The 42,357-nt window shown below is 74.3% G+C and carries 48 protein-coding genes; 26 read left to right on the top strand and 22 right to left on the bottom strand.

What is annotated here, in order from left to right; all coding sequences use genetic code 11:
• From ABWI04_RS21415 to ABWI04_RS21385, 7 genes are all read left to right on the top strand, one after another.
• On the top strand, positions 1 to 669 hold a 669-nt coding region (locus tag ABWI04_RS21415), incomplete at its 5' end, for an MFS transporter (RefSeq protein ID WP_353833532.1).
• Between the two features lie 9 nt (positions 670 to 678).
• Positions 679 to 1,464, top strand: a complete 786-nt coding sequence (locus tag ABWI04_RS21410; RefSeq protein ID WP_345185198.1) for an RNA ligase family protein — start codon at positions 679 to 681, stop codon at positions 1,462 to 1,464.
• A complete protein-coding gene (locus ABWI04_RS21405) occupies positions 1,451 to 2,575 on the top strand; it encodes an AAA family ATPase (protein ID WP_345185200.1) in 1,125 nt (374 codons plus the stop codon). Before ABWI04_RS21410 ends, ABWI04_RS21405 begins: the two co-directional genes overlap by 14 nt.
• 132 nt (positions 2,576 to 2,707) lie before the next feature.
• A complete protein-coding gene (locus ABWI04_RS21400; RefSeq protein ID WP_353833531.1) occupies positions 2,708 to 3,193 on the top strand; it encodes a phage holin family protein in 486 nt (161 codons plus the stop codon).
• Positions 3,190 to 3,600, top strand: coding sequence for a DUF3618 domain-containing protein (locus tag ABWI04_RS21395; protein ID WP_345185204.1), 411 nt, complete (start codon positions 3,190 to 3,192; stop codon positions 3,598 to 3,600). Before ABWI04_RS21400 ends, ABWI04_RS21395 begins: the two co-directional genes overlap by 4 nt.
• Before the next feature lie 8 nt (positions 3,601 to 3,608).
• Positions 3,609 to 4,625, top strand: coding sequence for a YihY/virulence factor BrkB family protein (locus tag ABWI04_RS21390; protein ID WP_353833530.1), 1,017 nt, complete (start codon positions 3,609 to 3,611; stop codon positions 4,623 to 4,625).
• An 81-nt stretch (positions 4,626 to 4,706) separates the two neighbouring features.
• Positions 4,707 to 5,276 (top strand): GNAT family N-acetyltransferase, encoded by a 570-nt coding sequence (locus tag ABWI04_RS21385; RefSeq protein ID WP_345185210.1) that lies wholly within the window; start codon positions 4,707 to 4,709, stop codon positions 5,274 to 5,276.
• Between the two features lie 22 nt (positions 5,277 to 5,298).
• Here ABWI04_RS21385 and ABWI04_RS21380 read toward each other — a convergent pair whose 3' ends face one another.
• The gene (locus tag ABWI04_RS21380) at positions 5,299 to 6,261 is read right to left on the bottom strand and encodes a helix-turn-helix transcriptional regulator (RefSeq protein WP_345185212.1); all 963 of its coding nucleotides are present in this window, start codon (positions 6,259 to 6,261) and stop codon (positions 5,299 to 5,301) included.
• 81 nt (positions 6,262 to 6,342) lie between these two features.
• Between ABWI04_RS21380 and ABWI04_RS21375 the strand changes: the two genes are divergently transcribed.
• Together ABWI04_RS21375 and ABWI04_RS21370 are read left to right on the top strand one after the other, a co-directional pair.
• Entirely contained in the window at positions 6,343 to 7,107 is a 765-nt protein-coding gene (locus ABWI04_RS21375; protein ID WP_353833529.1) for an alpha/beta fold hydrolase, read from the top strand.
• Positions 7,108 to 7,237: 130 nt separating this feature from the next.
• Complete coding sequence (locus tag ABWI04_RS21370; protein ID WP_353833528.1) at positions 7,238 to 8,278, top strand: alpha/beta hydrolase; 1,041 nt, start codon at positions 7,238 to 7,240, stop codon at positions 8,276 to 8,278.
• Positions 8,279 to 8,375: 97 nt separating this feature from the next.
• Here the strand turns inward: ABWI04_RS21370 and ABWI04_RS21365 are convergent, their stop codons facing one another.
• The 4 genes from ABWI04_RS21365 to ABWI04_RS21350 all read right to left on the bottom strand — a co-directional run bounded on the left by ABWI04_RS21365 (position 8,376) and on the right by ABWI04_RS21350 (position 15,518).
• Positions 8,376 to 10,214, bottom strand: coding sequence for a glycoside hydrolase family 3 protein (locus tag ABWI04_RS21365; protein WP_353833527.1), 1,839 nt, complete (start codon positions 10,212 to 10,214; stop codon positions 8,376 to 8,378).
• A gap of 131 nt (positions 10,215 to 10,345) precedes the next feature.
• Complete coding sequence (locus ABWI04_RS21360; protein ID WP_345185226.1) at positions 10,346 to 11,557, bottom strand: AI-2E family transporter; 1,212 nt, start codon at positions 11,555 to 11,557, stop codon at positions 10,346 to 10,348.
• Between the two features lie 119 nt (positions 11,558 to 11,676).
• Positions 11,677 to 14,862 carry a DUF4132 domain-containing protein gene (locus ABWI04_RS21355; RefSeq protein WP_353833526.1) on the bottom strand — a complete coding sequence of 1,062 codons (3,186 nt, stop codon included), beginning with the start codon at positions 14,860 to 14,862 and terminating at the stop codon, positions 11,677 to 11,679.
• 62 nt (positions 14,863 to 14,924) lie between these two features.
• Positions 14,925 to 15,518, bottom strand: a complete 594-nt coding sequence (locus ABWI04_RS21350) for a TetR/AcrR family transcriptional regulator (protein ID WP_345185231.1) — start codon at positions 15,516 to 15,518, stop codon at positions 14,925 to 14,927.
• Between the two features lie 117 nt (positions 15,519 to 15,635).
• Between ABWI04_RS21350 and ABWI04_RS21345 the strand changes: the two genes are divergently transcribed.
• Together ABWI04_RS21345 and abc-f are read left to right on the top strand one after the other, a co-directional pair.
• Positions 15,636 to 16,457, top strand: a complete 822-nt coding sequence (locus ABWI04_RS21345; RefSeq protein WP_353833525.1) for an SDR family NAD(P)-dependent oxidoreductase — start codon at positions 15,636 to 15,638, stop codon at positions 16,455 to 16,457.
• A 41-nt stretch (positions 16,458 to 16,498) separates the two neighbouring features.
• Positions 16,499 to 18,133 (top strand): ribosomal protection-like ABC-F family protein, encoded by a 1,635-nt coding sequence (gene abc-f / locus ABWI04_RS21340; RefSeq protein ID WP_353833535.1) that lies wholly within the window; start codon positions 16,499 to 16,501, stop codon positions 18,131 to 18,133.
• 24 nt (positions 18,134 to 18,157) lie between these two features.
• Here abc-f and ABWI04_RS21335 read toward each other — a convergent pair whose 3' ends face one another.
• On the bottom strand, positions 18,158 to 18,568 hold the full coding sequence (locus tag ABWI04_RS21335; RefSeq protein ID WP_353833534.1) for an aldo/keto reductase: 411 nt from the start codon (positions 18,566 to 18,568) through the stop codon (positions 18,158 to 18,160).
• Here ABWI04_RS21335 and ABWI04_RS21330 point away from each other — a divergent pair.
• The 3 genes from ABWI04_RS21330 (at position 18,560) to ABWI04_RS21320 (ending at position 19,588) form a co-directional block, all read left to right on the top strand.
• Positions 18,560 to 18,721, top strand: a complete 162-nt coding sequence (locus ABWI04_RS21330; protein ID WP_353833524.1) for a hypothetical protein — start codon at positions 18,560 to 18,562, stop codon at positions 18,719 to 18,721. The two genes, ABWI04_RS21335 and ABWI04_RS21330, sit on opposite strands and share 9 nt — an antisense overlap.
• Before the next feature lie 5 nt (positions 18,722 to 18,726).
• Complete coding sequence (locus ABWI04_RS21325; protein WP_353833523.1) at positions 18,727 to 18,981, top strand: winged helix-turn-helix transcriptional regulator; 255 nt, start codon at positions 18,727 to 18,729, stop codon at positions 18,979 to 18,981.
• Between the two features lie 112 nt (positions 18,982 to 19,093).
• A complete protein-coding gene (locus tag ABWI04_RS21320; RefSeq protein ID WP_345185242.1) occupies positions 19,094 to 19,588 on the top strand; it encodes a DinB family protein in 495 nt (164 codons plus the stop codon).
• 28 nt (positions 19,589 to 19,616) lie between these two features.
• Here the strand turns inward: ABWI04_RS21320 and ABWI04_RS21315 are convergent, their stop codons facing one another.
• Entirely contained in the window at positions 19,617 to 19,814 is a 198-nt protein-coding gene (locus ABWI04_RS21315; protein ID WP_345185244.1) for a hypothetical protein, read from the bottom strand.
• Positions 19,815 to 19,825: 11 nt separating this feature from the next.
• A complete protein-coding gene (locus ABWI04_RS21310) occupies positions 19,826 to 20,005 on the bottom strand; it encodes a hypothetical protein (protein WP_345185247.1) in 180 nt (59 codons plus the stop codon).
• 95 nt (positions 20,006 to 20,100) lie between these two features.
• Between ABWI04_RS21310 and ABWI04_RS21305 the strand changes: the two genes are divergently transcribed.
• Complete coding sequence (locus ABWI04_RS21305; RefSeq protein ID WP_345185250.1) at positions 20,101 to 20,556, top strand: MarR family winged helix-turn-helix transcriptional regulator; 456 nt, start codon at positions 20,101 to 20,103, stop codon at positions 20,554 to 20,556.
• A gap of 130 nt (positions 20,557 to 20,686) precedes the next feature.
• Here ABWI04_RS21305 and ABWI04_RS21300 read toward each other — a convergent pair whose 3' ends face one another.
• A complete protein-coding gene (locus tag ABWI04_RS21300) occupies positions 20,687 to 20,887 on the bottom strand; it encodes a hypothetical protein (protein ID WP_353833522.1) in 201 nt (66 codons plus the stop codon).
• A 104-nt stretch (positions 20,888 to 20,991) separates the two neighbouring features.
• Positions 20,992 to 21,459: a YqeB family protein gene (locus ABWI04_RS21295; protein ID WP_345185258.1), complete on the bottom strand. Its 468-nt coding sequence runs from the start codon at positions 21,457 to 21,459 to the stop codon at positions 20,992 to 20,994.
• A 226-nt stretch (positions 21,460 to 21,685) separates the two neighbouring features.
• Here ABWI04_RS21295 and ABWI04_RS21290 point away from each other — a divergent pair, with 226 nt between their 5' ends.
• The 6 genes from ABWI04_RS21290 to ABWI04_RS21265 all read left to right on the top strand — a co-directional run bounded on the left by ABWI04_RS21290 (position 21,686) and on the right by ABWI04_RS21265 (position 26,245).
• On the top strand, positions 21,686 to 22,279 hold the full coding sequence (locus ABWI04_RS21290) for a TetR/AcrR family transcriptional regulator (protein WP_345185260.1): 594 nt from the start codon (positions 21,686 to 21,688) through the stop codon (positions 22,277 to 22,279).
• A 16-nt stretch (positions 22,280 to 22,295) separates the two neighbouring features.
• A complete protein-coding gene (locus tag ABWI04_RS21285; protein ID WP_353833521.1) occupies positions 22,296 to 23,333 on the top strand; it encodes an NADP-dependent oxidoreductase in 1,038 nt (345 codons plus the stop codon).
• A complete protein-coding gene (locus ABWI04_RS21280) occupies positions 23,334 to 23,846 on the top strand; it encodes a DinB family protein (RefSeq protein WP_353833520.1) in 513 nt (170 codons plus the stop codon). It begins immediately after the preceding gene.
• 169 nt (positions 23,847 to 24,015) lie between these two features.
• Positions 24,016 to 24,636 (top strand): dihydrofolate reductase family protein, encoded by a 621-nt coding sequence (locus ABWI04_RS21275; RefSeq protein ID WP_345185269.1) that lies wholly within the window; start codon positions 24,016 to 24,018, stop codon positions 24,634 to 24,636.
• Positions 24,637 to 24,689: 53 nt separating this feature from the next.
• The gene (locus tag ABWI04_RS21270; protein ID WP_345185270.1) at positions 24,690 to 25,013 is read left to right on the top strand and encodes a YciI family protein; all 324 of its coding nucleotides are present in this window, start codon (positions 24,690 to 24,692) and stop codon (positions 25,011 to 25,013) included.
• The gene (locus tag ABWI04_RS21265) at positions 25,010 to 26,245 is read left to right on the top strand and encodes an RNA polymerase sigma factor (protein ID WP_345185271.1); all 1,236 of its coding nucleotides are present in this window, start codon (positions 25,010 to 25,012) and stop codon (positions 26,243 to 26,245) included. The genes ABWI04_RS21270 and ABWI04_RS21265 overlap by 4 nt, the downstream gene beginning before the upstream one ends.
• 92 nt (positions 26,246 to 26,337) lie before the next feature.
• Here the strand turns inward: ABWI04_RS21265 and ABWI04_RS21260 are convergent, their stop codons facing one another.
• The 5 genes from ABWI04_RS21260 to ABWI04_RS21240 all read right to left on the bottom strand — a co-directional run bounded on the left by ABWI04_RS21260 (position 26,338) and on the right by ABWI04_RS21240 (position 29,404).
• Positions 26,338 to 26,595, bottom strand: coding sequence for a hypothetical protein (locus ABWI04_RS21260; protein ID WP_353833519.1), 258 nt, complete (start codon positions 26,593 to 26,595; stop codon positions 26,338 to 26,340).
• On the bottom strand, positions 26,592 to 26,831 hold the full coding sequence (locus tag ABWI04_RS21255) for a hypothetical protein (protein ID WP_353833518.1): 240 nt from the start codon (positions 26,829 to 26,831) through the stop codon (positions 26,592 to 26,594). The genes ABWI04_RS21260 and ABWI04_RS21255 overlap by 4 nt, the downstream gene beginning before the upstream one ends.
• Positions 26,832 to 26,941: 110 nt before the next feature.
• Entirely contained in the window at positions 26,942 to 28,159 is a 1,218-nt protein-coding gene (locus ABWI04_RS21250) for a helix-turn-helix domain-containing protein (RefSeq protein ID WP_353833517.1), read from the bottom strand.
• Positions 28,160 to 28,226: 67 nt separating this feature from the next.
• Positions 28,227 to 28,496 carry a helix-hairpin-helix domain-containing protein gene (locus ABWI04_RS21245; RefSeq protein ID WP_353833515.1) on the bottom strand — a complete coding sequence of 90 codons (270 nt, stop codon included), beginning with the start codon at positions 28,494 to 28,496 and terminating at the stop codon, positions 28,227 to 28,229.
• Positions 28,497 to 28,543: 47 nt separating this feature from the next.
• Complete coding sequence (locus tag ABWI04_RS21240; protein WP_353833514.1) at positions 28,544 to 29,404, bottom strand: sigma-70 family RNA polymerase sigma factor; 861 nt, start codon at positions 29,402 to 29,404, stop codon at positions 28,544 to 28,546.
• A gap of 69 nt (positions 29,405 to 29,473) precedes the next feature.
• Between ABWI04_RS21240 and ABWI04_RS21235 the strand changes: the two genes are divergently transcribed.
• On the top strand, positions 29,474 to 30,616 hold the full coding sequence (locus tag ABWI04_RS21235; protein ID WP_345185292.1) for an alkene reductase: 1,143 nt from the start codon (positions 29,474 to 29,476) through the stop codon (positions 30,614 to 30,616).
• On the opposite strand, the gene ABWI04_RS21230 is transcribed toward ABWI04_RS21235, so the two are convergent.
• From ABWI04_RS21230 to ABWI04_RS21220, 3 genes are all read right to left on the bottom strand, one after another.
• A complete protein-coding gene (locus ABWI04_RS21230) occupies positions 30,613 to 30,987 on the bottom strand; it encodes a YybH family protein (protein WP_353833513.1) in 375 nt (124 codons plus the stop codon). The two genes, ABWI04_RS21235 and ABWI04_RS21230, sit on opposite strands and share 4 nt — an antisense overlap.
• Positions 30,988 to 31,083: 96 nt before the next feature.
• Positions 31,084 to 31,461 carry a VOC family protein gene (locus ABWI04_RS21225; RefSeq protein WP_345185298.1) on the bottom strand — a complete coding sequence of 126 codons (378 nt, stop codon included), beginning with the start codon at positions 31,459 to 31,461 and terminating at the stop codon, positions 31,084 to 31,086.
• Entirely contained in the window at positions 31,458 to 32,243 is a 786-nt protein-coding gene (locus tag ABWI04_RS21220) for an arsenate reductase/protein-tyrosine-phosphatase family protein (protein WP_353833512.1), read from the bottom strand. The genes ABWI04_RS21225 and ABWI04_RS21220 overlap by 4 nt, the downstream gene beginning before the upstream one ends.
• Positions 32,244 to 32,298: 55 nt before the next feature.
• Between ABWI04_RS21220 and ABWI04_RS21215 the strand changes: the two genes are divergently transcribed.
• The gene (locus tag ABWI04_RS21215; protein ID WP_353833511.1) at positions 32,299 to 33,717 is read left to right on the top strand and encodes an APC family permease; all 1,419 of its coding nucleotides are present in this window, start codon (positions 32,299 to 32,301) and stop codon (positions 33,715 to 33,717) included.
• Positions 33,718 to 33,973: 256 nt separating this feature from the next.
• Here the strand turns inward: ABWI04_RS21215 and ABWI04_RS21210 are convergent, their stop codons facing one another.
• From ABWI04_RS21210 to ABWI04_RS21200, 3 genes are all read right to left on the bottom strand, one after another.
• Positions 33,974 to 34,987 carry an ARPP-1 family domain-containing protein gene (locus ABWI04_RS21210; protein WP_353833510.1) on the bottom strand — a complete coding sequence of 338 codons (1,014 nt, stop codon included), beginning with the start codon at positions 34,985 to 34,987 and terminating at the stop codon, positions 33,974 to 33,976.
• A gap of 105 nt (positions 34,988 to 35,092) precedes the next feature.
• Positions 35,093 to 36,439, bottom strand: coding sequence for a hypothetical protein (locus ABWI04_RS21205; RefSeq protein WP_353833509.1), 1,347 nt, complete (start codon positions 36,437 to 36,439; stop codon positions 35,093 to 35,095).
• A 55-nt stretch (positions 36,440 to 36,494) separates the two neighbouring features.
• A complete protein-coding gene (locus tag ABWI04_RS21200) occupies positions 36,495 to 37,232 on the bottom strand; it encodes a TetR/AcrR family transcriptional regulator (RefSeq protein ID WP_345185309.1) in 738 nt (245 codons plus the stop codon).
• Between the two features lie 94 nt (positions 37,233 to 37,326).
• Here ABWI04_RS21200 and ABWI04_RS21195 point away from each other — a divergent pair, with 94 nt between their 5' ends.
• Complete coding sequence (locus tag ABWI04_RS21195; protein ID WP_353833508.1) at positions 37,327 to 38,274, top strand: ATP-binding cassette domain-containing protein; 948 nt, start codon at positions 37,327 to 37,329, stop codon at positions 38,272 to 38,274.
• An 18-nt stretch (positions 38,275 to 38,292) separates the two neighbouring features.
• A complete protein-coding gene (locus tag ABWI04_RS21190) occupies positions 38,293 to 39,135 on the top strand; it encodes an ABC transporter permease (RefSeq protein WP_353833507.1) in 843 nt (280 codons plus the stop codon).
• Positions 39,136 to 39,156: 21 nt separating this feature from the next.
• On the opposite strand, the gene ABWI04_RS21185 is transcribed toward ABWI04_RS21190, so the two are convergent.
• On the bottom strand, positions 39,157 to 40,209 hold the full coding sequence (locus ABWI04_RS21185) for an EamA family transporter (RefSeq protein ID WP_353833533.1): 1,053 nt from the start codon (positions 40,207 to 40,209) through the stop codon (positions 39,157 to 39,159).
• A gap of 154 nt (positions 40,210 to 40,363) precedes the next feature.
• On the opposite strand from ABWI04_RS21185, the gene ABWI04_RS21180 reads away from it, so the two are divergent.
• Positions 40,364 to 42,357: hypothetical protein (locus ABWI04_RS21180; protein WP_353833506.1), on the top strand; the 1,994-nt coding region annotated here is incomplete at its 3' end.

Genomic DNA, 42,357 nt, shown 5'->3' with positions numbered 1-42,357 from the left:
GTAGTAGTCGGTCATCTCGGCGACGCCGACCCACAGCGGCGCGGTCTTCCCGGTCATGGCGCTCTGCCAGGCGCCGGCGCCATCGCGCTCATCATGAACCTGGTCACCAACGGGGTGCTGTTCGTGGCGACGCTGCGGCTCCAGCAGGCCGGGGACCGCTCCGCGCTGGTCGCCGGGGCGATGCTGCTGCCGATGGCCGTGCCGCTGGCGGTGCTGGCCCCGGTGAGCGGGCGCCTCACCGCCCGGTTCGGACCGCGGGTGCCGCTCGCCGCGGGCGCCGCCGTAGCCGCGGCCGGATCCCTGTCGCTGCTCGGCGCCGGTCCCGGCGGAGGCTACGCGGCGCTGCTCCCGGCGCTGCTCGGCATCGGGATCGGGGACGGCCTGATCGTCACCGCGGTGGTCGCCGCCGCGATGCGCGCCGTCCCCCCGGCGCACGCCGGGCTGGCCGGCGGGTTCAACAACACCGCCCGGCAGGTCGGGACGGCGCTCGGCGTGGCCGTCTACGGGGCGGTCGCCGGTCCGGCGCTCCACCCGGATTTCGCCGCCGGCCTGCACGTGCTGGCCTGGGCGAGCGTGGCGCTGTGGCTGTCCGCGCTGGCCCTCGTCCGCGTCGTCCCGGCCCGCGGGCGGACGGAAAACCGGTTGGCAGGACCGGCGGTCCAGCCCTAGAACAGTCGCATGCTGCGCAAGTACCCCCGGACCCGGCACATCGCGGGCTCCCGGCTCCAACCGGGCGACCACGACCTGGCCGCCGTGCCGTTCCGGGCGATCGCCGGGCGGTACCTGGTGGTGGAGGAGAAGCTCGACGGCGCCAACGCCGGCATCAGCTTCTCCTCCGGCGGCGAGCTGCGGCTGCAGAGCCGCGGCCACTACCTGACGGGCGGGCCGCGCGAGCGCCAGTTCGGGCCGCTGAAGGCGTGGGCGGCGTCGGTCCAGCACGTCCTCCGCGAGCGCCTGCAGGACCGGTACGTCCTGTACGGGGAATGGCTGTACGCCAAGCACACGGTCTTCTACGACGCGCTCCCCCACTACTTCTGCGAGTTCGACGTCCTCGACCAGACCGACGGGACGTTCCTGTCGACCGAGCGGCGCCGCGAGCTGCTCGCCGGGACGCCGGTGGTGTCGGTGCCCGTCCTGCACGAGGGCCCGCTGCCGGACGTGGCCGCGCTGACGAAACTGGCCGGCCCCTCCACCTGCCGCACCCCGCAGTGGCGGGACGCGTTGCGCGCGGCGGCCGAGGCCGGCGGCGCCGACCCCGCCCGCGTCGTCGAGGAGACCGACGCCTCCGAGGAGATGGAGGGCCTCTACATCAAGGTGGAGGAGGACGGGAACACGGTGGACCGCTACAAGTGGGTCCGGCCGAGCTTCCTGACCGCGATCCTCGATTCGGGCACCCACTGGCAGGAGCGGCCGATCGTCGCCAACGGCCTGGCCGACCCGGAGGTGCTGTATGCGGGTGTTTGAGGAACTGTGCCCGGCACCGCCGCACTGGACCGTCCCGTGGGAGCGGATCCGGGACGCCTTCGGCTGGGTGCGCGACATGGCGGGCGTTCCCCAGGACGCCGTCTACCACGGTGAAGGCGACGTCGAGACCCACACCCGGATGGCGTGCGAAGCGCTGGCGGCGCTGCCGCAGTGGCGCGCCCGCCCGGCGCGGGAGCGGGTCCGCCTGTTCACCGCCGTGCTGATGCACGACATCGCCAAGCCGCACTGCACCGCCCTGGACGACGACGGGCGCATCACCGCGCGGGGCCACTCGCGCCGCGGCGACCTGATGGTGCGGCGCATCCTGTGGGAACTGGGCGCGCCGGTCGCCTGGCGCGAGCACGTGGCGGCGCTGATCCGCCACCACCAGGTGCCGTTCTGGGCCCTGGAGCGCCCCGACCTGCGGCAGATCGCGTTCCGCGTCAGCCTGCTGGCCCGCAACGACGACCTGGTCCTGCTGGCGTCCGCCGACATCCTCGGCCGGATCTGCCCCGACACCGAGGAGCTCCTGGAGAACGTCGCCCTGTACGGGGAGTACTGCGCCGAGCAGGACTGCCTGGACGGGCCGCGCGCGTTCCCCTCCGACCACGCGCGGTTCTGGTTCTTCCGCAAGCCCGACCGCGACCCCGGCTACGCCGCCTACGACGACACGCGCTGCACCGTGACCGTCCTGTCGGGGCTGCCGGGCGTCGGCAAGGACCACTGGATCGCCGCGCACCGGCCGGATGTGCCCGTGGTCAGCCTCGACCGGCTCCGCGCCGAGATGGGCGTCGACCCGGCAGGCGACCAGCGTGCCGTGGCGTCCGCCGCCCATGAGCAGGCCCGCGACCACCTGCGCGCCGGGCGGTCGTTCGTGTGGAACGCCACCAACGTGTCCCGCCAGCAGCGCGAGCTGTGCACCGGCCTCGTCGCCGGGTACCGGGGCCGGGTCGAGATCGTCGCGCTGGAGGCGCCGCCGCGGGTCCTGCGGGGCCGCAACCGGGAGCGCCCCTCGCCCGTCCCGGACGCGGTGATCGACCGGCTCGTGCGGCGGTGGGAGACCCCCGACCCGACCGAGGCGCACCGGGTCGACTGGCTCAGCACGGCCTGAGCCGCCCGGCGGAGCCGTCCGGCCCGCTCGGGCCCCGCCCGGTCACCGCGTGTCGGGCTACCGCCACGTTTAGCCCATGCGCACGGGGAACGCCCTTTTCCAGGTTTCGAAACATGGAGGGGGCCTGGAGGCATGAGCATCGTGCGGCAGCAACACGGCGACGGCCAGGCCGGGACGACGGGCGTGCACCGGCAGGACGTCGGACGCGCACCGGAGTTCCGGGCCGAGCACCACGAGGCGGGCACGGGCGAGCTGGTCCGGCAGGCCGCCCAGCAGGTCTCGGACCTGATGCGGGCCGAGATGCGCCTGGCCGTGGCCGAACTGAAGGACAAGGGCCGCCACGCCGGCACCGGAGCGGGCCTGTTCGGCGGCGCCGGGCTGGTGGCGCTCTACGGGGTGGGGGTCCTGCTCGCGGCGGTCGTGGCCGCGATCGCGGTGGCGCTGCCGGTGTGGGCGGCCGCCCTGATCGTCGGCGCGGTGCTGCTGGCGGTGGCGGGCGTCCTGGCGCTGATGGGCCGGGCGCAGACCAGGCGGGCCACCCCGGCCAAGCCCGAGCAGGCCATGGACGAGGCCAAGCTGGCCGTGGCCGAACTGAAGGAGAGGGCGACGCACCGATGACGATGCAGGGCAAGCACGGCGCCGAGGCGGGCACCGAGGAACTGCGTCAGGAGGTCGACCGGGCCCGGCACGAGCTCGGTGAGACGGTGGAGCAGCTCGCGGCCAAGGCCGACGTGAAGGCCATGGCGCGGGAGAAGGTCGGGCAGGCCCGCGAGAGGGCGCGCGACACGGCGGCGTCCGCGTGGGAGGCCGCGAGTTCGGAGGAGGGCAAGGCGAGGGCGCGCCAGGGCGGCGTCGTCATCGCGTCGGCCGGGGCGGTCGCGCTGGGCGCGGTCTGGCTGCGCCGTCGCCGCACCTCGCGGAGCAGGCCCCAGCTGCGGCTGGGACGCGGCCGCAAGGCGCCGGTGCAGGTGCGGATGCGCACCGGCCAGAAGCGCGCCGTCACGGTACACCGCACCCGCCGGTGAGGACGCACATGAGCAAACGGCCCGAAGCGCCCACCGACCTGCCCGCGCGGTCGTGGTGGCAGACGCTCAAGCGCACCCTCGGCGAGTTCCAGAAGGACAACCTCTCGGACTGGGCCGCCGCGCTCACCTACTACTCCATCCTGTCGATCTTCCCGGCGATCCTGGTGGTGGTGTCGCTGGTGGGCCTGGCCGGCCAGTCGGCCACCGACAGCCTCGTCCAGAACGTCGGGAGCCTGGCGCCGGGCGCCGTCCGTGACCTGCTCGTCAACTCGATCAGGCAACTGGAGGGGGGCGCCGGAGGAGCGGGCGTCGTCGCGGTGCTGAGCCTCGCGGCCGCCGTGTGGTCGGCGTCGGGCTACGTCGGGGCGTTCATGCGCGCCTCCAACGCCGTCTACGACGTCCCCGAGGGCCGCCCGTTCTGGAAGACGGTGCCGCTGCGCATCGGGGTCACGCTGCTGACGCTGGTGCTGCTGTCGGCGTCGGTGATCGCGGTGGTGGTGTCCGGGCCGCTGGCCCGCAAGGCCGGCGACATGCTCGGGGTCGGCTCGCAGGCGGTCACCATCTGGGGCATCGCCAAGTGGCCGATCCTGGTGGTGGTGGTCGGCTTCCTGTTCTCGCTGCTGTACTGGGCCTCCCCGAACGCCAAGCGCGGTTTCCGCTGGGTCACGCCGGGCAGCGCGCTGGCGATCCTGCTGTGGCTGGTGGCCTCCGGGCTGTTCGCGGTGTACGTGGCGAACTTCGCCTCCTACAACAAGACCTACGGCAGCCTCGCCGCGATCATCATCTTCCTGGTGTGGCTGTGGATCACGAACCTGGCGATCCTGCTGGGCGCCGAGCTGGACGCCGAACTCGAACGCAGCCGCGCCATCGCCGGCGGGCAGCCCCCCAAGGAGGAGCCGTACGTCGAGTTCCGCGACACCCGCGCGTTCGACGAGGAGGAGCGCCGCGAGAACGGCGTCGAGGACGGTGCCGAGGGCGGCGCCGAGAACGAAGCCGACGACCGGCACGGGGCGCACCGGCTGTAGGCCGCGGGACGGCGGGACGGGCGTGCGCTACCGGGGAATTACGGGTCGCACAAGACCGAACCCCCTGAATAGGATCATCGCATGCTCCGTCCCGCCTACCCGATCGAGACAGAGCGGCTGACCCTGCGGCCGTTCCGCGAAACCGACCTGGAGGGCCTGTACGCCTACCAGTCCCTGCCCGAGGTCGCGCGCTTCCTGTACTGGGAACCCCGCTCCCTGGAGGAGTCGCGGTCGTTCCTGAAGCAGAAGATGAGCGCCTCCACCGTGGAGAAGGAAGGCGACTGGCTGGTCCTGGCGGTGGAGTGGCGCGAGACGGGCGAACTGATCGGCGAGGTCAACCTCCAGTGGCGCAGCCGCGAGCATCGGCAGGGCGAGATCGGTTACATCTTCAACCCCGCCTACCACGGCAAGGGGTTCGCCACCGAGGCCGCCGAGGTGGTGCTGCGGCTGGGCTTCGAGGGGCTCGACCTGCACCGCGTCTGCGGGCGGCTGGACGGCCGCAACGCCGCGTCCGCCCGCGTTCTGGAGCGCCTCGGGATGCGCCGTGAGGCGCACCTGGTGCAGAACGAGATCGTGAAGGGCGAGTGGAGCGACGAGGTCGTCTACGCGATGCTCCGCCGCGAGTGGGACGCCCGCGCCGGCAGGTCCTGACCGGCCCCCGCCGGGGCGGCGGTCACCGCCCGGCCTGCTCTTCCAGGGACCGGGCCAGGTCGCGGACATGGCCGCGCAGTTCCTCGGGCCGCCGGATGACGAACGGGAAGCCGAGCCCCGCCAGCATGCGCGCCATCCCGTCCAGGCGTTCGGCGCGCGTGGTCATCACCACTCCCCCGGCGGCCTCGGTCAGCGTCGCCGTCGTGGCGGGGATCCGGCGCCGCGCCTCGCCGAGGGTCGTCTCCAGCAGCACCTCGACCTCGTGGGCGTAGGGCACGCGCGCCAGTGACCGGGTGACGTGCTGGACCGGGTCGAGGTCGTCGGGGGGCTCGAAGCGGGCGGTGCCGGGCTCGGCGGCGGCGACGCGGTCGACGCGGAACGTGCGGATCTCCCCGCTGCGGTGGTCGTGGCCGGTGACGTACCAGCGTCCGGAGTGGAAGACCAGGCCGTAGGGGTCGAGGTCGCGCTCGGTCTCGGCTCCCTGCCAGGACCGGTAGCGCATGCGGACCCGGCGCTTCTCCCGCGCCGCCGCCGCGAGCGTCAGGACGGCGCCGGTGTCGGGCGCGGCGGAGTCCCGGGCGGCGAGGGTGAACCCGAGCGTGTCCCGCAGCGCCTGGACGCGGTCGCGCAGGGTCGCGGGCAGGACGCGCTGCACCTTGGCGAGCGCGCTCTCGGTGGCCTGGCCGGGCAGCCCCACCCGCCGTCCGGCCAGCAGCCCCAGCACCACGGCGGTGGCCTCGTCGTCGGTGAGCATGAGCGGCGGCAGCTTGTAGCCGGGCATGAGCCGGTAGCCGCCGTACCGGCCGCGCTCGGCGACGACCGGGACGCCGAGATCGTCCAGGCGGGCGGCGTAGCGGCGGACGGTCCGCTCGTCCACGCCGAGCCGCCGCGCCAGTTCCGTCCCGCTCATGCGGGGGTTGGCCTGCAGCAGTTCCAGCATGGCCAGGACGCGGGTCGTCGGATGGGACGGCGCGGGGTGTGGCACGGGTCACTCGCTCAATCCGGGCGGTTCTTGTCCGGTATCGACCCTAGCGTGGGATCACATCCACCGAGAGGACGGCTGAACATGGCAGCTGGCAAGGCGACGTTCGTACTGGTCCCGGGGCACTGGCTCGGCGCCTGGGCGTGGGACGAGGTGGCGGCGGACCTGCGGGCCGCGGGCCACGAGGTGCGCGCGGTGACGCCGGCCGGGCAGGCCGAGCGGGCCGCCGAAGCCGCGCCCGGGACCGACGTCGGCGGGCAGGTCGACGACCTGGTGCGGCTCATCGAGGACGACGATCCGACCGGGGTCGTGCTCGTCGCGCACAGCGGCGCGAACATGGCGGTCACCGGCGCGGCCGACCGGATCCCCGAGCGCATCGCCCGGGTCGTCTACGTCGACACCGGCCCCATGCCGTCCGGCCTGGCCGGCATCGACTTCCACGACCCCGCCTCGCGCGCGGAACTGGAGAAGGCCGTCGCCGAGCGCGGCGACGGCTGGAAGCTCCCGGTGCCGGCGTTCGATCCGGAGCAGGATCCGGCCAACCTCGCGGGCCTGACCGGCGAGCACCTGGCCGCGATGCGCGAGCGCGGGACGCCCCAGCCGTTCGGCACCGTGACGCAGGCGCTCACCCGCCCCGACCCGGTGCCGGCCACGCCCCGCACGCTCATCGCCTCCACGATCCCGCTGGCCGCGGTCAAGCAGATGGGCGAGGGCGGCCACCCGGTCTTCTCGATGATGACCGGGCCCGGCTGGACCTACCACGAGCTGCCGACCGGGCACTGGCCGATGTTCTCCCGGCCCCGCGATCTGGCCGCGCTGCTGGCCGGGGCCGCCGCCGACGGGGCCTGAATCACTCACTTCTCCACAGCCGCGCCGGGAAATCTTGTAACCCGCCCGCGTAGATCATTTCGGCCGGGGCGAGGACACTCTGCGGAAGTCGCGCGGCCGCGGGGGTCGGGCCTGATCCGCGAGGTGAGCCTTGCACACGACACCGACCGTCCGCCGCCGACCGCACCGGGTGGCCTGGCGGCGCTCGCTGGCCTCCGGGGCGATCACGGTCGTCCTGGCGGCCGGCCTCGGCGCGGTCGGCGCCGGCCCCGCCCAGGCGCTCGCGGGGCCCGTCCGGGCGGACGACGGGGCGCGCATCACCGCGGAGAAGAAGATCGCCTCCCGAGAGGTCGACGTCGCCATCGACTCCCCCGCCCTCGGCAGGGCGGTCAAGACCCGCATCCTGCTGCCGAAGAACTGGACGCGGAACTCGACGGCGACGTGGCCGGTGCTGTACGCCTACCACGGCGGCCAGGACGACTACACCTCCTGGACGCGCAACACCGACATCGAGGCGTGGGCCGCCAAGTACAACGTCATCGTCGTCATGCCGGAGGGCGACAACGGCTCGTACACCGACTGGTACAACTACGGCAAGGGCGGGACGCCCAAGTGGGAGACGTTCCACACCGCCGAGGTGCGCCAGCTGATGGAGCGCAACTACCACGCGGGCGCGCTGCGCGCGGTGATCGGCAACTCCTCCGGCGGCGCCGGGGCGATGTCCTACGCGGCGCGGCACCCGGGGATGTTCAAGTACGCGGCGTCGCTGAGCGGGATCCTGTCGATGCGCTCGATCGGGATGCCGGCGCTGCTGATGTTCACCAACGCGGGCAACGGCCAGGACCCGTTCGCGATCTGGGGCGTCCCGTGGTCCGACGACGCCAACTGGGCGGCGCACGACCCGTACTCGCTGGCGCCCAAGCTGCGCGGCACCGGCCTGTTCTTCTCCGCGGGCACGACCGGGCGCCCCGGCCCCGGCGACCCCGACGTGGCGCCGTGGGACATCGGCCTGCTCAGCGAGATCGCGGTCGGCGCGAACAACCGGGACTTCCAGAAGCGCCTGGACCAGCTGAACATCCCCTACACCGCCCACATCTACGGCGACGGCCGGCACAACTGGCCGGCGTGGGTGCGGGAGGCGAGCGCGGTGTGGCCGACGCTGATGAAGTCGATCGGCGCGCGCAAGGTGTGACGCGGGCGCCCCTTGGAACGAACCCGGCCCGGTTCCGGTGCGGCTGCGGCTGCCGCCTCGGAACCGGGCCGCCGCGCGTGCGGCCCGGTCCGGGGGGTCAGTAGCCCAGGCCGTGCCCGAACGGGTAGAGGACGGTGCCCGGCTCGTCGCGGGCGGGGACGGCGACGGGCAGCCGCCCGCGCGGGTCGAGCTCGCCGAACAGGACCTTGGCGGCCGACCGCAGCGCCTCGGCGGTGTAGGAGTAGGTCGCCAGGTAGGTCGTGACCTCGGGGAACCAGGCGATGTCGTAGGGGTCGCGGACGGCGACGACGACGACCGGTCTGCCGGTGGCGAGGAGCGCCTTGACGAGGTCGCTCTGCCCGGGCCCGTTGTGGCCGGGCTCCTGCTTGACGTCCCAGGCGCGGTTGGTGACGGCGACGACCAGGTCCTGGTCCCGGGCGGCGGCCACGGCCTCGTCGATCTGGGCCTGGCCGGGGCTGAGGCCGGTCTGCCGGATGGTGGTGACGGCGCCGCGGCGGGCGATCTCGGTGCCGAGGGACGCGGTGGTGGACACGCCCCATCCGGTGACCAGGACCTTGCGTCCGCCGGGGCGCAGGGGCAGGATGCCGGCGCCGTTCTTGACCAGGGTGGTGGTGCGGTCGGCGGCGCGCTGCGCGGCGGCCAGGTGCTCGGGGGTCCCGACGACCTGGCCGATCCTCGACTCGTCGGCGTAGGGGTCGCGGAACAGGCCGCGCCGCTGCTTGAGCTCCAGCACCCGGTAGACCGACTCGTCGATGCGCTTCTCGGTCAGCTCGCCGGACTTGACGGCGTTGACGACGGCGGCGAGCTGGCGGGGGAACACGCCGTTGCCCTGCGCGTCGGCGGGCGGCTTCAGCAGGACGTCCACGCCGGCCTTCAGGGCCAGGACGGGGATGTTCTCGTCGCCGTACTTGTCGCGGACGCCCTGCATGTCCAGGGCGTCGGTCACGACCACGCCGCGGTAGTGGAGGCGGTCGCGCAGGATGCCGGTGAGGATGGGCCGCGAGAGGGTGGCGGGGTCGCCGGAGGGGTCCAGCGACGGCACGACGATGTGCGCGGTCATGATGGAGTCGACGCGCTGCTTGATCGCGGCGCGGAACGGGGGCAGGTCGAGCCGCTCCCATTCGGCGCGCGTGTGGTCGATGTGCGGGACGCCGGTGTGGCTGTCGGTGGTGGTGTCGCCGTGCCCGGGGAAGTGCTTGACGGTCGGGGTGACTCCGCCGGCCCGGTAGCCGCCGATCTGCGCGGTCACCATGTCCGACACCAGGGCGGGGTCGGAGCCGAAGGACCGGACGCCGATGACGGGGTTGGCCGGGTTGACGTTGACGTCGGCGTCGGGCGCGTAGTCCTGGTTGACGCCGACGGCGCGCAGTTCGCTCCCGGTGATGCGGGCGAGCGCGCGGGCGTCGCCGGTGCTGCGCCCGGCGGCCAGGGCCATGCTGCCGGGCGACTGCGTCGCGGGCGGCTGGACGCGCGCGACGATGCCGCCCTCCTGGTCGATGGCGATCGTGGCGGGGACGCGCAGCGGCTGCGCCGCGGCGGCGCGCTGGATGCCGTTGGAGAACGCGGCGAGCTGCTTCGGGTCGGTGACGTTGTCGCCGTAGTAGATGAAGCCGCCGGGGTGGTAGCGGGCGACGACCTGCGCGGCGTTGTCGACCCCGTACAGCCTGCGGTTGGCGGCGACGTCGGCGGGTTCCGCCGTGGTGGCGCTCTTGCCGTAGACCTGCAGGACGAACAGCTGCGCGGCCTTGTCCTGCAGCGACATCGACCGCAGGATCCGCATCAGCCGCGGATCCTTGCCGGCGTGCGGCGCGGCCTGCGCGGCGGACGCGTCCACGCCGCCGAGGCCGGTCACCGCGACGGCTCCGGCCGCGAGGCCGGCGAGCCACCGGCGGCGGCGCGTGCGGGGACGGTACATGACGGCTCCCTCCCGCCCCCGAGCTGGCTGATGATCAAGGTTCCTCCCGGCACGGTAACCGCGGCGGGCGGCTCCCGTCCACGGCAATGCTCGACGATCCGTCCAGGACGCGGCCCCGATCCGGTAAAGCGTCAGCGCCGCAGCCACCGCCACCAGCGGCCGGGGGGCGCGTCCGGCTTGGTCAGGGGGTGCTCCTCCACCTCGTAGCGGCGCACGTACGCGCCGGCGAACGCCTGGAGGCTGGCGCCGAACGGGATCGCCAGCAGCACCCCGATGGGCCCGCCGACGGCGGCGCCGGCCAGGATGAGCCCGAACGCCACCGCCGGGTGCATGTCGAGGGTCCGGGCGGTGATGCGCGGCTGCAGCAGGTAGTTCTCGAACTGCTGGTAGGCGATGATGAACAGCAGGAGCCACAGGGCCGTGCTGGGCGACTTGGTCAGGGCGATGAGCACCGGCACGGCGCCGGCGAGGTAGGTGCCGACGGCGGGGATGAACTGCGAGACCACGCCCACCCATAGCGCCAGGGCCGCCGCGTACGGGACGCCCAGCCCGGCCATGGCGGCGTAGTGGGCGATGCCGGAGATGAGGGCGAGCAGTCCCCGGGAGTAGATGTAGCCGCCGGTCTTGTCGACGGCGATCTCCCAGGCGCGCAGGACCTCGCGCTGGCGTCGCGGAGGCAGCAGGGAGCAGACCGTCCGGCGGAACCGGGGGCCCTCGGCGGACAGGTAGAAGGTGAACAGCAGGACGCCGAGGGCGTTGAAGACGACGCCGACCGCGGTCGTGCCGAAGCCCCACACGTTCGCGGCGAGGTCCGACAGGTGCCGCGACAGCGCGTCGGTGACGGTGGGGAGCCGCTGGAAGACGGTGCGCTGGGACAGGTGGGTGCCGAAGGTGGCGTTCACCCATCCGACGAACCGGCGGACGTAGCCGGGGAATCCGCTGATCAGATGGTTGGCCTGGGCCGCCAGCAGCGATCCGATGCCGCCGAGGAACCCGGCCAGCAGCAGCCCCACGACCGCGAACATCGCCGCCGTGGCCACGCCGCGGCGCCATCCGCGCGCGGCGAGCCAGTTCACCGCCGGCTCGATCGCGAAGGCCAGGAACAGCGAGATCAGCAGGAGCAGCAGCAGTCCGCGCAGCCGCTCCAGCAGCCACAGGCCCGCCAGGAACGCCAGCACGCTCCCGCCGGCGAGCGCGAACGCCCGGGGCAGCCACGGCGGCATCTGGCGCGACCGCTGCGCGGCGGGCTCGGCGTCGTGGTCGGCGGCGGGGTCGTGGGGAGGGTCGGCGGCCGGTTCGTGGGCGGGCGTGGCGCCGGGCGGCTCGCCGGGCGTCTGCGGCATTCCTGCACGTTAACGGCGTCCGGGCGGGCATTCCGGGCGTCCCGCACCGCGGCATGGGCAAGCTTTGCCGGGATTTCAGCCCCGGCGCGCCCAGGCCCCCCGCTCATGCCGGCGCGCCGTCATTTCTCGGTGACCGCGGTCAGTTCGGTGAGGAGTTCGCTGGCCTGGACGGCGTCGAGGGCGCCGGTCACGTGGACGCCGATCGTGACGATCTGGTCGGGGTCCCGGTGGCCGATCGCGACCGCGGGCTCGAAGCCGAGCCAGGCGGTGGCTCCGCCGGGCAGCGTGCGCGACATCCCGCAGACGATGCCCGCGTCGGCGGGCATCTCGTGCTCCCAGCCGTCGTGCTCCAGGCGCAGCAGCCGCCCGAGCGGGACCTCGGCGCCGTCGAAGCGGGCCAGGTGCCCGGTCCGGCGTTCGTCCTCGGTGAGGGCGTGCAGGGGGCGGTCCAGCTGCGGGAACGGCTGGGCGATCTCGTAGTCGGCGAACACCTGCGCCCAGGCGGCCAGGTCACGCGCGGGCAGGTCGAGGCGGTGCGCGACGCGGACGTGGGCGGCGTCGTCCAGGACGAGGACGTCGTCGGCGCAGTCGGCGAGCGTTCCGTCCTCGGCGACCCGGAAGGCCGTGCCGTCGCCGGTGAGCCACACCAGCCGCCGGACGATGTGGCGCAGCAGCGGGTGGCCGGCCAGGAGCCGCTGGAAGTCGGGCGCGGTCCACTCACGCCGCTGGACCATGGCGGTCTCCAGCCTGCGCACCTGCCCGGCCGCCACGGCGCGCACGTCCTTGCGCAGCGCCGCGAACCGCTTGTAGGCGGCGGGCGCCAGGTCAGGGTCGTCCTTGGCGCCTGGCTTGGGCAGGGTCTTGCGTGGTCTGCCCGTGTCGTCCAGGACGTAGGGCCGGAGCAGCTCGTCGAAGCCGACGGTGAAGCGCCGGGGCCCGTAGTCCAGGACGAGGGCGCTCGCGGAGTCGAGCCCGAGGTCGGGCACGAGGCGGTCGGCGAGTTCGTCCTGGGTGAGCCCGAGCCCGTCGGCGATCTGGTCGATCTTCTGGCGGGCGCGTTCCCTGAGGGTCTTGAACCGCAGTTTCTGGGAGATGCCGTGCAGGTGCATGAGGGCGACGTCGCTGCCGATCTCGGCGAGGACGTCCAGGCCGGCGGCGGCGTTCTTGTGGCGGCTCCGGCCGGGCCACTCGCGGATCAGCGGGGTGAGGCGGCGGGCGGCCTCGTCGCCGCCGAGCAGGCCGAGCTGGGTGAGGGCCCAGCCGTCCCTGGCCGGGTGCCCGGCCGCCTCCCACCGTTCGAACACCGCCCAGGAGAAGGCGGCGAGCGACTCGGGGTCGCAGGCGCTCCGCACCTCGGCGAGGTCGGGGCGCCCGCCGCCGGGGACCTCCAGCGCGAGCGTGAGCAGCAGCGCGCGCGTCGCGGCGGCCGGAAGCGCCCGGTCGCGCCGGACGGTCAGGATCTGCGGCAGCAGCGCCGGGTCGGCCCAGCCGCCGATCGTCGGGGGGCGCGGCGGGACGAGGTCGAGCGGGTCGGCGGTCATCAGGTCGGCGATCGCGGCGGCGGCGCGGTCGCCGTGGACGCGGGCGGCCTCGGCGACCGCGTCCGCGCCCTCGTTCCCGGCGATGTGCAGGAGCGCGAGCCGGGCCGCGCCGCGCTTCCGTCCGGCCGGGCCCAGCGCGGCGGGGACGAGGAGCAGCGCGGCGGCGATCCGGTGGCGGGCGAACCAGGCGTGCGCGACGGGCCGCGCCGACTTCAGCCGCAGCGCCCAGTCCGCCATGAGCGCGGCGACGTCCGGGGTGAGGAAGGGCAGCAGGACTTCGCCGTCGGAGGCGGGCGCGTCCGCGGCGGTCTTGATCAGCAGTGGGACGGCGTCCAGTTCGTAGCGGGCCGCGATCTGCTTCTTGTGCCAGGTGAGGGGCGGGTCGCCGGCGGCCCACTCGGCGAACAGGGGCCGCACCAGTTCCTCGGGGCCCTCGGAGAACAGCTCCAGCGTCTGCCAGTAGGCGAGCCGCCCCGCCTTGTGGTCCAGGATCCTGGCGGCCCAGTCGTCCTGGTTCCGCCGCATGCCGGAGGCGGACCACGACTCGCGTTCGCCGCGCGCCCAGCGGACGGCGTCGACGTCGGGCGGCACCAGACCCTCGATCACCACGGTGCGGTCTTCGCGGGGGCGGCGGCTCCAGGGCGGGTCGGCCAAGCATGCGGGCAGTTCCCGCGCCGGCGCGTCGGGGACGCGCGCCCGGCGTGCTTTCCCCTCGCGGGTGAGCAGGCGTTCCTCCAGAAGTTCGGCGGCGACCTTGGCGGGCTTGCCGGCGCCCGCCGCCGCGTCGCTCAGCAGCCGCGCCGCCCGCGCGGGGAACCGTTCCGCCGCAGCCGCCAGCGCGGGCCTGACGCGGTCTTGGTCGGCGCGCTCCACCAGGGCCTGGAACGCCTCGTCGGTGGGCAGGGCCGCCAGCGCCTCGGCGGTGTTCCTGCGGACCTTCGCGCTGGACACGGTGTCGTAGGCGTGCACCAGCAGCGGCGCGAGGGCCGCGCCCACGCCGTCCACGGCGGTGGTCACCAGTTCGGCGTTCCCCGCCTGCCAGCCCAGGTCGCCGAGGCGGGCCAGCTGAGCCGGGGAGGCGACGGAGCACCACAACATCCAGGAGTACATGTGGGCCGGGAGGGCGCCGAGTTCGGCCAGAGACTCCTCGACCCAGTCTTGGCGGGTGGGCGCGAGGTAGGCGGTGACGGAGCGGAGCAGGGCGTTGTCGCGGCACTCCCCCATGCGCGCGACGGCTCGCTCGTACTCGGCGTCATCCGCGGCTGCGAGAACGGCCCGCATCCGGAGCAGCGCACCGCGCGTCACCCACCAATGGCCGTACTGCTCCTGCGGATCCCGCAGCCGGATCCACGCCTCGCTCCGCTCACCGTTCTCGATCCACCGCCACGTGGGCTCGGCCTTGATGAGACCGGTGACGGCGGCGGCGGCGAACGCGGCCCCGCGCTCGGCGCACCACGCGTCCACGAGCCAGGTGTGGGGATCCTTCTTCCAGGGCTCCTTGCGGACGGCGATCTGCCCGACGACCGCGGCGCCGAGCGGGTCGTCACCGCCGCTCAGATACCGCCGGGCCGCCGCGACGAGTGCGGGTTCGCTCTGAGGAGTGCGGAGCACGTCGTCGATGTCGGCCGACTGCGCGCGGATCTTCCCGGCGAGCGCGTCGCCCGCCGCCGGGTCGAGTCTGAGCGCGGTGCCGGGCGTGCCGCCCCGCCGCGGATGCAGCCTGCGCCGCCACGCCGCCGGAATGACCAACGTCTCCTCGTCCATGGCGCCTCACCGTAGGACCCGGCTCCGACAGGCCTGGGCGCCCATCGCCGCTCCGACGCCGATCAGGGGGCGAAGGCGCGGAGGGCGGCGTCGACGAGCGCGTCGGCGTACTCGGGGGTGAGCGGCCCCGACCGGTGCAGCCAGCGCTGGGTGAGCGGGGCGTACAGCACCTCCAGCACCAGGTCGAGGTCGGCGTCCGCGCGCAGCTGGCCCGCCCGCTGGGCACTGCGCAGCCGTTCCTTCTTGGCCCGGTCGAGGGGGTCGGCCAGCTTCTCGCGGTACAGGGCGGCCAGCTCGGGGTCCTCGATGATCTGCGTGTTCAGCGCGCGGAGAGGCGCCTCGAACCGCGGGTCGGCGAACTCGGCGACCGTCGCGCGCATGACGGTCTTCAGATCGGCCTCGACGTCGCCGGTGTCGGGCAGCCGGACACCCTCCTCCCCCTCACTCAGCGCGAGGAACCCCTCGAAGACCACCGCGCCCTTGGACGGCCACCAGCGGTAGATGGTCTGCTTGCCGACGCCCGCCCGCGCGGCGATGGCCTCGATCGTCACCTTGGGGTACCCGACTTCGGAGACCAGTTCGCGCGCGGCGGCCAGGACGGCCTGCCGGGACCGCTCGCTGCGCCGTGCGGGATCGGGTGTTCTGGTACTGGACACGGCCGGGAGTATACCCCTAACGAGACGAGACGGTCCGTCTTGACAACGAGGCGGCCCGCCCCCATACTCGCCAAGACGAGACGAACCGTCTCGTCTCTTGTGATCGAGGAGGGGTGCATGACGACCGCCCGCGTATGGTTCATCACCGGTGCGTCGAGAGGCCTGGGCCGGGCCTTCACCGAGGCGGCGCTCTCCGCCGGGGACCGCGTCGTGGCGGCCGCGCGCGACCTCTCCCCTCTCGACGGCCTGGCCGCCGGCCATCCGGACCGCCTCGTCCTGCTGCCGCTGGACGTCCGCGACCGCGCCGCCGTGCGGACGGTGGTGGATCGGGCGGCGGCGGCCTTCGGGCGGCTGGACGTCGTGGTGAACAACGCCGGCGCCATGCTGTTCGGCATGGTGGAGGAGGCCACCGAGGAGCAGATCCGCGACCAGTTCGACGTCAACTTCTTCGGCGCGGTCTGGGTGGCCCAGGCCGTGGTGCCGCACCTGCGCAGGCAGGGATCCGGCCACATCCTGCAGGTCACCACGATGGGGACGGGCGGCGGGATCGCGTCCGCCGGGTTCTACGCGGGGAGCAAGAGCGCGCTCGACTCGCTGAGCCAGGCCCTGGCGATGGAGGTGGCGCCCTTCGGGATCAAGGTGACGATCGTGCAGCCCGGCGGGTACGGCACGGAGCTGTTCACGCGGGGCACCACCGCCACGCGGCCGCTCCCTGAGTACGAGCCGCTGCGCGTCACGTTGGCCGAGATGTGGGGCGATGACGCCGGACCCGACCCGAGCACCGCGGCCCCGGTGGTCATGGAGCTCGCCGGTCTGGACGAACCGCCGCTGCGGCTGATCGTCGGCTCCGCCTCCTACGACATGGTCCAGCAGATGGACCGGGAACGCACCGAGCAGTACCGGGCCTGGGAGCACCTCAGCCGCAAGGCCCCAGGCTGACTCCCGATCCCCGCCCGCACCGACCGGAAGGAGGTGGCGCTCTGCGCGCCCCTGCCCAACTCTCCCTCGACCAGATCACCAAACGCTACGGGACCCGCGCCGTCCTGGACCGCGTCTCGCTCACCGTCAGGCCCGGCGAGCGGCTCGGCGTCATCGGCGACAACGGGTCCGGCAAGTCCACGCTGCTCAAGCTCATGGCGGGCGTCGAGCGTCCGGACGGCGGCGAGGTCGTGGCCGTCGCGCCCGGCGGGATCGGATACCTGCCGCAGTCGCTCGCGCTTCCGCCGGAGGCCACCGTCGCCGACGCCGTCGACCTGGCGCTGGCCGGCCTGCGCGATCTCGAAGCCCGGATGCGCGCCGCCGAACGCTCGCTCGGCGCACCGGGCTCGCCCGAGCGGGCGAGCCTGGACGCCTACGCGGAACTGGTGGCGGAGTTCGAGGCGCGGGACGGCTACGAGGCCGACGTCCGCGTGGACCTCGCGCTGCACGGGCTCGGGCTGCCCGGACTCGACCGGGGCCGCCCGCTCGGCACGCTGTCCGGCGGCGAGCGCTCCAGGCTCGCCCTCGCCGCCACGCTGGCGTCCTCCCCCGAGCTGCTGCTGCTCGACGAGCCGACCAACGACCTGGACGACCAGGCCACGGCCTGGCTCGAACGGCGCCTGCGCGCCCACCGGGGCACGGTCGTGGCGATCACGCACGACCGCATGTTCCTGGAGCGGGTGACCACCGCCGTCGTGGAGGTCGACGGAGGGCGGGCGCGCCGCTACGGCGACGGGTACGCCGGCTTCCTCACCGCCAAGGCCGCCGAACGCGCCGCGCAGGCGCGGGCCCACGAGGAATGGAGGACGGAGCTGGACCGGCATGCCGCGCTGGTGTCCGCCAACGCGGGCCGGCTCGCCGAGATCCCGCGCAGGACGGCCAAGGCGGGCATGGGCACCGGCGCCTGGCGGGCGCGCTCGCGCACCCACGGCGCCGCCGGGCGCATCCGGCAGTCCCGGCAGCGGCTGCGGTGGCTCGCCGACCACCCCGCGGCGCCCCCGCCCGAGCCGCTGCGCTTCACCGCCGTCCCCGCCGCCCCGAGCGCGGCCGGGGGCGAGGTGGTCGCGCTCGACGGCGTGGTGGTGCCGGGGCGGCTCCGCCTGGAGTCCCTGACCGTCCGCGCCGGTGAGCGGCTTCTCGTCACCGGCCCGAACGGAGCGGGCAAGACCACCCTGATGCGGGTCATCGCCGGAGAACTGCGCCCGGACGCGGGCGAGGTGCGCCGGACCGGACGGGTCGGGTTCCTCCGGCAGGACGGGCCGGTCGGCGCGGGGCACCGGACCGTGCTCCAGGCCTACGCGCACGGACGTCCGGGCACTCCCGACGAGTACGCGGACGCCCTTCTCGCCCTGGGCCTGTTCCGGTCGTCGGACCTGGGCCTTCGCCTCGGGGAGCTGTCCCATGGGCAGCGGCGCCGGGTCGAGCTGGCGCGGCTGGTGAGCGAGCCCCGGGACCTGCTGCTGCTCGACGAGCCGACCAACCACCTGTCGCCCATGCTCACGGAGCAGCTGGAGGAGGCGCTGGCCTCCTACCGGGGCGCGCTCGTGGTGGTCACGCACGACCGGCGCCTGCGCGCCGCGTTCACCGGCGCCCGTCTCGAACTGGCCGAAGGACGCCTGGCCTCACCGGTCGGCTAGGCCCTGCCGGACGAGCGGTCCGGCTCAGTTCGCGGGAGCCGACCCCGCTCCGATCTCGTCCAGCTCGGCCAGGTCCTCGGGAGAGAGGGAGAGTCCCGCGCCGGCGACGTTCTCGCGCAGGTGCGCCGTCGATGACGTGCCGGGGATGAGCAGGAGGTTCGGTGATCGCCGCAGCAGCCAGGCCAGTGCGACGGACATCGGCGCCGTCTTCAGCCGGGCGGCGACCGCCGAGAGCGCCGAGGACTGAAGCGGGGTGAAGCCTCCGAGGGGGAAGAAGGGCACGTACGCGACACCGTCGGCGGCGAGCCGGTCGATGAGCGCGTCGTCGTGGCGGTGGGCGAGGTTGTACATGTTCTGCACGCACACGATCGGCGCGATGCCCCTCGCCTCGGTGACCTGCTCCTCGGTGGCGTTGCTGACGCCGAGATGGCGGATCAGGCCCTCCCGCTGGAGTTCGGCGAGCGCGCCGAACGCCTCGGCGAGCGAGCCGGGCCGGGGGCCTTCGGCGTCGCCGAGCCGGAGGTTGGTGCGCGCTGGGCGGCGACAACGGTCCTGGCCGGCCCGACGGAACGCACGCGGACGCTCTGAAAGCGATGCGTTACTCCGAGATCTCCCGCCTTGTGGCCGGGGTCAGCCAGAAGATGCTGACCCAGACGCTACGGTCGCTGGAGCGCGATGGTCTGGTCACCCGTACCGTCACGCCCACCGTTCCTGTCACCGTGTCCTACGGGCTGACCGATCTCGGCCTCTCGCTGCACCACATGACGCGCGGGCTCAGGGCCTGGGCGCAGACGCACATGACCCAGGTCCTCGAGAACCGCGAGGTCTACGACACCCGCCCCTCCTGACCGCCCGCTGTTTGCCGGAACCGCAAGGTTTCGTGCCGAGTCGCGGCGCCCCTGCCGAGACTGGCGGCGGGCCCACCGCGGGCCCGCCGCCCCGGCGAAGAAGGAGATCACCGTGCCCAGCACCACGCGCCGCGCCCGCCGCCGCGACACCCCGCCGCCCCGCACCGGAGGCGGCGAGGCCGAGACCCTGCGCGGATTCCTCGACTACCTGCGGGCCTCGGTCGCCGCGAAGGTCGAGGGCGCGCCCGAGCCGCGGGTGCGGGCGGCCGCGGTGCCCTCGGGCACGAACCTGCTGGGCCTGCTCAACCACCTGACCTTCGTCGAACGGTCGATGTTCCTCGGGGAGGAGGTCGCCGACTGGCAGGCGACGTTCCGGGCCGCGGCCTCGGACGGCGTGGACGAGATCGTGGCCCGCTACCGGGAGGCCGTCGAACGCGCCAACGAGGTGCTCGACGGGTGCGCCGACCTCGGCGCGCCCGTTCCCCGGCCGGGACGTCCCGCCCCCAGCGTCCGCTGGGCGCTGGTCCACATGATCGAGGAGACCGGCCGGCACGCGGGCCACGCCGACATCCTCCGCGAGCAGATCGACGGCGCGACCGGGCGCTGACGCCCCGCCGGCGCCGTCGCACCGCGGCTCACAGCGCCAGGATCGCGAACAGCACCCCGCCGATGACGTGCGCGGCGACGGTCACCACCAGCGCGACGATGAGCAGGTTCTTGGCCACGGGGTGATCGAACTGGGAGCCGCGCGGGCCGCGCCGGTCGGAGTTCCTCAGGGCCTGCTGCTCCAGCTCGTCGATGGAGGGCAGGAAGGACGGTCGCTTGATGGCCATCGGCCTCTCCTTCAGTGCGCCAGGATGGCGAACAGGACGCCGCCGATGACGTGACCGGCGACGGTCAGCGCCAGCAGGGCGATGAACAGGTACCGCGCGGTGGGGTGCCCGAGCTGTCCGCGCTCGCGCACCGGCGCGAGCTCGGCCTGACGCTGGGCGATGCGCTCTTCCAGCGGGGCTCGGCGGAACACGACACCTCCATTGCCTACCAACAGTTGGTACACAAACCATTGCTGTACTCTTTATAACTGGCAGGTGCCCCCGAAGACATCCCTCTGGAGGACTCGTGGCCAGTGATCTGCGCGACATCGCCAACCCGCTGGCACTGGAGAACCAGGTGTGCTTCGCCCTGGTGGTGGCCTCGCGCACCGTGCTGGCGCACTACCGGCCGATCCTGGAGCCGATGGGGCTGACCCATCCGCAGTACCTGGTGATGCTGGCGCTGTGGGAGCACCGGCAGCTGTCGGTCAAGGAACTCGGCGCCCTGCTCCAGCTCGACCCCGGCACCCTGTCGCCCCTGCTCAAGCGGCTGGAGGCCGCCGACCTCATCCGCCGCGAGCGCGACAGCCGCGACGAGCGCCTGCTGGCGGTCACGGTCACCCCCGCCGGGCAGGCCCTGCGGGAGCGGGCCGAGAAGATCCCCGCCACCATCATGGAGCGCCTGGGCATGAGCATGGACGAGTTGCGGGACCTCCACGGCACCCTGACCCGCGTCATCGCCGCCGCCGGCGAGCAGGACTAGAGCCGCACACCGCGGGCTGTGCGCGGCCGCGGCGGATCCGTCAGGTCAGTCCCCCGGCGGGCACCGGCCGATCCGGGCTCACTCAGCCGTGATCTGCCCCCTGAAGGACCGCCACTCTTTCCAGCAATCCTCAGGCGAGATGTCGGGGTACCCCCCGGGACCGGTCAAGGCCGTGCGCGACGCTGAGCGGGACGGTCATACATACCGCGTTGTCGCGGACGGCGAGCACCTCCGCTTCCGTCAGCGGCGCGTTCTTCTCCTGCTCAGCCGCACGCAGCACCGCCACCAGAGCCGGCATGAAGACGGCGCGCAGCGGTTCGTCGTGGGACATCCGTTCTCCAGACTGGTCAGCTCGCACCTCAGGGTCGGAATGTCGGTTCATCCGACCGTCCCCAATTCAAGCAGCTGACCCGACGTCCCGCCGGTGGCATCGGTTCAGGTGGTGCCGTCGGGCGCGCGGCCCGAGGACGGGTAGCCGTGCCGGTCGAAGGCGTCGACCAGCCGCCGGCGGTCCAGGTCGCAGTCGTGGCGTGCGAGCTCCTGCCCGTCCCGGTCGAGCAGGATGAGCTTCCCGCCGGCCAGGAGCACCTGGCCGATCTCCTCCGACGCGAACTCCTGTCGCTCGTCTTTGCTGGTCAGGATCACGCGCTCGTCCGACACGGTCACCGTCAGGGCCTCGTGGCAGGCGATGGCGCCCACCACGAATCCGGCCGCCGCGCCCGCGGCGGCCGCGACGACGGCGGACCAGGGACCGGGGAGCATGGCCAGGAGTTTGATCGGCCCTATTCGCGGCAGCCAGGTATGGGCCGCGGTCCATTCCCAGACCAGTTCGACGAGCCCCGCGATGACCGTCCCGCCGACGATGCACACCAGCATGACGACCAGCGGGGAATCGGCGACCACACTGACATCGGTCGTGGGAGACGTCGGGCGTTGACGGGAGTCCATACCGGCAAGCCTGCCGTCGTCCGCGGCGCCGCGGAGCCTCCGATGGTCGACTCCCCCGCGACCAAAGTCGCGGCCGATCCGACCGGTCAGCGGCCCTCCGGCAGCCCTTCGGCCGACAGGGGATCATGGATGATTTTCACATACGGCGATGTATGCGGATACGGTGATGTATCTTGGCGGCATGGCACGGGAGACGCGCGCCGAGCGCCGGCAGCGCACGCGCGGGGAGCTGGTGGAGTCGGCGATGCGGCTGTTCGCCGAGCGCGGCGTCGCCTCGACCTCGGTCGAGGCGATCGCGGAGGCGGCCGGGTACAGCCGGGGCGCCTACCACAGCAACTTCGAGACCAGGGACGAGATCCTCGACGCCGTCGTCGCCCACGTGGTCGGGAGCGTGGGGCCGGAGCTGGTCGCCGTGCTGCGCGGCCAGGGCGGTGTCCTGGACCGGCTCGCGGCCTATGTCCGCGGCTTCCTTCTGTACTGCGCGCGGCGGCCGGTGGAGACGCGCGCCCTGGTCGCGGTCGTGGCGCACCGCACCGCGACGGCGGCCGGGGGCTACGAGGAGCTCGTCGCGGCGTCGCTCTCCGACGTCGTCGCGCTGCTGGAGGAGGGGCAGCGCAGCGGCGAGCTGCGCCGCTTCGACCTGGTGATGATGGCCTCGATGCTGCGCCGCACCCTCGACGCCGAAGGACTGCGGGTCGCCCACGGCGCTCCCGTCGACGCCGTCGGCGACGAGCTGATCGCCACATTCGTCCGAGCGACGCGCTCGGCCCCCTGATCGAGAGGCTGAAGTCATGCCCGTGCGGACCTTCCGCGAAATGGTGCTCCGTGAACGCCCGACGGGCGGGATCACCCCGGGCACGTTCGCTGAGCGGCGCAGCCCCATGCCGGTACTCGACGACGGCGAGGCCCTGGTCGAGGTCGTCTGGCTGGGCATCGACGCCACTCAGCGCACGTGGCTCAACCCCGGCGCCACCTACACGGCGCCGGTCGGCATCGGCGAGGTGATGCGCGGCAGCGGTGTCGGGCGTGTGGTGGCCTCACGGAACCCGGCGCTGCCGGAGGGGCAGTGGGTCTACGGCGACCTCGGCTGGCGGGAGTACGTCGTGGCGCGCGAGGGCGGCCTGTTCGGGGTCAACCCGGTGCCGGAGGGGATCGATCCGCGTCACATGCTCACCGTCTTCGGCGTCAGCGGGCTGACGGCGTTCGTCGGCATGTCCGCCGTCCTGGACGTCACCGACGCGGACACGGTGCTGGTCACGGGCGCGGCGGGCAGCGTCGGCTCCCTGGCCGGGCAGATCGCGCGGCTTCTGGGCGCCCGGGTGATCGGCACCGCCGGCTCGGCCGAGAAGGTCGCCTGGGTGAGGGAGGTCGCGAAGTTCGACGCCTGTGTGGACTACCGCGCCGAGAGCGTGCCGGACGCGTTGCGCGAGTTCGCGCCCGACGGGCTCACCGCCGTCTTCGACAACGTGGGCGGCGCGCTGCTGGAGAACGCGCTGGATCGGCTCGCTCTCCGGGCGCGCATCGCGCTGTGCGGGTCGATCTCGTCCGGCTACACGGCCGCGGGATACGGCGCGGGCCCCGCCAACTACATGCAGCTCGCGTTCCGGCGCGCCCGCATGGAGGGTTTCGTGTTCTACGATCATCAGTCCGTGTTCCCTGAGGCGCTCTCCCGTCTGGCCGGCTGGGTCTCGGCGGGCGACCTGCGCTGGGCCGAGGACGTCATCGACGGCCTCCCCCACGCCCCGGCCGCGTTGCAGCGTCTCTTCGACGGCGCCAACCTCGGCAAGCAGTTGGTCAGGGTGAACGCCGCCGAAACGAAGGTGGACTGAATGACCGAGGTCAAGCAGGTGCTCCAACAGCAGCTCGACACCGCTTGGGCGCTCCTCGACTACCACGTGCGGCAGTGGCACGACGACGACCTGTTCTGGGAACCGGCGCCGTCGCACTGGACCATGCACCGGGTCGAGGGCGGTTGGGCCCCCGACTTCGCCGAAGTCGAGCCCACTCCCGTCCCGGCCCCGACGATCGCCTGGCTGACCTGGCACATCGGCTGGTGGTGGTCCACGGCACTCGCTCATCTGAAGCAGACCGACGTCCCCGCACGCGAAGACATCGCCTGGCCGGGCACGTGCGCCTCGATCACCGAATGGCTGGGAGAGATCCACGAGGCGTGGCGGACGGCGCTGTCGGCCACCGACCGCCTCGACGACCCGTCGGCGTTCCCCTGGCCCGAAGAGGCGGGCCGCACCGTCGCCGACATGTGCGCGTGGGTGAACATCGAGCTCACGAAGAACGCCGCCGAGATCGGCCAGCTACTGATCATTCGCCGCGCACGACGCTGACCGGCGCACCGTTCACTGCGGAGCTGCCGTGTCGTCGGACCGCCGGCAGACGGCGTCCCGGAAATCTCTTCGAGGAATTCCGGGACGCGGTGTCGGATCGGGGCGGAGGTGTTCGTAGAAGGAGTGAGGCCGCCCGCGAGGGGCGGCGCCGAGGCGAGGAACAACGAACATGAAGCTGACGACCATCACCCAGGTCACCGTCGACGGAGTGGTGCAGGGAAACGGCGGCGCGTCGGACGAGGACCGCAGGAACGGATTCGAGCGCGGCGGCTGGGCCCTGGGGAAGGGCGACGCCGAGACCCACGCGCTCATCAACCGGACCTACCGGCGCGCCGAGGCGTTCCTGTTCGGGCGGCGGACCTACGAGCTGTTCGCCGGCTCGTGGGGGAAGCTCACGGTCCAGGACGCCCCCGCCTGGGCGTCCGTCGTGGAGGCCCTGAACACACGGCCCAAGTACGTCGCGTCGACCGGGCTCACCGACCCGGCGTGGTCGGACACGACCGTCCTGTCCGGAGACGTCGCTGCGGCCGTCCGGGAGCTGAAGGCCAGGCCGGGCGGTGAGCTGCAGGTGCACGGCAGCGGCACCCTGACCCGGTGGCTGCTGGAGAACGACCTGGTCGACGAGATGACCCTGATCACCGTCCCGGTGGTCGTCGGCCAGGGCGCGCGGCTGTTCCCGGACGCCGGGCGCGACCTCGCCCTCGACCTGGTCGAGTCGCGGGTCGACTCGAAGGGCGTGACGATCCAGGTCTACCGGCCGGCCGGGCGCCCGCAGTACGCCGCGGCCTGAAGTCCCCGCCCATCGAACGGCGCCGTCACGGCGCCACAGGAGATGATCTTCACATGCGGTATCTGGTCTCTGTGATCGATGACAAGAGCAATCCCGGCAGCACCGACAGGCAGCCCGCCATCAGCGCGTTCAACGAACGGCTGATCGCCGAGGGCCACTGGGTCTTCGCGGGTGGACTCGCGGACACCGACGCGGCCACGGTCGTCGACAACCGGGGCGAGGAGGCGGTGTTCAGCGACGGGCCCTTCGTGGAGTCGAAGGAGTACCTCGCCGGCGTCTGGGTGTGGGAGGCGCCCGATCTGGACGTGGCGCTCAGGCTCGCCGCCGAGGCGTCGAGGGTCTGCGACCGGAAGATCGAAGTGCGGCCGTTCCAGTGAGCGACGTCCAGGAGGCGATCACCCGCGCCCACCGCGCGGAGTGGGCGCGGGTGGTCGCCGCCCTGACCAGGCGCTTCGGCGACCTCGACATCGCCGAGGAGGCCGCGGCCGAGGCGTTCGCGACCGCCGTGCAGCGGTGGCCGTCCGACGGCGTGCCTCCCAACCCCGGCGGCTGGCTGACCACCACCGCCAACCGCAGGGCCATCGACCGGATCCGGCGCGAGAACAAGCGCGACGACAAGCACGAGGAGGCTCAGAGGGTGTACGACGACGACCCGCCCGAGCCCGTCGGCGCCATCGACGACGACCGCCTCCGGCTGATCTTCACCTGCTGCCACCCGGCGCTGGCGATGCAGACGCGCGTGGCGCTGACGCTGCGCATGGTCGGCGGCCTGACCGTGCCGGAGATCGCCCGCGCCTTCCTGGTCGCCGACACCGCCCTGGAGCGGCGGATCACGCGCGCGAAGGCCAAGATCAAGGCGGCTCGCATCCCCTACAGGGTGCCGTCCGCCGAGGACCTCCCGGCGCGCCTGACGGGCGTGCTCGCCGTCCTGTACCTGGTGTTCAACGAGGGCTACCTGGCGACCGGCCCCGGCGCCGGTCCGGTGCGCCACGACCTGACCGCCGAGGCGATCCGGCTCACCCGCCTGCTCCGCGCCCTGATGCCGGACGACGGCGAGGTGGCCGGGCTGCTGGCGCTGATGCTGCTCACCGAGGCGCGCCGCACCGCCCGGGTCTCGGCCGGCGGCGAGCTGGTCCCCCTGGCCGAGCAGGACCGCGGGGCCTGGGACGCGGCGCTGATCGCCGAGGGGCACCGGCTGGTGCGCGAGCGCCTCGCCGCTGCCGCCGCCGGGACGGCTCCGGGCCGCTACCAGATCCTCGCCGCGATCAACGCTGTGCACACCTCCGCCCGCGACGTCCGCGACACCGACTGGACGCAGGTCCTCGCCCTCTACGACCAGCTCGTCCGCCTCGATCCGTCCCCGGTCGTCGCCCTCAACCGGGCCATCGCGGTCGCCGAACTCGACGGCCCGCAGGTGGCGCTGGCAGCCGTCGACCGTCTCGAGAGCAGGCTGGCCGGCTACCACGCCTACCACGCCACCCGCGCCGACCTGCTGCGCCGGCTGCACCGCGGCAGTGAGGCACGCGCGGCCTACGACAGGGCCATCGAGCTGGCGGGCAACACCGCCGAGACCGCCTACCTGACCCGCCGCCGCGACCAACTGCAGTAGCCCCCGCCGATCCCGAACACCACCCGCGCGTGCGGCGGTGTCGGTCAGCGTCCCCGCTGGTCCTCCTGATGCCCCGCAGGGCCCGGGAGCCTTCATAGTCGCGGGGTGGCCGTCCGGGAGCGGAGGGCCGCGATGAGGTGGGCGACGTGCTCGTTGAGGGTGGCCTGGTCGGGCGCCTCGACGAGTAAGGCGCCGTGGAGTGCGGAGGGCCAGGGCACCAGGGCCCACCAGCGGCCGGTCGCCCTGCCGTACCAGGTGACGACGCGGGGACTGCGCGGTGCGGGCAGGGCACTCCCCCGGTGACCGTAGGTCATGCCCGTCCGCTCGCGAGGCCCGGTCGCCGTGTTCATGGCGTGACCGTCCGCAGGACGTGGACGATGCGGTCGGCCACTCCGACGATGTCGTCGGCCGGTCCGGCTTCCTGGCCCCACGTCCACCAGAAGGCGCGCCCGTCGCAGGTGATGGCGTCGGTGAGGCGGGGCGCGTCAGGGTTGGTGACCGTGAGGGTCCCGGCGCGCAGGGCCGTCCGCCATCCGCGCGCGTCGAGTTCGGCGGCAAGCCCCCGAAGTGCGTTCGTCGTCTCCATGAACACAGAAAGTAAGACAGCGTGCACACTGTGCGTTCACTGGCGTGAACGGGAACGCCATTCACAGGAGTGAACTCGTGGCGAGCGGCCCGGCTCTGGTCCGTGGCGGGTCAGTGGGGCAGGCCCATGCGGGCGGCCATGCCGCGCAGTTCGCGGCCGCCGGCGTCGGTGCGGGCCTGGCTGAGCAGGACGGCGACCGATTCCCGCACCGGTGTGTTGTTGCGGATCCACTGGGGGGCGGTGTTCTCGGCGCGGCGGAGCCAGCGGATCGCCTGGTCCTTGGTTTTGCGGTCGCGGGCCAGGCCGCGTCCGACATCGGCGAGGAAGGCGGCGTGCCTGCCCTTCCTGCCGGTGAGCCTGGTCTCGTCCACATCGCGGGCGAGGTCGAGAACGGCGCCGCCTCGCTCGCCGCATTCGACGTTGACCGCGACGTTCCATACGCCGACGTTGCTGGCCGAGAAGCTCATCCAGTTCTGGTCGGGGGCGTCGGGCATCGTGCGGGCGAGGCGGGCGGCCTCGGCCGTCCAGTCGGTGGCGCGTGCGGCGTCGTGGGTGACCGCCGCCGCGAGGGCGGCGGACAGGGTGAGCATGCCGAGCACCTGGGCGCCGAGTTCACTTCCGGAGTGCGGCTCCAGTCGGTCCGCGGAGCGTTCGGTGGCGCGGAGGGTCCGGTCCCAGGAGCCCGCGCGGGGCATGGTGTGGATGCGCAGGAAGTCGGACTGGCCGCGCCGGACGGGGTCGTCCAGGATGGTCGCCGCCTGCTCGGCGCGGACGGCCGCCAGGTGGGCCAGGTCGGGGTAGCCGAGGTCCTTGGCGGTGAAGGTCGCCGCGACGCAGGCGTCGACGAGGGTCTCCAGGGCGGTGCGGTGGGCCGCTTCGTCGGCGGGGTCGGCGGCGTGCAGGTGCAACTCGTCCAGCAGGTCGGGCAGCATGTGGCCGACGCGCACGTAGTCGCAGGCCTGGTGGTGGGGCTCGACGCGGGCCATCTCGGCGACCAGTTCCGGCAGAGGGCGGGCGCGCTCGACGGCGGGGTCGTTCAGGTCGTTGGTCTGCAGGGCGAGCCTGATCGGGGGGATCACGGCGTGGGGGTCGGACTGCCCGTGGTCGGGGCCGAGGTGGGGGCCGCCGACGAGTTCGGTTTCGGAGACGCGGAGGGCGTCGGCGAGGGCGGCGATGTGGGAGCGGCGGTCGAGGCTGCGCTGCCCGCGTTCGGCCATGGACAGGAAGGATTTGGATAAGCCTGCCTGTCCGGCGAGTTGGTCGAGGGTCATGCCGCGCCAGCGGCGCAGGGCGCGCAGTCGGGCGCCGATGGTGGTCTCCTGGTGCATCGCCCGCACCTCCTCGTGAGGCTCCCGCCCTCCAGGCTACGGCCCGGCGCCGGGGTGCGGCTGGCATTCAGGGGCGGGCGTCGGCGAGGAGCCGTTTGCGTTCGGGGGTGTAGTGCCACCAGGGGCGGGCGGGCTTTCCTTCGGCCTGGTCGACGGCGGACATGACGGTGTCGAGCAGGCAGGGGTCGAGGCGGCGGCCGTGGGCGGCCGACATCCGCTCGTACAGTTCGACGGGGTCCCGGCCCGGCAGTTGGGCGACGGTGGTGATGCCGATGCGGTCGAAGTAGGCGGCGACGGCCGGTCCCACGTTGGCCAGTTCGGACAGTTCGCTGCTCATAGGGCCAACGTAGGCGCGGCGGGGCGGGGCGGTCTTGTAGGAATCGGTCAGGGGACGGCGAGGTCGAGGGCGGTTAGGCGGGCGGGGTCGGCGATCATCTCGTAGCCGGTGACGCGGCCGTCGTGGACGGTGACGGCCAGGGCGAGCAGGAGGCGGCCGTGCGGGGCGACGACGGCGCCGATCGTGCCGTCGACGAGGGCGGGCGCGGCGTACCTGGCGCGGCGGCCGAACATCTGCATCTCGCGGGCGACGGGGCCGGCGCCGTGCAGGACGGCGGGGCGGCCGGGGGTGAGGGCGGCGTGGTCGGCGCGGCGGACGACGTCGGGGGCCAGCACGGCGAGGAGGGCGTCGAGGTCGCCGCTGCGGGCCGCGGCGAGGAACGCCTCGACGACGCGGCGCTGTTCGGCGCGTTCGGGAGGCGGTGGGGAGGCGGCACCGCGGACGCGGTGGCGGGCGCGGCTGGCGAGTTTCTTGGCGGCGGCCGGGGTCCGCTCGACGATGGGCGCGATCTGGTCGAAGGGGACGGCGAACACGTCGTGCAGGACGAACGCGACGCGCTCGGCGGGGCCGAGGGTATCCAGGACGACGAGCATGGCGCGGCCGACCGATTCGATGAGGACGGTCTCGGTCTCGGGGTCGCCGTCCTCGGGCTGGACGGGTGAGCGCCATCCGTAGGGTTCCTCGCGCCGGGAGGTGCGGGCGCGGAGCATGTCGAGGCAGATGCGGGCCACGACGGTGCGCAGCCACGCCTCCAGGTCGTCGATTCCGGCGGGGCCGTGGCGGGTGAGCCGCAGCCACGCCTCCTGGACGGCGTCGTCGGTCTCACCGGGGTCGCCGAGCATCCGGTAGGCGACGGCGCGCAGGGTGGCGCGGTGCGCCTCGAAGCGTTCGGCGAGTTGGTCGTGCATCGGTCACCTTTCCGTTCCGTGGTGCGTCTGCTTCGTGGCATCCGAGAGACGACGACGGTGGGGAGACAGATGCTCCGACATGACGAGGGTAGCGAGCCGGGCGGACAGCCGCTGCTGCGGCCGGTGGCGCTGGGGGATCTGGAGCTGCCGAACCGGGTGGTGATGGCCCCGTTGACGCGGTCGCGCGCGTCCGGTCCCGGCCTGGAGCCGACGGACCTGCACGCCGTCTACTACGGGCAGCGCGCCACGGCCGGGCTGATCGTCGCCGAGGCGGCGTGGGTGGGTGAGCGGGCGATCGGGTTCCCCGGCGTCCCCGGCATCTACGGGGAGGCGCAGGTGGAGGCGTGGCGGCGCGTCACCGGTCTCGTCCACGCGCTGGGCGGACGGATCGTGCTGCAGTTGTGGCACACCGGCGCCCATGCCCATCCCGACCACCGGGGCGGGGCGCGGCCCGCGGGGCCGTCGGCGGTCGATCCGGGCGAGGTGTGCTGGACGGCGGCGGGCCCGAGGGCGACGGTCACGCCCCGGGAGATGACGCTCGCGGAGATCGAGGAGACGGTCGCCGCGTACGGCGCGGCGTCCGAGCGGGCGCGGCGGGCGGGGTTCGACGGGGTGGAGGTCGCCGCGAACGGCACGTTCCTGCTCGCGCAGTTCCTGAACCCGCGCCTGAACCGCCGCGCCGACGCCTACGGCGCGGACCGGGGCCGCCTGCTGCTGGAGGTCGTGGACGCGGTGACGGCGGCGTGGGAGGGGCGGCGCGCCGGGGTCCGGCTGTCGCCGTGGTGGAGCGTGGGCGACACCTCGGCCCAGGCGCGCCGCGCCGACTACCCCTACACGGCGGGCGAGGCGACGCTCGCCGCCTACGACGCCCTGGTGGCGGAGTTGAGCACCCGTCCCCTTGCTTATCTGCATCTGCGCGGTCGGGCCCTGCCCGGGCCGGGCGCGGTGCCGGACCTGGACGAGTTCGCCCGCTACCGCAAGCTGTTCGACGGGGCGCTGGTCGCCAATCACGGGTTCGGGCGGGAGTCGGGGAACGCGGTGGTCGAGGCGGGGATCGCCGACGCGGTGTCGTTCGGGCGGCCGTTCATCGCCAATCCGGATCTGGTCGCCCGGTTCGCGCTGGGCCTCGCCGTGGCGGGCGGCGACGAGGCCACCCACTACGGCGGAGGCGCGCGGGGGTATGTCGACTATCCGGTGTGGGCGGGGTCCTAGGCGCCGGCCGCGGGGGGCGTGACGAACTCGGGCTGGTCCAGGACGCGCAGCCAGCTGCCGTCGGGCTGGCGCCGGACGACCTGCGCGCGTGCGCCGGCGCCGTCCTTGGGCGGGGTGGAGGTGAGGGCGAGGTCGCCGCTGATCAGGGTGGGCAGCGGCTCCTCGGGCGTGAAGCGGGGGCGCGCGGCCAGGACCTTCTCCCACAGTTCGCGGATGGCCTGGCGCCCCACGGTCTGGGAGCCGGGCGGGTAGGCCATCACCGCGTCCTCCTCGTAGAGGGCGGCGACGCCGGCCGCGTCGCCGGCGTTGGAGCGTTCGACGAACAGGCGGGTGATCTCCTCCGGCCGCATGGCCTTCTCGTACTGCGTCATGGCTTCCCCCAGGTCGTTGGTGCTTTCACCTCTCATCGTGGTCGCCCCAGGCCGAGAAGTCCAAGAGATGGTTCTTCTGGTTTGCAGAAGCGATGCTTATGCGGGTTGGAAGAGTTCGACGAGGTTCCCGGCGGGGTCGGCGATCAGGATCTGGCGGCCGCCGGGGCCGGTGACGAGGTCGCTGCGGAAGGTCAGGCCCGCGCCGCGCAGCCGCGAGATCTCGGCGTCCAGGTCGTCGACGGTCAGGTGGATGCGGTTGCCTCCGGCGACGGCGGCGTCCGCGGGGGTGGCGCGGGCGCCGGAGCTGGCGGGCCCCGACAGCAGGAGGCGCAGGGGGCCGCGCACGACGTCGGCGAACGCGGGCGCCGCGTCGAGGTTGAGGGTGAAGCCGAGGTGGGCGGTGTAGAACTCGACGGCGGCCTGGACGTCGTCGACGAGGTAGCGGACGCCTGCGTGCGTGTCGTGTCCGGTCACGGGTGTTCCTCCGTCTTAGGTGCGGGCTGTGGTGCGTGGGCGAGGAGGGGCAGCAGGTGGCGCACGCGCGCGTCGAGGTCGGCCGCCACCTGGTGGAAGGCCGCGGGCGCGTCCGGCGCCGCGGCCGGGTCGGGGGTGCTCCAGTGGGCGTGCCGGGCGTGGTCGCCGAAGTCGGGGCAGGCTTCGCGGGCCTTGTCGCACAGGGTGATGACGCGGTCGAAGCGGCGGTGCGGGGCGTCCAGGCGGCGGGGGCGCTGCGCGGAGATGTCGATGCCGTACCGCTCGCGCAGGATCTGGACGGCGCGGGGGTGCATCTCGGCTTTGGGGCGGGTGCCGGCGCTGGCGGCGGTGACGCGGCCGCCGCCGTGGTGGCGCAGGAGGGCTTCGGCGATCGGCGAGCGCGCGCTGTTGCCCGTGCACACGAACAGCACGGCCGGGGCGGCTCCATCGTGCGGGCCGTCGGGGAGGCGCGGGGGCGCGGGGGCGGACCGCAGCGCCGGGTGCAGGGCGGTACCGGCCTCGGCGAGGGCGCGGGCGCAGCGGTCCAGGTCCAGGCGGTAGTAACTGTCGCGGCCGTCGTGGCTGCTGCGGGCGGCGGTGACGAGGCCGCCGTCGCGCAGCAGCCGCAGGTGGTAGGAGACGAGGTTCTGCGGCGCGGCGGCCAGGTCGGTGAGTTCGCGGACGCGCAGGTCGCCGTCGGCGAGGGCGGTCAGCAGCCGCCAGCGCAGCGGGTGGGCGGCCAGCCGCACGAACGCCGGGGCGGCTTGACTCGGTGACGCCATGCCCGGACGATACATCAAATGAGTTTGATGGAGTAGGCGGGCGAGGGGGTGGGCGATGGCGTTCCGGCGCCGGAACCGGGGCGGGCCTTCGGCGACCGCCTCCGAAGCGGCCGGGGCCGAAGCGGCCGGGTCTGGGACGGCGGCGTCCGGGGCGGCGGGGGCCGAGTCGGGCGCGGGGCCCGCCGGAGGTGAGCGGCTGGCGCGGCGGCTGGGCACCGGGGACGCGGTGCTGATCGGGCTCGGGTCGATGGTCGGGGCGGGGGTGTTCGCCGTGTTCGGGCCCGCTGCGCGGGTGGCGGGCACGGGGCTGCTGGTGGGGCTGGTGGTCGCGGCGGTGGTCGCGTACTGCAACGCGGTCGCCTCGGCGCAGCTGGCGGCGGCATATCCGACGTCCGGCGGCACCTACGTGTATGGCCGCGAGCGGCTGGGCCCGTGGTGGGGGTTCGCGGCGGGCTGGGGTTTCGTGGTGGGCAAGACGGCCTCGTGCGCGGCGATGGCGCTGACCTTCGCCTCCTACGCGGTGCCGGGTCCGGGGTGGGCGCGCCGCGCGGTCGCGGCGGCGGCCGTGGCCGCGCTGGCGTCGCTGAACTACCGGGGCGTGACCAGGACGGCGCTGCTGACGCGGGTGCTGGTGGTCGCGAGCCTGGCGGCGCTGGCGGTGGTGGTGGCGGGGATCGCCGTGGGCGGGCGGGCGAGCGCGGCGCACCTGGGCGGGTGGGCGGCGGTGGGCGAGGGCGGCTTGTACGGCGTCCTGCAGGCGGCGGGGCTGCTGTTCTTCGCCTTCGCGGGCTATGCCCGCATCGCGACGATGGGTGAGGAGGTGCGCGACCCGTCCCGCACGATCCCCCGGGCGATCCCGGTCGCGCTGTTCATCGCGGTGGCGGTGTACCTGGTGGTGGGGGCGGCGGCGCTGCTGGCGGCGGGTCCGCGGGTGCTGGCGGACGCGGCCGCGCCGCTGGCGGCGGCGGTCGAGGCGGCGGGGGCGGGGGCTTTGGCGCCGGTGGTGCGGGTGGGCGCGGCGCTGGCGTCGCTGGGCGCGCTGCTGGCGCTGATCGCCGGGATCGGCCGCACGGCGCTGGCCATGGCGCGGCACCGGGATCTGCCGGGGTGGCTGGCGGCGGTGCATCCCCGGCACCGGGTGCCGCACCACGCCGAGGTCGCCGTGGCGGTGGCGGTGTGCGCGCTGGTGGCGGCCGCGGACCTGCGGGGGGTGATCGGGTTCTCCTCATTCGGCGTCCTGGTGTACTACGCGGTCGCCAACGCGAGCGCCTTCACTCAGGCGGCGGCCGACCGCCGCTGGCCGCGGGCGCTCAACGTGCTCGGCGGCGCGGGGTGCGTGGTGCTGGCGGCGACGTTGCCGTGGACGTCGGTCCTGGCGGGGGCGGTGATGTTCGCCGTGGGGCTGGGCGGCCGGTGGCTGGCGCTGCGGCGGCGGGGCCGGGGCGCGTCCGGCGGCGTACCCGACGGCGGGTGAGGGTGAGGGAGACGCCGCCGCAGGTGAGGTCGGTTCGGGAGCCTTACCTGGACGGAGTGGCGGGACAGGCGGCCGGCGCCTCGTCAGGTCTGCAATCGCCTTGACGATGTCTCGAGCATCGCGCGTTATCCCGGATTTGGAATCGGGGTTTCGGCCTGACGCGCCCGGCACAGTTCCCGCGGTTCTGATTCAACCGGGCGCCGCGCCCCGGGGGCAACCCCTTTTTCTCAAGGGGGGCGCCCCACGGGGCGGGCGGTCAGCGGGCGAACAGGGACGCGTAGACGGTGCGGTCGCCGTCGGTGACGATCTGCCCGGCCAGGTGGGCGCCGGTGACGGTGGACAGCCGCAGGTCGAGGTAGCGCTCCTCCTCGCGGAGTTCGACGGGGCCGGTGGGGAGGTCGGCGAGCCAGCCGCCGATCTCGGTGAGGCGGGCGGAGCGGTCGCGGTCCAGGGCGGCGCGCAGCCCGGCGAGCCCCGTCGCCCCGTGCTGGTCCGACTGGCGCTGGTCCGCCCCGTGCTGGACGCCGTCGTAGGGGGCGGCGGCGCCGGGGCCGGGCGGGGCGGGTTCGGCGTGCCAGGCGGCGACGCCGTAGGCGAAGCAGACCAGCGCGGTCCACATCTCGGCGAAGTAGCGGGGGTCGGGTGCGATCTCCAGGCCGGCGAAGCGGCCGGAGAGGAAGAACAGGGCGCCGAGCTGGCCGGGCTGCGGTTCCAGGCGGGACTGGAACTGGGTCAGCACGGCGCGCTTGCGGGACAGGATCTGCTCCAGATGGCCGCGGCGGGGCAGGCCGTGGCGGGCGTTGAGGGCGGCGATATCGTCCCACAGCTTGCTGTAGCCGGCGACGCCGCGCAGGTCCAGGGCGCGGGCGCGCAGCTCCAGCGGCAGGACGAAGAACCACTGGTCGCGTTCGCTGAGGTAGCCGCCCTGGCTCTGCTGGACGCAGCAGGCGTCGTCGAAGCGGACGGTCTGCCCAGCGGCCAGGAACGCCGAGCGGCACAGGGCGTGGTTCTGGGCGCGGTCCTGGATGTAGCCGATGTGCAGGGGGACGATGGCGACGCCGGAGTCGGCGCGGTTGGCGAGTTCGACCTGCCCGTAGCCGGCGACGCGGGTCAGTTTGAGGCCGGTGCGGGGCGGCGCGAAGCCGGGGAGGGCGGGCCCGGCGATGGGGACCATGGTGAGCGCGCCGGCCTGCTGGGGGGTGCCCAGGCGGTGTCCGGCGAGGCTGAGGGGGCCGGGGACGAGGGTGTCGAGCGCCGTCATGCTGGTCATGCGGTGCTCCCTTCGGGTCTGGGCGTGCGCGGATGTGGGCGTGCGCGGGCGCGGGCGCGTGGCGGGCGCGCGGGGTGCGCGCGGAGGGCCGGTTCGGGCGGCGGTTCAGGCGGCGATGCGGGCGGTGAGGGTGTCGGCCTGCCGGTCGAGGGCGTCCAGGCGGTCGTGGAGGGCGGCGCGCAGCCAGGGGGCGCCGGCGGCGCAGTGCCCGAACATCCAGGGCAGAAGTTCGGCGAAGTCGTCCTGGTGCCAGAAGCCGCGCTGCGGCAGGGAGGGGGCGGGGCGGCGCAGGGTCAGGTCGTCGCTGCCGGTGAACTGGGAGTGGCAGAACACCACGGGGGTGGTGATGCCGGCGTGCGGCAGGCTCGCCACGACCCTGGCCAGGTCGCCGGGGTAGACGTTCTCGTAGCCGTCGGAGACGACGGCGACCAGGTCGGGTTCGGCGCCCAGGGCGTCCAGGACGCCGGTGGCCAGGTCGGTGGCGCCGCGCGGGGCGCGCTCGTCGCCGCCGGTCTCGATGACCTCCAGGCGGGCGCACACCTGCGACAGCACCATGCGCAGCGCGGCGGCCTGGGAGAGGGCGGCCCATTCGCGGTCGCCGTAGCCGCGCATGGACGCCGAGGCGTCCATGACCAGGGCGAGGGTGCCGGTGAAGCGGGGGAACTCGGCGGCGGCGGCGCCGACCTGGCGGCCGAGGGCGGCGTAGAGGTCCTCGGCGGGCCCGCCCCGGTACAGGTGGACGAGGGTTGCGGCGATGTCGCCGCGGTTGGTGGCGGTGATGGTGGCGGGCCGCTGTCGGACGGTGTCGACGGACAGGACGGGCCGGTCGACCGCGGCCGGGTCGCCCGCGGTGGGCCGGGTCGTCGGGTCGTCGGCGTGGTAGAGGGCCTGGACGCGGTCGGGCGCGGCGGCGGGGTCGGTGAGGAAGCGCAGCAGGCGCCGCTGGAGGTAGTCGGAGGCGGTGTCGCCGCCGGCGATGCGGCCGGCGCAGCCGCGGGCGGTGGCGGTGCCGAGGGCGTGCTCGAAGCAGTCACGCAGGGCGGGGCGCCGCGCGGCGATGAGGGCGTCGGCGGCGGGGTGCTCCAGGACGAACCGCAGCGCGGCGCGGGTGGTGTGCTTGTGGTTGGCGCGCAGCCGCCGCAGGGCGAGCAGGACGGTGATGACGTGGGCGGGCGGCAGGCCCAGGGTCAGGACGCGGGCGACGCGGGCCTGCACGGCGCGGGCGCGGTCGTCCAGGCCGGCCTGGGAGGCGGCGAGGACCTGCAGCAGCACGCGGGCGCGCTGCCAGGGCCGCACGCCGGGGGCCACGCCGAGCAGGGCGTAGCCCTCGGGGTCGCCGGTGTGCGCGGCGCGGTGCAGGTCCGCGTCGTCCCAGCGCAGGTGCGCACCCCGGGGCAGGGTCAGGGCGGTGTCGTGGTGGTGCAGGTGGGCAAGGAGCGTGGGGGTGTCCATGGTTGTCGGCCTCCGCAACCCTGGAGTCTAGGAATGATCTGCGGTGGGTCGACACTCATTTTCCGGTGGCCGGGGCTTGGCCGGCGGTGCCGGGAGGCTCGGCGAGGGGCTCGGTGGCGGGCGGGGCGGCGGGTGCGGCGGCGTAGCGGCCGAGGCCGTGTTCGAGCAGGTCGAAGGCGCGGGCCGCGGCGGCGTAGACGTCCTCGGCCATCTCCTGGAGGGTCTCCCCCGCGCTCTTGCGGTCGGCGATCTGCTCGACGAGCGTGTTCTGCACGGCGAAGATCATGGCGGCGGCGGCGCGGGGGGCGATGTCGTCGGGCCCGGCGCCGGTGGCCTCGGCGAGCAGGTCGGCGAGGCGGTCCTGGGCGAGGCGGCCGATCTCGCGCTGGCGGGCCATGAGGGCGGGGCTGGCGCGCACGGTGCGGGTCCAGACCTCCGAGCCCTCGTGGAAGGCGGTCTGGTAGGCGCGGGCGTCCAGGCCTTCGAAGAAGCGGCGGCGGAACAGGGCCACGGCGCCCTCGCCGGGTCGGCGGTCGCGGAAGTCGCGCCCGGCGGCCTCGATGATCTCGTCCTGCCGGTCGAAGAACAGGTCTTCCTTGGTCCTGAAGTAGTTGAAGACGGTGTTGACCGACACGTCGGCGGTGCGGGCGACGTCGGCGATGGTGACGTTGTCGAACCCGCGGGTCATGAACAGGCCGGTGGCGATGTCGGCGATGCGGCGCCGCGTCTCACGCTTCTTGCGCTCCCGCAGTCCCAGTTCCGGTTCGACGCCGGGGACGTGGTCCTCACCCATGCACGGAAATATACCTTCCCTGGTGTCACTGAAAACTTGGAGTGACTGCAAAATTGGGGTTACGCTAGCGGCCGTCGTTCTCAAGGAGGTCATCGTGATCGAGGCTCGCGGGCTCGCCCGCACCTTCACCGGCGGGCACGGGACGGTCGAGGCCGTCCGCGGGGTGGACCTGTCGGTCGCGCCCGGCGAGGTCGTCGGGTTCCTCGGCCCCAACGGGGCCGGCAAGACCACCACGCTGCGGATGCTGACGACGCTGCTGGCGCCGACCGCGGGCACCGCGACCGTCGCCGGCCACGACCTGCGCGCCGATCCGGCGGCGGTGCGGCGCCGCATCGGCTATGTCGCGCAGGGCGGCGGCACCGACCCGGGCGTCCCGGTGGCCGAGGAGCTGGACCTGCAGGCCCGCCTGTACGGGGTGCGCGACCGGTCCGCGCGGATCGCCGAGCTGTGCGCGCGCCTGGACCTGGAGGGCCTCGGGCCGCGTCCGGCGGGGTCGCTGTCGGGCGGGCAGCGCCGCCGCCTGGACATCGCGCTCGGGCTGGTGCACCGTCCGCCGCTCCTGTTTCTGGACGAGCCCACCACGGGCCTGGACCCGCAGAGCCGCGGCAACCTGTGGGACCACATCCGCGCCATGCGCGACCGGGAGGGCGCGACGGTGTTCCTGACGACGCACTACCTGGACGAGGCCGACGCGCTGTGCGACCGGCTGCTGATCATCGACCGGGGCCGCATCGTCGCCGAGGGCACGCCCGCCGAGCTCAAGCGCCGCGTCGCCGGGGACGTGGTCACGGTGGAGCTGGCCGAGGCCGCCGGCGTCGAGGGCGCCCGCAAGGCGCTGGCGGCGCATCCGGCCGTCCGCGAGGCCGCGGTGTCCGGCGGGACGCTGCGGCTGACCGTCGAGGACGGCGAGACGGCTCTGATGTCCCTGATCCGCGCGCTGGACGGCGCGGGGGTGGAGCTGGCGTCGCTGAACCTGGCCCGCCCCACGCTGGACGACGTGTTCTTCACCGTCACCGGCCGCTCGCTGCGCGACGCGGCCTGAACCGAGGAGTCTCCCCCCATGTCTGGTGAACAGAGCGCTTCCGTCGAAGCGACCGAAACGACCGGAGCGACCGCGGCGACCGGTCGGGCGGCCGCTGCCGCACGGGTCGCCTCCGACACCCGCCTGATCTTCCTGCGGTACATGCGGCAGACGCTGCGCAGCAAGGTCGCGGTGGTGTTCGGCGCGGTGCAGCCGCTGCTGTACCTGGTGCTGTTCGGGCCGCTGCTGACGGATCTGGTGGACGTGCGCGGGTTCGGCGCGGGCAGCGCCTGGCAGGTGTTCGTGCCCGGGGTGCTGATCCAGCTGGCGCTGTTCGGCGCCGGGTTCGCGGGGTTCGGGCTGATCGCGGATCTGCGGTCGGGGGTGGTGGACCGGCTGCGGGTCACCCCGGCCAGCCGCACCGCGCTGCTGCTGGGGCGGGTCCTGCGCGACACCGCCGTGGTGGGGTTCCAGGGCGCGGTGGTGGTGGCGGTCGGGCTGGCGCTGGGGCTGCGGGCCCCGGTGGGCGGGATCGCCGTCGGGCTGGCGCTGGCGGTGGCGCTGGCGGTGAGCGTGGCGTCCCTGTCCTACGTGGTGGCGCTGCGCACGCGCAGCGAGGACGCGTTCGCGCCGATCCTGACGTCGGTGACGCTGCCGCTGATGCTGCTGTCGGGGATCCTGCTGCCGATGAGCCTGGCGCCGGGGTGGCTGGACGCGGTGTCGCGGTTCACCCCGTTCCGGTACATGGTGGACGCGGCGCGGGCGGCGTTCCTCGGCGACTTCGCGACGGCGGCGGTCGCGGAGGGGGCGCTGGTGGCGGTCGCGCTGGTGGTGGCGTCGGTGGCGCTGGGCGCCCGCCGGTTCCGCCGCGAGAACGCCTGACCGGGGCCGGCCAGAGGCCGGTCAGGGGCGCAGGGAGGCGGGGCTGGGCCGCGGGCCCGTCCCGCCGCCCTGCGCGGAGTCGCGTGCACCGCCCTTCGCGGCGCCGTCCTGCGGGCGGTCCGCGGGGGCGGGGGCGGTGACGTGCAGGACCTCGGGGTGGGTGACGGTGGCGCGCTGGGCGATGTAGGCGCCGGCCAGCACGATCGCGCCGCCGGTCACCTGCGCGGCGGTGAGGCGCTCCCCGAGGACGGCCCAGGCGATGAGGGCGGCGGCGACGGCCTCGGTGTAGCAGATGGCGCCGCCGACCTGCGCCGACAGGCGCTGCAGCCCGGCGACGCCGGTGAGGTAGGCCAGCACGGTGCTGACCAGGCCGATCCAGGCGACCAGCGCCCAGCCGGGCGCGGCGTGCCCGGCGACGGCCACCGGGGCGGGCAGCACCTGCCAGGGCAGCGTCCACGGCGCGGCCAGGGCGGTGAGGGCGAGGGCGGCGACGACGCCGCCGGCGGAGGTGATGACGAGGGCGTCGACCTCGCCGGCCAGGCGGTCGACGATGAGGAAGTAGCTCGCCTGGCAGGCGGCGGCGCCGAGCCCGGCGGCCAGGCCGACCGGGTCCAGCGACAGCCCCGTCCACACCTGCACCACCAGGGCGAGGCCGGCCATGGCGATCGCGACGCCGGCGGCGGCGCTGCGGTGCACGGGCGCGCGGCGCACCAGCCGCAGCCACGCCAGCACGATGACCGGGCCGCTGAACTCCAGCAGGATCGCCACCCCGACCGGCAGGCGCGAGGCGGCCACGAAGTAGAAGGCCTGGCAGCCGGCGACGCCGGTCAGGCCGTAGAGGGCCAGGGCGGGCAGGTGGGGGCGCAGGCCGCGGGCGGCGGCCCGCCCGCGCAGCAGGAACGGCAGCGGCGCCAGCACCAGCGCGGCGACCGTGATGCGCAGCCACACCGCCTGCAGCGGGCCGATTCCGGCCTCGATGAGGGCCTTGCCGAGCGGCCCGGACGCGCCGAAGCACACCGAGGACAACACCGCCAGGCCCAGTCCCCCGGCGCGGGTCCGCGCGGCGCCGTCCATCCTCACCCCCGGGTCGTGCGGTGTGCCGCAGAGCCCGCTCCCGGCGGACTAATGAGCATCCTGCCATAACACTCCTTACACGTCGATGGCGGGATACCGGCCTTTAATGCGGGCGATGCCGGACGCGACGCCCGCGGCCACTACTATTCGCCGGATGAGCTGGCAGTCGGCCGGGGCGGGGCCCGGTGGAACCGGAGGGGGCCCGAGCGGCGACCTGTTCGCCTCGGTCGAGGGCAACGTGCGCGAGCTGGTGGCCTCACCGTGGTGGCAGAGCGCCCAGCCGGCCGACCGGGCGGCGCAGATCGCCGCGCGGATGCTGTGGGGCGCCGGCGAGTGGTGGCTGTACGGCGCGTGGGGCCGCTGGTACCGGTGCGGCCTGGACGGCACCTGGCACCCCTGCCCGCCCCCCGCGCAGTTCGAGGACCGCCGCGTCGCCGTCCCCGCGCCCCAGGGCGCCGGGACGCCGCCCGTCCCGCCGCAGCTGTTCCCCACCGGCCCGGACCTGTCGGCCGGGCGCGTGGCGCCGCTGGGGTTCCTCGGGCCCGTCCCCGACACCGCCGTCGTCGCCCGCATCTCCCAGGCGCTGACCACCGCGCTGGCGGTGAACCCGCAGCAGTTCGCCCAGCGCGACCCGATGTTCCAGCCCGGCACGCCCAGCACCGTCGCCGCCGCGTGGGGCGCGCTGCTGTGGTGCGCCGGGTCCCCGGTGGTGCTGACCGAGCACCCGCTGATCGAGTCGTTCATCCCGTTCCTGACGACCTCGGCCGACCAGCTGCACTGGATGATGCCGCCGGACTTCGCCACCCTGGCCGGCTACTACGTCCACCGGCTCGGCGCCGGCGACGGCGGCGGCGCCGCGCACATCGCCCGCGTCATGTACGAGGTCGCCGCCGGGCTGCAGGCCGACCCCCGGTTCCGGCCCGGCGCCGACGCGCTGGCCGCGGTGACCGCGGCGTCCCTGCGCATGGTCAACCAGGACATGGCCACCGTCCGGTACGGGCCGGAGGCGATCCTGCAGGAGTGGCGGCGCCGCTGCCCCGCCGAGTTCGCCACCCCGATGGTCCGCGACACCGCGCCCGGCGAGTACCTGCGCCTGGCCCTGTACGACCTGCAGGAGATCGTCGCGGAGCTGACCGGGCCGCGCCCGGCCGCGGCGGGCCGCAGCCACGACGAGGTCCGCCGCGCCGGGATCGCGGTGCTGGCCGCCGACCTGCAGGCCGCGCCGGGCGCGCTGCCGGCGCTGCAACACTGGCTGGACGCCGACAGCGCCCGCACGCTGCAGGCGGTGCTGACCGATCCGGCCAACCCGCTGCGGTCGCTGTGGCCGCGCGACGGGCGGCTGCCCGACGCGCTGCGCAGCGACGACTCCGACGCGCTGGCCGCGCTGCTGGCCACCAGCTACACCCTCGGGCTGACGTGGTGCCGGCTGGCGCAGGTGCCGCCTCCGGCGACGGGGTTCGCGGTGCCGCAGGCGGTCGCGGCGGAGCTGACGTCCCCGGCCATGCACACCCCGCCCTCCACCGACGAGCTGTCGGCGTGGGACATCATCAAGGCGGCCCGCGCCCACATGGCCGCCGAGCGCGCCGCCACGGGCGCCGACCAGCCGGTCGCGCCGGTGCCCGAGCCCGCGCAGGAGGCCCCGGGCCCGCCGCCCGCGGTGGCGCCCGCGCCGCCCCCGGCCGCGCCGCCGGTCCCGCCGCCCGCCGCGCCCGAGCCGCCCGGCCCGTCCTCGCTGGAACCGCCCTTCCAGTACGTGCCGCCGCCCCCGCCCGGGTCGGCGCCGGAGCAGGGCTCCCACAACGAGCACGGCCTGCCCGAGCAGCCCCACGGCGAGCAGCGCGTCCACGAGTCCGCCCCGCCGCCGCCCGCCCCGGACCCGTTCGGGTCGGACCCGTTCGGGTCGGACGCGCCGCCGCCGCGGATCGCGCCTCCCCCGCCTCCCCCGCCGCCCGCCCCGGCGCGGGAGCAGGCCCCCGAGCCGCCGCCGGAGCGGGAGCCTGTCCCGGAGCCGGTGTGGCCGTCGGAACCCTACGAGACGCAGCTGGACACCGACGCCTTCCGCACCCAGCTCGATCCGGGCCCGGCGTGGCCCGGATCGGACGCGCCGCCGGGCCCCGCCCAGCCCTCCCCCGTCCCGCCCCCCGCGCC

It is taken from the genome of Actinomadura sp. NPDC000929, from assembly GCF_040492065.1.
GTDB classification, from domain to species: Bacteria; Actinomycetota; Actinomycetes; order Streptosporangiales; family Streptosporangiaceae; genus Spirillospora; species Spirillospora verrucosospora.
This window is presented reverse-complemented; position numbering and strand designations above follow the sequence as displayed.

Coding starts and splice junctions, on each gene's coding strand:
- ABWI04_RS21220 (WP_353833512.1), bottom strand. CDS start 32,243: ATGGCGTCACCGAGTCAAGCCGCCCCGGCGTTCGTGCGGCTGGCCGCC.
- ABWI04_RS21230 (WP_353833513.1), bottom strand. CDS start 30,987: ATGACGCAGTACGAGAAGGCCATGCGGCCGGAGGAGATCACCCGCCTG.
- ABWI04_RS21275 (WP_345185269.1), top strand. CDS start 24,016: ATGAAGCTGACGACCATCACCCAGGTCACCGTCGACGGAGTGGTGCAG.
- ABWI04_RS21300 (WP_353833522.1), bottom strand. CDS start 20,887: ATGTCCCACGACGAACCGCTGCGCGCCGTCTTCATGCCGGCTCTGGTG.
- ABWI04_RS21410 (WP_345185198.1), top strand. CDS start 679: ATGCTGCGCAAGTACCCCCGGACCCGGCACATCGCGGGCTCCCGGCTC.
- ABWI04_RS21345 (WP_353833525.1), top strand. CDS start 15,636: ATGACGACCGCCCGCGTATGGTTCATCACCGGTGCGTCGAGAGGCCTG.
- ABWI04_RS21255 (WP_353833518.1), bottom strand. CDS start 26,831: ATGGAGACGACGAACGCACTTCGGGGGCTTGCCGCCGAACTCGACGCG.
- ABWI04_RS21235 (WP_345185292.1), top strand. CDS start 29,474: ATGCTCCGACATGACGAGGGTAGCGAGCCGGGCGGACAGCCGCTGCTG.
- ABWI04_RS21395 (WP_345185204.1), top strand. CDS start 3,190: ATGACGATGCAGGGCAAGCACGGCGCCGAGGCGGGCACCGAGGAACTG.
- ABWI04_RS21215 (WP_353833511.1), top strand. CDS start 32,299: ATGGCGTTCCGGCGCCGGAACCGGGGCGGGCCTTCGGCGACCGCCTCC.
- ABWI04_RS21185 (WP_353833533.1), bottom strand. CDS start 40,209: ATGGACGGCGCCGCGCGGACCCGCGCCGGGGGACTGGGCCTGGCGGTG.
- ABWI04_RS21290 (WP_345185260.1), top strand. CDS start 21,686: ATGGCACGGGAGACGCGCGCCGAGCGCCGGCAGCGCACGCGCGGGGAG.
- ABWI04_RS21315 (WP_345185244.1), bottom strand. CDS start 19,814: ATGGCCATCAAGCGACCGTCCTTCCTGCCCTCCATCGACGAGCTGGAG.
- ABWI04_RS21240 (WP_353833514.1), bottom strand. CDS start 29,404: ATGCACGACCAACTCGCCGAACGCTTCGAGGCGCACCGCGCCACCCTG.
- ABWI04_RS21250 (WP_353833517.1), bottom strand. CDS start 28,159: ATGCACCAGGAGACCACCATCGGCGCCCGACTGCGCGCCCTGCGCCGC.
- ABWI04_RS21330 (WP_353833524.1), top strand. CDS start 18,560: ATGGCGGATCAGGCCCTCCCGCTGGAGTTCGGCGAGCGCGCCGAACGC.
- ABWI04_RS21390 (WP_353833530.1), top strand. CDS start 3,609: ATGAGCAAACGGCCCGAAGCGCCCACCGACCTGCCCGCGCGGTCGTGG.
- ABWI04_RS21280 (WP_353833520.1), top strand. CDS start 23,334: ATGACCGAGGTCAAGCAGGTGCTCCAACAGCAGCTCGACACCGCTTGG.
- ABWI04_RS21285 (WP_353833521.1), top strand. CDS start 22,296: ATGCCCGTGCGGACCTTCCGCGAAATGGTGCTCCGTGAACGCCCGACG.
- ABWI04_RS21360 (WP_345185226.1), bottom strand. CDS start 11,557: ATGCCGCAGACGCCCGGCGAGCCGCCCGGCGCCACGCCCGCCCACGAA.
- ABWI04_RS21375 (WP_353833529.1), top strand. CDS start 6,343: ATGGCAGCTGGCAAGGCGACGTTCGTACTGGTCCCGGGGCACTGGCTC.
- ABWI04_RS21205 (WP_353833509.1), bottom strand. CDS start 36,439: ATGGACACCCCCACGCTCCTTGCCCACCTGCACCACCACGACACCGCC.
- ABWI04_RS21200 (WP_345185309.1), bottom strand. CDS start 37,232: ATGGGTGAGGACCACGTCCCCGGCGTCGAACCGGAACTGGGACTGCGG.
- ABWI04_RS21260 (WP_353833519.1), bottom strand. CDS start 26,595: ATGAACACGGCGACCGGGCCTCGCGAGCGGACGGGCATGACCTACGGT.
- ABWI04_RS21365 (WP_353833527.1), bottom strand. CDS start 10,214: ATGTACCGTCCCCGCACGCGCCGCCGCCGGTGGCTCGCCGGCCTCGCG.
- ABWI04_RS21385 (WP_345185210.1), top strand. CDS start 4,707: ATGCTCCGTCCCGCCTACCCGATCGAGACAGAGCGGCTGACCCTGCGG.
- ABWI04_RS21325 (WP_353833523.1), top strand. CDS start 18,727: ATGCGTTACTCCGAGATCTCCCGCCTTGTGGCCGGGGTCAGCCAGAAG.
- ABWI04_RS21190 (WP_353833507.1), top strand. CDS start 38,293: ATGTCTGGTGAACAGAGCGCTTCCGTCGAAGCGACCGAAACGACCGGA.
- ABWI04_RS21210 (WP_353833510.1), bottom strand. CDS start 34,987: ATGACCAGCATGACGGCGCTCGACACCCTCGTCCCCGGCCCCCTCAGC.
- ABWI04_RS21405 (WP_345185200.1), top strand. CDS start 1,451: ATGCGGGTGTTTGAGGAACTGTGCCCGGCACCGCCGCACTGGACCGTC.
- ABWI04_RS21355 (WP_353833526.1), bottom strand. CDS start 14,862: ATGGACGAGGAGACGTTGGTCATTCCGGCGGCGTGGCGGCGCAGGCTG.
- ABWI04_RS21245 (WP_353833515.1), bottom strand. CDS start 28,496: ATGAGCAGCGAACTGTCCGAACTGGCCAACGTGGGACCGGCCGTCGCC.
- ABWI04_RS21270 (WP_345185270.1), top strand. CDS start 24,690: ATGCGGTATCTGGTCTCTGTGATCGATGACAAGAGCAATCCCGGCAGC.
- ABWI04_RS21400 (WP_353833531.1), top strand. CDS start 2,708: ATGAGCATCGTGCGGCAGCAACACGGCGACGGCCAGGCCGGGACGACG.